48 protein-coding genes and 1 pseudogene (2 of these 49 running past the window's edge) are annotated in these 57671 nt (G+C 40.0%); 31 read left to right on the forward strand and 18 right to left on the reverse strand.

Annotated features, from left to right (window positions below; all coding sequences use genetic code 11):
- The 7 genes from HCN54_RS04505 to nhaC form a co-directional block, all read right to left on the reverse strand.
- Window positions 1-1490: the 5' portion of a DNA translocase FtsK gene (locus HCN54_RS04505; RefSeq protein ID WP_167596721.1), read on the reverse strand. The gene continues 898 nt to the left of window position 1, outside the view; the window shows 1490 of its 2388 coding nt (coding positions 1-1490); the start codon lies at window positions 1488-1490; the stop codon falls past the left edge of the window.
- A gap of 208 nt (window positions 1491-1698) precedes the next feature.
- A complete protein-coding gene (locus HCN54_RS04510; protein ID WP_167596722.1) occupies window positions 1699-2076 on the reverse strand; it encodes a diacylglycerol kinase in 378 nt (125 codons plus the stop codon).
- A 3-nt stretch (window positions 2077-2079) separates the two neighbouring features.
- Window positions 2080-2580: a thiol peroxidase gene (gene tpx, locus HCN54_RS04515; RefSeq protein ID WP_167596723.1), complete on the reverse strand. Its 501-nt coding sequence runs from the start codon at window positions 2578-2580 to the stop codon at window positions 2080-2082.
- Window positions 2581-2956: 376 nt separating this feature from the next.
- The gene (locus HCN54_RS04520; protein WP_009779762.1) at window positions 2957-3205 is read right to left on the reverse strand and encodes a DUF6952 family protein; all 249 of its coding nucleotides are present in this window, start codon (window positions 3203-3205) and stop codon (window positions 2957-2959) included.
- Window positions 3186-3500, reverse strand: a complete 315-nt coding sequence (locus tag HCN54_RS04525; RefSeq protein WP_167596724.1) for a thioredoxin family protein — start codon at window positions 3498-3500, stop codon at window positions 3186-3188. The genes HCN54_RS04520 and HCN54_RS04525 overlap by 20 nt, the downstream gene beginning before the upstream one ends.
- Before the next feature lie 57 nt (window positions 3501-3557).
- Window positions 3558-4196 (reverse strand): peroxiredoxin, encoded by a 639-nt coding sequence (locus HCN54_RS04530; RefSeq protein ID WP_072982709.1) that lies wholly within the window; start codon window positions 4194-4196, stop codon window positions 3558-3560.
- 251 nt (window positions 4197-4447) lie between these two features.
- The gene (nhaC, locus tag HCN54_RS04535; protein WP_167596725.1) at window positions 4448-5929 is read right to left on the reverse strand and encodes a Na+/H+ antiporter NhaC; all 1482 of its coding nucleotides are present in this window, start codon (window positions 5927-5929) and stop codon (window positions 4448-4450) included.
- 236 nt (window positions 5930-6165) lie between these two features.
- Here nhaC and HCN54_RS04540 point away from each other — a divergent pair, with 236 nt between their 5' ends.
- The 20 genes and pseudogenes from HCN54_RS04540 (at window position 6166) to HCN54_RS04635 (ending at window position 36146) form a co-directional block, all read left to right on the forward strand.
- Entirely contained in the window at window positions 6166-8523 is a 2358-nt protein-coding gene (locus HCN54_RS04540; RefSeq protein WP_167596726.1) for a hypothetical protein, read from the forward strand.
- A gap of 64 nt (window positions 8524-8587) precedes the next feature.
- Entirely contained in the window at window positions 8588-9994 is a 1407-nt protein-coding gene (gene lpdA / locus HCN54_RS04545) for a dihydrolipoyl dehydrogenase (RefSeq protein ID WP_167596727.1), read from the forward strand.
- 165 nt (window positions 9995-10159) lie between these two features.
- Window positions 10160-11137 (forward strand): NAD(P)H-quinone oxidoreductase, encoded by a 978-nt coding sequence (locus tag HCN54_RS04550; protein WP_167596728.1) that lies wholly within the window; start codon window positions 10160-10162, stop codon window positions 11135-11137.
- Between the two features lie 9 nt (window positions 11138-11146).
- Window positions 11147-12394 carry an ATP-binding cassette domain-containing protein gene (locus HCN54_RS04555; RefSeq protein ID WP_167596729.1) on the forward strand — a complete coding sequence of 416 codons (1248 nt, stop codon included), beginning with the start codon at window positions 11147-11149 and terminating at the stop codon, window positions 12392-12394.
- Between the two features lie 113 nt (window positions 12395-12507).
- Window positions 12508-16116 (forward strand): PAS domain S-box protein, encoded by a 3609-nt coding sequence (locus tag HCN54_RS04560; protein WP_167596730.1) that lies wholly within the window; start codon window positions 12508-12510, stop codon window positions 16114-16116.
- Between the two features lie 22 nt (window positions 16117-16138).
- Window positions 16139-16855 (forward strand): Hpt domain-containing protein, encoded by a 717-nt coding sequence (locus HCN54_RS04565; protein ID WP_167596731.1) that lies wholly within the window; start codon window positions 16139-16141, stop codon window positions 16853-16855.
- A 32-nt stretch (window positions 16856-16887) separates the two neighbouring features.
- Window positions 16888-17256 carry a response regulator gene (locus tag HCN54_RS04570; RefSeq protein WP_167596732.1) on the forward strand — a complete coding sequence of 123 codons (369 nt, stop codon included), beginning with the start codon at window positions 16888-16890 and terminating at the stop codon, window positions 17254-17256.
- A 70-nt stretch (window positions 17257-17326) separates the two neighbouring features.
- Window positions 17327-17728, forward strand: coding sequence for an HYC_CC_PP family protein (locus HCN54_RS04575; protein ID WP_167596733.1), 402 nt, complete (start codon window positions 17327-17329; stop codon window positions 17726-17728).
- 213 nt (window positions 17729-17941) lie between these two features.
- A pseudogene (locus HCN54_RS04580) lies at window positions 17942-21677 on the forward strand (efflux RND transporter permease subunit).
- Window positions 21674-22900: a TolC family protein gene (locus tag HCN54_RS04585; RefSeq protein WP_167596734.1), complete on the forward strand. Its 1227-nt coding sequence runs from the start codon at window positions 21674-21676 to the stop codon at window positions 22898-22900. Before HCN54_RS04580 ends, HCN54_RS04585 begins: the two are co-directional and overlap by 4 nt.
- Window positions 22901-22904: 4 nt before the next feature.
- A complete protein-coding gene (locus HCN54_RS04590; protein ID WP_167596735.1) occupies window positions 22905-23510 on the forward strand; it encodes a DUF3347 domain-containing protein in 606 nt (201 codons plus the stop codon).
- A gap of 9 nt (window positions 23511-23519) precedes the next feature.
- Window positions 23520-24740 carry a permease gene (locus tag HCN54_RS04595; protein WP_167596736.1) on the forward strand — a complete coding sequence of 407 codons (1221 nt, stop codon included), beginning with the start codon at window positions 23520-23522 and terminating at the stop codon, window positions 24738-24740.
- A 39-nt stretch (window positions 24741-24779) separates the two neighbouring features.
- Window positions 24780-25511: a heavy metal translocating P-type ATPase gene (locus tag HCN54_RS04600; protein ID WP_167596737.1), complete on the forward strand. Its 732-nt coding sequence runs from the start codon at window positions 24780-24782 to the stop codon at window positions 25509-25511.
- Window positions 25512-25521: 10 nt separating this feature from the next.
- Window positions 25522-27222 (forward strand): efflux RND transporter periplasmic adaptor subunit, encoded by a 1701-nt coding sequence (locus HCN54_RS04605; protein ID WP_167596738.1) that lies wholly within the window; start codon window positions 25522-25524, stop codon window positions 27220-27222.
- A 243-nt stretch (window positions 27223-27465) separates the two neighbouring features.
- Complete coding sequence (locus HCN54_RS04610) at window positions 27466-28542, forward strand: 3-oxoacyl-ACP synthase III family protein (RefSeq protein ID WP_167596739.1); 1077 nt, start codon at window positions 27466-27468, stop codon at window positions 28540-28542.
- 231 nt (window positions 28543-28773) lie between these two features.
- The gene (locus HCN54_RS04615; RefSeq protein ID WP_167596740.1) at window positions 28774-32400 is read left to right on the forward strand and encodes a chemotaxis protein CheB; all 3627 of its coding nucleotides are present in this window, start codon (window positions 28774-28776) and stop codon (window positions 32398-32400) included.
- A gap of 2 nt (window positions 32401-32402) precedes the next feature.
- Window positions 32403-34613, forward strand: coding sequence for an ATP-binding protein (locus tag HCN54_RS04620; RefSeq protein ID WP_167596741.1), 2211 nt, complete (start codon window positions 32403-32405; stop codon window positions 34611-34613).
- A 10-nt stretch (window positions 34614-34623) separates the two neighbouring features.
- Window positions 34624-35034 (forward strand): response regulator, encoded by a 411-nt coding sequence (locus HCN54_RS04625; protein ID WP_167596742.1) that lies wholly within the window; start codon window positions 34624-34626, stop codon window positions 35032-35034.
- 1 nt (window position 35035) lies between these two features.
- Window positions 35036-35632: a response regulator gene (locus HCN54_RS04630; protein ID WP_167596743.1), complete on the forward strand. Its 597-nt coding sequence runs from the start codon at window positions 35036-35038 to the stop codon at window positions 35630-35632.
- Window positions 35580-36146, forward strand: a complete 567-nt coding sequence (locus tag HCN54_RS04635) for a biliverdin-producing heme oxygenase (protein ID WP_167596744.1) — start codon at window positions 35580-35582, stop codon at window positions 36144-36146. Before HCN54_RS04630 ends, HCN54_RS04635 begins: the two co-directional genes overlap by 53 nt.
- Here HCN54_RS04635 and HCN54_RS04640 read toward each other — a convergent pair.
- From HCN54_RS04640 to HCN54_RS04655, 4 genes are read right to left on the reverse strand one after another with little or no spacing between them, the layout of a single operon-like run.
- Complete coding sequence (locus HCN54_RS04640) at window positions 36143-37333, reverse strand: class I SAM-dependent methyltransferase (RefSeq protein WP_167596745.1); 1191 nt, start codon at window positions 37331-37333, stop codon at window positions 36143-36145. The two genes, HCN54_RS04635 and HCN54_RS04640, sit on opposite strands and share 4 nt — an antisense overlap.
- Window positions 37323-38426 carry an AI-2E family transporter gene (locus HCN54_RS04645; protein ID WP_167596746.1) on the reverse strand — a complete coding sequence of 368 codons (1104 nt, stop codon included), beginning with the start codon at window positions 38424-38426 and terminating at the stop codon, window positions 37323-37325. The genes HCN54_RS04640 and HCN54_RS04645 overlap by 11 nt, the downstream gene beginning before the upstream one ends.
- Complete coding sequence (locus HCN54_RS04650) at window positions 38416-38937, reverse strand: TrmH family RNA methyltransferase (RefSeq protein ID WP_167596747.1); 522 nt, start codon at window positions 38935-38937, stop codon at window positions 38416-38418. The genes HCN54_RS04645 and HCN54_RS04650 overlap by 11 nt, the downstream gene beginning before the upstream one ends.
- A complete protein-coding gene (locus HCN54_RS04655; protein ID WP_233430636.1) occupies window positions 38927-39577 on the reverse strand; it encodes a DUF4159 domain-containing protein in 651 nt (216 codons plus the stop codon). Before HCN54_RS04655 ends, HCN54_RS04650 begins: the two co-directional genes overlap by 11 nt.
- A 135-nt stretch (window positions 39578-39712) precedes the next feature.
- Here HCN54_RS04655 and HCN54_RS04660 point away from each other — a divergent pair, with 135 nt between their 5' ends.
- Window positions 39713-40099, forward strand: coding sequence for a glyoxalase superfamily protein (locus HCN54_RS04660; protein ID WP_167596748.1), 387 nt, complete (start codon window positions 39713-39715; stop codon window positions 40097-40099).
- On the opposite strand, the gene lysA is transcribed toward HCN54_RS04660, so the two are convergent.
- The gene (gene lysA, locus HCN54_RS04665) at window positions 40096-41313 is read right to left on the reverse strand and encodes a diaminopimelate decarboxylase (RefSeq protein WP_167596749.1); all 1218 of its coding nucleotides are present in this window, start codon (window positions 41311-41313) and stop codon (window positions 40096-40098) included. The genes HCN54_RS04660 and lysA overlap by 4 nt on opposite strands.
- A gap of 252 nt (window positions 41314-41565) precedes the next feature.
- On the opposite strand from lysA, the gene sucC reads away from it, so the two are divergent.
- From sucC to HCN54_RS04680, 3 genes are all read left to right on the forward strand, one after another.
- Window positions 41566-42756 (forward strand): ADP-forming succinate--CoA ligase subunit beta, encoded by a 1191-nt coding sequence (gene sucC, locus HCN54_RS04670; RefSeq protein WP_072982650.1) that lies wholly within the window; start codon window positions 41566-41568, stop codon window positions 42754-42756.
- A 263-nt stretch (window positions 42757-43019) separates the two neighbouring features.
- Window positions 43020-43388: a hypothetical protein gene (locus HCN54_RS04675; protein ID WP_167596750.1), complete on the forward strand. Its 369-nt coding sequence runs from the start codon at window positions 43020-43022 to the stop codon at window positions 43386-43388.
- Between the two features lie 180 nt (window positions 43389-43568).
- A complete protein-coding gene (locus HCN54_RS04680) occupies window positions 43569-44009 on the forward strand; it encodes an Hsp20/alpha crystallin family protein (protein ID WP_072982647.1) in 441 nt (146 codons plus the stop codon).
- A 78-nt stretch (window positions 44010-44087) separates the two neighbouring features.
- On the opposite strand, the gene xerA is transcribed toward HCN54_RS04680, so the two are convergent.
- Window positions 44088-44984, reverse strand: coding sequence for a site-specific tyrosine recombinase/integron integrase (xerA, locus tag HCN54_RS04685; RefSeq protein WP_167596751.1), 897 nt, complete (start codon window positions 44982-44984; stop codon window positions 44088-44090).
- A 109-nt stretch (window positions 44985-45093) separates the two neighbouring features.
- Here xerA and HCN54_RS04690 point away from each other — a divergent pair, with 109 nt between their 5' ends.
- From HCN54_RS04690 to HCN54_RS04705, 4 genes are all read left to right on the forward strand, one after another.
- On the forward strand, window positions 45094-45693 hold the full coding sequence (locus tag HCN54_RS04690) for a porin family protein (RefSeq protein WP_072982644.1): 600 nt from the start codon (window positions 45094-45096) through the stop codon (window positions 45691-45693).
- A 450-nt stretch (window positions 45694-46143) separates the two neighbouring features.
- Window positions 46144-46746: a porin family protein gene (locus tag HCN54_RS04695; RefSeq protein ID WP_072982643.1), complete on the forward strand. Its 603-nt coding sequence runs from the start codon at window positions 46144-46146 to the stop codon at window positions 46744-46746.
- 100 nt (window positions 46747-46846) lie between these two features.
- Window positions 46847-47272 carry a type II 3-dehydroquinate dehydratase gene (gene aroQ / locus HCN54_RS04700; RefSeq protein ID WP_072982641.1) on the forward strand — a complete coding sequence of 142 codons (426 nt, stop codon included), beginning with the start codon at window positions 46847-46849 and terminating at the stop codon, window positions 47270-47272.
- A 5-nt stretch (window positions 47273-47277) separates the two neighbouring features.
- The gene (locus HCN54_RS04705) at window positions 47278-48003 is read left to right on the forward strand and encodes a diphthine--ammonia ligase (RefSeq protein ID WP_167596752.1); all 726 of its coding nucleotides are present in this window, start codon (window positions 47278-47280) and stop codon (window positions 48001-48003) included.
- A 158-nt stretch (window positions 48004-48161) separates the two neighbouring features.
- Here the strand turns inward: HCN54_RS04705 and lpdA (HCN54_RS04710) are convergent, their stop codons facing one another.
- From lpdA (HCN54_RS04710) to msrB (HCN54_RS04730), 5 genes are all read right to left on the reverse strand, one after another.
- The gene (gene lpdA / locus HCN54_RS04710; RefSeq protein ID WP_167596753.1) at window positions 48162-49538 is read right to left on the reverse strand and encodes a dihydrolipoyl dehydrogenase; all 1377 of its coding nucleotides are present in this window, start codon (window positions 49536-49538) and stop codon (window positions 48162-48164) included.
- Window positions 49539-49697: 159 nt separating this feature from the next.
- Window positions 49698-50264, reverse strand: a complete 567-nt coding sequence (locus tag HCN54_RS04715) for a uracil-DNA glycosylase family protein (RefSeq protein WP_167596754.1) — start codon at window positions 50262-50264, stop codon at window positions 49698-49700.
- Window positions 50265-50282: 18 nt separating this feature from the next.
- Window positions 50283-50813 carry a hypothetical protein gene (locus HCN54_RS04720; protein ID WP_167596755.1) on the reverse strand — a complete coding sequence of 177 codons (531 nt, stop codon included), beginning with the start codon at window positions 50811-50813 and terminating at the stop codon, window positions 50283-50285.
- Between the two features lie 132 nt (window positions 50814-50945).
- A complete protein-coding gene (msrB, locus tag HCN54_RS04725; RefSeq protein ID WP_167596756.1) occupies window positions 50946-51344 on the reverse strand; it encodes a peptide-methionine (R)-S-oxide reductase MsrB in 399 nt (132 codons plus the stop codon).
- Window positions 51345-51466: 122 nt separating this feature from the next.
- Complete coding sequence (gene msrB / locus HCN54_RS04730; RefSeq protein WP_167596757.1) at window positions 51467-51940, reverse strand: peptide-methionine (R)-S-oxide reductase MsrB; 474 nt, start codon at window positions 51938-51940, stop codon at window positions 51467-51469.
- A 239-nt stretch (window positions 51941-52179) separates the two neighbouring features.
- Between msrB (HCN54_RS04730) and HCN54_RS04735 the strand changes: the two genes are divergently transcribed.
- The 3 genes in view from HCN54_RS04735 to glgB are tightly spaced (at most 35 nt apart) and all read left to right on the forward strand, a layout consistent with a single transcriptional unit that may run on beyond the window.
- The gene (locus HCN54_RS04735; RefSeq protein ID WP_240924945.1) at window positions 52180-54165 is read left to right on the forward strand and encodes an alpha-1,4-glucan--maltose-1-phosphate maltosyltransferase; all 1986 of its coding nucleotides are present in this window, start codon (window positions 52180-52182) and stop codon (window positions 54163-54165) included.
- A 35-nt stretch (window positions 54166-54200) separates the two neighbouring features.
- Window positions 54201-55838, forward strand: a complete 1638-nt coding sequence (locus HCN54_RS04740) for a trehalose synthase (RefSeq protein WP_072982630.1) — start codon at window positions 54201-54203, stop codon at window positions 55836-55838.
- Window positions 55831-57671 carry the 5' portion of a 1,4-alpha-glucan branching protein GlgB gene (gene glgB, locus HCN54_RS04745; RefSeq protein WP_167596758.1) on the forward strand. 82 nt of this gene lie beyond the right edge of the window, so 1841 of the gene's 1923 nt are visible here — the first part of the coding sequence; the start codon lies at window positions 55831-55833; its stop codon lies beyond the right edge, outside the window. The genes HCN54_RS04740 and glgB overlap by 8 nt, the downstream gene beginning before the upstream one ends.

Consider the following 57671-nt stretch of genomic DNA (forward strand, 5'->3'; position numbering starts at 1 on the left):
TCAACTTTCTTGGGATCAACCAATACAAACTTTACTTCCGCAGGATGCTTTTTGTACAGTAACGAAGTAAGAATCGCATTCAATCCTACCGATTTACCCTGACCGGTAGCGCCCGCCATAAGTAAGTGCGGCATTTTTGCCAGATCGACCACAAAGGTTTCGTTAGAAATGGTTTTACCTAATGTAAGCGGGAGTTCCATTTCTGCATTTTGAAACTTTGGCGAGGCGATCGCCGAACGCATAGAAACGATACGCGCATTCTTATTAGGAACTTCAATACCAATGGTACCTTTTCCCGGGATAGGGGCAATGATACGAATACCTAATGCAGCTAAGGAAAGCGCAATATCGTCTTCAAGATTTTTGATTTTTGAAATACGTATTCCGGCCTCCGGAACGATCTCGTATAGCGTTACCGTAGGACCAACGGTCGCTTTAATATGCGCAATATCAATCTTGTAGTTTTTAAGCGTATCTACAATGCGATTTTTATTTTCTTCAAGTTCTTCCTGATCTACGGTAATGCTTTGACCTTTAGTATAATCTTTAAGCAATTCGATCGTAGGGAAGCGATAATTGCTGAGTTCTAGCGTTGGGTCAAACTCCCCAAAATCTTGTACGAGTTTAGTGCTTAAATTCTCAACGACTTCCTCTTCCTCGACGGTTTCTTCAATTTCGATCTCAAAATCTTCGTCTGCATCTTTTGGAGTTTCTTTTTCCTTAACCGGAGTAGGAGCCGGAGCAGGCTGAGCAGGAGTTGTTTTTAACTGTGGTTCTTCAAGTTCTTCTTCTGGAGCTTCTTTTGGTAATTCAATATTATCTTTATCAAACGCCGTATCTACAAACTCATTACCCTCATCGTCTTGCGAATTAAATTCAGAGGCAAAGGCTTGCTTTCGCTTTGCGAAAAAGTGCGTAATATGCTCAGGGGTCAGTTTTAGCCTTACGGCGAAATATACAATCGCAACAAACGCAAGTACCAGAATGGTACCGATCAGCCCGATAAAATCCTGAAGGAAATCATTAAGTTCAAAACCTACCATTCCGCCAAGTAACGGACTCGTTTCTGAGAAAAAACCTAAAAAGGTTGCAAACCAAAGCATCACAATGATGCCCCAAAACCAAAAAGATTGAAGTCGTTTTTTAGGCTTGTCAAAAAAGTAATAAAATCCGGTTAAGGTAACCAGAACTGCAATGGTAAACGCGGCAAGACCGAAGCCTTGATAAATAAAGAAGTCGCCAAGAGCAGCACCAAATTTGTTTAGCCAATTTTGAGATTGTAAACTGCGATCGCTTAGATCGTTGAGCGTACTCTGATCTGCCTGCCAGCTGAAAAAATAGGAGATAAAAGAAAACAACAACGCCAGTCCCAGAAGGAATAGAAAACTTCCCAGAACGATCTTTTGTTGTTTAGACAGTACAAAAGAGATTTTTTTGGACTGCTTAGTCGTTTTAGATTTTGCTTTAGTTTTAGTCTTTTTTCTGGCCATTATAAGCGTAAACTCTAGAGTCGCGATTGGGCTTCAAGAAGCAACTTGAAGCTTCAAAAATTTTTAAAGTATAGTAGCAAAGCCAAGATTTACTATAAGAGCTTGATTTTGCTACGATTAATAGGTGTAATGCTAGCGCTAATTAATTCATGTAAATTGATTAGCGCGTAAAAGTACAAATATCAAACGGTACTAAACTTATAAAATTTTAGAACAGTTTAGGGATATAAATGATACCGCCTACAATTGCCGCGATAACAGCAGCAAAGGTGACTGCTCCCGCAGAAACATCTTTGATCACTCCAATTTTTTTATGGTAATCCGGGTGAATGAAATCGGCTATTTTTTCAATAGCTGTATTGAGTCCCTCAACCGCTAGAACTAAGCCAATGGCCAGTAATTGAATACACCATTCTACCGAAGAGATTTCGTAAACAAAGCCTAAAACGGTTACCACCAGAGCACACAAACTCTGCACCTGAATGCTAGGTTCGTTTTTGAGGAGTAACCAAGCGCCCTTAAAAGCATATTTAAAGGCCTTGATTCTATTTACTACAAAATGTTCTTTGGTTTCCGGGTCAGTCATACTTTAGTTGAGAACGCTTAAGGCAGCTTCGTAGTCGGGTTCTTGACCAATTTCGGGCACTTGTTCCTCATAAATGATGTTGTGGTCAGCATCTAAAACAAGCACAACGCGTGAATGCAGTCCGGCAAAAGCACCATCGGCAATTTCCAGCCCGTAGTCTTTACCAAAACTACCATCTTTAAAGTCAGAGAGTGTTTCTACGTTGTCTAGACCTTCGGCACCACAAAAACGTGCTTGGGCAAATGGTAAATCGCGTGAGATACACAATACTGCCGTATCATCAAGAGCTGCAGCATCTTTATTAAAATGTCGTACAGAAGCAGCACAAACCCCAGTATCTACACTTGGGAAAATATTCATCACAATGCGTTTGCCTTTGTACTGCTCAAGACTTACTTGAGCAAGATCTTTTGAAGCAAGTTTAAAGTCAGGAGCAGCGGTGCCAACTTTAGGGAGTTCACCAGAAGTATGCGTAGTATTTCCGCCTAGGGTAATAGTAGCCATAGTTTTTAAATTGAAATTAGATCGCCCAATCGTTGGGACTTCAATTGTAATAGTAAAGTGTTATCTTTTTAGCAATTAATGCGCTCACAATTGCAACGTAAATGTACTTATAAGCAAATGGACCTACAATTAAAGGAATGCTAAATTGAAGCGGTAAGCACTATTTAAAAGCTATGAGGGCATAATTTGGTTTCCGTGCATAAAAAAAGTCCTCAAATCAACTGACTTAAGGACTCTTTTCAATAAAAAAATCTAATCTACATTATTTATTGGCATCGCCTACGGGTAATATATAGAGACATGAATGCTAATCAAGAAGATTTTAAACATGTGTCTCGTGAGCCAATCTATACAGATGGGCGTACCCAATGGCAATTTATCTGTCGATAGAACCTAGAACTTTTTGCGCAAAACCGTTTGCTGCATCACGTTCAGACATTCCATCAGCTATCATTTGGTGCATTTCTACAGCTCCACAAAGGTTGGTGATCAATTCACCAACAACATCCATATCATTATCTGTACACGAGCGGTGCTCGGTAAAAGATTCTAACACATCGATAGTGTTTTGTAAAGCTTCTGCACTGTTATTTTTCTGTAAATGTTTAATTACTGGTAACTTCATCTACGAGTTCTTTTAGGTTTTCAAACTTGTTGGTTTGTACCTGATTAACAAAAGCTCCGTTTTTAAACGTGGCAAAAGTGGGTAGGTTGTCTACCGTTGCCAATTTTCGGCTTTCCGGATATTTCTCTGCGTCTACTAAGTAAAACTTAGCATTTTCATTTTCTGAAGCCAGCTTTTTGAATTTAGGCTTCATCAACCTGCAGTTTCCACACCAGCTTGCCATATATTGAACCACAACAGTCTCGTTATCGCTAACTAATTCTGAAAGGTTGTCTTGATCAAGTTCTTGAATCATAAGAATTGAATTTTAAGGTGATTAATTTCTTTAAAAAATGAAGTTGGGTGAAAGAAATTAATTTGATGCTAAGTAAGAAGCAACACCATCACGGTTAGCATTCATTGCGTCTTTACCTTCTTCCCAGTTTGCAGGACATACTTCACCGTTTTTCTGTACGTGTGCATAGGCGTCAATTAAGCGTAAAAATTCTTTTACGTTACGACCTACCGGCATATGATTTACACCTTCGTGAAAAACAGTACCTTCTTCGTCGATCAAATAGGTAGCTCTATAGGTTACGTTATCACCGTCAACAGTTAATACACCGCTTTCTTCATCATAACGCTCGTTAGTCACATCAAGAATACCAAGGCGGTTTGCCAAGTTACGGTTAGTGTCTGCAAGAATTGGATACGTTACACCTTCAATACCACCGTTATCTTTAGGAGTGTTTAACCAAGCAAAGTGTACTTCTGGAGTATCGCAAGAAGCACCAATAACAATAGTGTTGCGCTTTTCAAATTCATCCATAGCAGCCTGAAAAGCGTGAAGCTCTGTAGGGCATACGAATGTAAAATCTTTTGGATACCAGAAAAGCAATACTTTTTTGTTTTTGCTCTTTGCTTCTTCAAGGATGTTTACTTTAAAAGTATCTCCCATCTCGTTCATAGCATCAACTGCAAGATTTGGAAATTCTTTACCTACTAATGTCATATTGTTTGTTTTTAATGATTTATTTCTACTGCAAAAATAGCAGGGAAAAACCAGTATTTACAAGATATAAATGCAAACAAATTATTTCAGTATAAGAAATGCTTATGCTTAGTAGAGGAAATCTATTTTTTTAGGATTGTGCTAAATTTTAGTAGTGGAAACTGTCAAAATACTAATATATCTGAAGCTATTTTGCGAGGTTGATAACGCAGTGTTTTCAACTAATTTCCGTAGCTATTAAATTTAACAGTTTAGGAAGCTTTAGCCTCTTTTAAACTGCGGATTTTGATACGGAAAGCTGCAAAAATTAAGGTCATAAACGGACTCAGCCAATTGAAGATCGCGTAAACAAAATAATCAGCCACCGAAACTCCTAAAACACCACTTTGGTAGGCGCCACAAGTGTTGTAAGGCACTAAGACCGAAGTTACTGTACCGCTATCTTCTAGGGTTCGGCTTAAATTTTCAGGAGCCAGACCTTTGTCTTTATATGCTTTAGCATACATTTTTCCGGGAACGACAATCGCAAGATATTGATCACTCGCAGTAGCGTTGAGACCTATACACGTAGCCACCGTACTGGCAAAAAGTCCAAAGGTGCTTTCAAAGAGATTCAACATAAATTTACTAATACGTGCCAATGCTCCTATGGCATCCATCACGCCGCCAAAGGTCATTGCACAAATGATGAGCCAGATGGTGCCCAGCATACCTGCCATCCCGCTTGCGGCGAACAAATCATTGAGATTTTCATTAGTCGTTTCTATAGCCGTATCTACAGTAATGGCATTCATTATTCCTTTATATCCGCTTTCTAGGCTTAAGGTTTCGCTACCGCCTAGAGTGGCAACGATTTCCGGCTGAAAAATAAGAGCGGCAATTCCGCCTAAAAGTGTTCCAATCAATAGCGCAATAAGCGGAGAGGTCTTTTTAACGATCATAAAAATGACGATCGCAGGAACCAGAAAAAGCCACGGACTAATAGTAAATGCGTCATCAATAGCCGTCAAAATCAATGAGGTATCGGCGTCACCGCTAGTCTCTATATTAAAGCCAATGATGATAAATACGATTAATGTTATAGTCACCGTAGGCACAGTGGTAAACAACATATATTGAATGTGCGTGAACAAATCTGTTCCTGCCATTGCGGGAGCAAGGTTTGTCGTGTCACTTAAAGGCGAAAGTTTATCTCCAAAATACGCTCCAGATAAAATAGCTCCGGCTGTCATTCCTAAAGAGATACCTAAAGCATTAGCAATACCTATTAATGCAATACCTACGGTAGCAGAGGTCGTCCAACTGCTTCCGGTGGCCACCGATATGATTGCACAGATCACAACACAAGCGGCTAAAAATATAGACGGATTTAAAATTTGGAGTCCGTAATAAATCATTGTAGGGATGATCCCGCTAATGAGCCAAGTTCCTGCAAGGGCACCTACCATTAAGAGGATTAAAATGGCGCCTGCGGTAGATTTAATATTTTGCGCAACTTCTTCCATCATCGTATCAAAAGAAGTTTTATTAAAAATCCCAACTAAGGCGGCTACGGCTGCTCCCAATAGCAAGATAAACTGATTAGAACCGCTGAGCGCATCATCACCAAAAACAAATACATTGTATGCCAGCATCCCAACAAGAGCTATAATAGGAATTAAAGCCTCCCATATAGATAATTCTCTGTTTTCTACAATTTCTTGATTTTTTGGATCCTGATCCTGATTGCTCATAAGTGTTTTTTAAGATGCTTACAATAATAAACATTCTGTAGAATATAGTTAAAAAGTATTTTGATCACTATCAAAACACACAGTGCTATGCTAAAAGAATACATTCCGATAAAAAGCATATTTAATCGATTAAGTGTTGTTTTGTGAGAATTGTTTTTTACTTGTGTTAAATAGCTGTTTAGCAGTTGACTAAATTGATTTAACGATTATTTTTGCAACGCCTCAATCAAAATTTTATGAAAAAACTCATACTCTCGTTCGTTTTTCTTTGTGTTCATTTTGTTGCATCAGCACAGGTAGGAATTGGGACAACTTCACCAGACCCTTCAAGTATTTTAGATTTATCGTCAAGCGCTAAAGGATTCATCGCTCCTCGAATAAGTTTAAACTCGGTTTCAAATAGCAGCATTGATGGTGTAAATACCAATGCCAATGGTTTGATGATCTACAACACAAACGCTTCAGTAACCGGAGGAAACGGTGTGGGCTATTATTATTGGAATGGAAGTACGTGGACGGCGATGAAAGCTGCAGCATCTTCAGGTAATAATTGGGCATTGACAGGGAATAGTGGTACAAATTCTTCGACAAATTTTTTGGGTACTACCGATGGGCAGCCGCTGAATTTTAGAGTAAATAATGTAGGAATTGGTCGATTTGCGACTAATGGAGCAGTGCAGATTGGTGTCGGAGCGTTGGCTACAGATAATAATTCATTCGCAATAGGTAAAGACGCCAAGGCTGTATATGAGGCTATATCTTTAGGGATGGGAGCTAATGCCTCAGGGAATGAATCAATTGCATTAGGCAAGAACTCAAAATCTATCTACCAGGGAATTGCTATTGGTTTAGGAGCTATCAACACAGGAAACCAATCGGTTGCTTTGGGTTATGGAGCATCTTCATCATATCAATCTACAGCTTTTGGATACAATGCATTAACAAGTGCAAACAATGCTATTGCGATCGGAAATGCTTCAAATTCCGCTAGTCAAAATGCTATTTCAATAGGGACATCAACATTGACAAACCGTAATAACGGCATTGCAATAGGTAATCAAGCCAAAGCAAAAGATTATGATCATACCTTAGCAATAGGTAATGAAGCAGTGGCCGCGGGTGGAGTAAGTTCGATTGCCATCGGAAATATAGCTAAGGGCAGTAATGAATATGCAATTGCTTTGGGATATGATGCCGAAGCTAAGAGCGGTTCTAAAAATATTGCAATCGGATATAATTCAACTTCTTCAAATTCAGATAATGTTGTAGTCGGTACTGATGCAACGTCTAATTCGCTTAATGGTATCGCTGTAGGAAAGGGATCCTATGCAAAGGATGCAGATAATACCTTAGCTATAGGGTACAACAGTAGAGCAGATAAAGCAAATGCAACGGCATTAGGTAGTCAAGCGTATGCAACTGCTATAAATACCACCTCTTTAGGTTATAATTCAGATGCGACTGCAGATAATGCGACTGCTGTAGGTTATGAGACTAAAGCAAGAGGGATTTCTTCCGTAGCAATTGGTGATCGTGCAGAAGGGAATGCGTTGAATACTGTTGCCATTGGTTACTCGACTGTAGCAACGGCAACTAATTCTCTTGCTATTGGCGATGATGCTTATACAAATAAAGCTTTTGGCTTAGCAGTTGGGTATTCTGCAGACGCTCAAGGTGATTATTCAATAGCTTTGGGTGCAGAAAGTTACACGAGCGAAATAAATGCTACTGCAATTGGTCGACTTTCTGATGCTCAAGGTGCACAGTCTATTGCCTTGGGTTATGACACGTATACTAACAAGGCTAGTGCAGTTGCTATAGGTAACAATGCCGAAAGTACAGGAGATGATGCTTATGCTTTAGGAACAGAAGCAAGAGCGAGTAATACATCTGCTATTGCCTTAGGAAAGCTAACAAATGCATCTAGTGACGATGCTATTGCCATCGGAAGACTGGCAAATTCTAGCGCGAGTAACACAACAGCGGTAGGTCAAGGAGCCAGTGCAACAGCATTGAATAGTTCAGCTTTTGGAACGGGAGCTACAGCATCTGCCTCCGGAGCTACGGCAATAGGTAAAGGAGCTATTGCAAGTCAACAGAAAACGGTTATTCTCGGAGCTTCAGATAATAGCGTAGGTATAGGAACCAGTACTCCACAACGAAAGTTGCACGTCAACAATGGTTCAATACGAATAAATGATGGTACAGAAGGAGCAGGTAAAGTGCTTACATCTGATGCTAATGGTAATGCAAGTTGGCAATCTATATCTGGTATTCCCCAAATTGTTGCTGCTGGATTAGTTCAGGCAAATGGAACAGCCATCAAAATTACTGGAGCAACGGTGACAAGACTTAATTTAGGAGACTATCAAGTTACATTTACATCTGCGAGAGCTTCTGCCAATTATGTAATTAATTTAGCAAATATTGATTGCGGTGGTAATTGTGGCGGTACATCTTATGACGATCCCGGTATCACGTATTATGATCGTGAAACTACAGGTTTTAAAGTCAATATAGGGGACAGTGATAATGGTAATACACAAAAAGCGGATATCGATCTAGAATTCACATTTTCTGTCATTGATTTTTAAAACTACAATTGCACACCCTTTTTAACTGTCGTACCTTTATACTTCTTAAACAGAAATCAGTATTATGAGTACATACGACGTTGCGGTCATTGGTTCCGGTCCCGGAGGTTATGTGGCTGCCATTCGCTGCGCCCAGTTGGGTCTTAAAACAGCAATCATTGAGAAATATGCAACTATGGGCGGTACCTGCCTAAATGTAGGTTGTATTCCATCTAAAGCCTTGTTAGATTCTTCGCACCATTATGAGGATGCGGTTAAGCATTTTGAAGAGCACGGGATCGAGATCCCGGGAGAGGTAAAGATCAATTTAGAGAAAATGATGGGGCGTAAAGCTTCCGTAGTGGAGCAAACTACTAAGGGAATCGAGTTTTTGATGAGCAAGAACAAGATCGATACTTATCAGGGTGTAGGTAGTTTTAAGGATAAAACCCATATACATATCGCAGTAGCGGAAGGTGATGATGTGGAGATTGAAGCAAAACATACCATTATCGCGACCGGAAGTAAACCTGCAAGTCTTCCATTTATTGACATCGATAAGGAGCGTATCATAACGTCAACCGAGGCCTTAAAACTTAAAGAAATACCGAAACATCTTATCGTTATTGGCGGTGGTGTAATTGGCCTTGAATTGGGCCAAGTTTATAAACGCTTAGGTTCTGAAGTAACTGTGGTTGAATATTTAGACCGTATCATCCCAACTATGGATGGCGCGCAAAGTAAAGAATTGACCAAAGTGCTTAAGAAGTCAAAAATGACGATCAATACTTCACATAAAGTGAGCGCTGTAGAGCGCAATGGTGACGAGGTGATCGTAAAAGCGACCGATAAAAAAGACAAAGAAGTAGAATTTAAAGGGGATTATGTCTTGGTTTCTGTGGGACGTAAAGCCTATACAGACGGGTTGAATCTTGATGCGGTTGGTCTTAAAACAGACGATCGTGGTCGAGTGGAAGTCAACGAACATTTGCAGACTTCTGTTGATAATATCTATGCGATCGGTGATGTCGTGCGTGGCGCGATGCTAGCACATAAGGCGGAAGAAGAAGGCGTGTTTGTAGCAGAAACTTTAGCTGGTCAAAAACCGCATATCGATTATAATTTGATTCCGGGAGTGGTATATACTTGGCCTGAAGTTGCTTCTGTAGGTAAAACTGAAGAGCAATTGAAAGAAGCGGGTACGGCTTATAAATCTGGTCAATTCCCTATGCGTGCATTAGGGCGCTCTAGAGCTTCTGGTGATATTGATGGTTTTGTAAAAATTCTTGCAGATAAAGAAACGGATGAGGTGCTAGGGGTTCACATGGTGGGCGCTCGTGTAGCCGATTTGATTGCTGAAGGTGTAACTGCTATGGAATTCCGTGCTAGTGCCGAAGATATAGCGATTATGTCTCACGCACATCCTACTTATGCCGAAGCAGTAAAAGAAGCGGCGCTCGCAGCTACTGAAGATAGAGCATTACATATCTAATAGTATAAAAATTCATCAAAAACCCTTTTCGACTGAAAAGGGTTTTTTTATTGGCACCGTCAAAGGGTTTAGTACTCCGTCCCAACAGCTATCGGGATGTATCTAAATTAAAAATTTGATCTCAACAAATACCTGGTAGAGGTCACTCAAGTTTACTTAAAAACTATGAAAGCGATTTATATAACTCAAGCAGGAGGCCCCGAAGTTTTGCAGCTGCAAGATCTGGAGTTCCCTGTATTAGAACCTAATGAGGTGCGTATTGCGGTGAAAGCTTCTGGCGTCAACCGCAGTGATATTCTTACCCGTCAGAATCCTGATGCGTATGGCGGCGATATTCCTAAAGCACAAATACCGGGATTAGAGGTTTCAGGAACGATCACCGCTGTAGGTGCTTCGGTTGAAAATTTTAAAATTGGTGATGCCGTATGCGCTTTGGTTGCCGGTGGTGGCTATGCGACCCACATTCACGTTGATGCTCGTTTATGTCTTCCAATACCTAAAGGTTTAAGTTTTATAGAAGCAGCAGCACTTCCTGAAGTGGTTTTTACAGTTTGGTTTAATGTGTTTCAGCAGGCCAAAGCGGTAAAAGGCGAAGGTTTACTCATTCACGGCGGCACAAGCGGAATTGGAGTTATGGGGTTGCAAATCGCCAAAGCTTTAGGCTTACAAACGTATACCACTGTAGGAACTCAGGAGAAAGTTCAGTTTATTGAAAAACACGCCTTGGCTAAGGTGATTAGTTATAAGGAAACGGACTTTGAACAGGCTTTTAGCGAAGAGAAAATCGATGTGATTCTGGATATGGTTGGCGGTGATTACACCCAGAAAAACTTGAATATACTGCAGAAAAATGGTCGGCTTGTATATATCAACGGAATGAAAAGCTTAACGCCTTCTATTAATTTATGGACGGTGATGAGCAAACAACTCATAATAACCGGGAGCTTATTAAAACCGCAATCTATTTCCGTCAAGAAACAGATTGCAGAAGAGGTTGCGCAGACAGTTTGGCCACTACTAGCTTCAGGCGAAATTAAACCAGAAGTGTACCGCGTGTACCCTCTTGAAGAGGCTGCTCAAGCCCATCAACTTATGGAAGATAGTGACCACATAGGCAAAATTATTCTAGAATCCCAACACTAAAATATTGCGATGACCCATACTAATAAACAAACTCATTATGCGATAGCTACTTCTAATGCTCCCTTGAGCAAACAACAACTTAACGAATTAAAAGATCAAGCGTGGCTGAAAGAAGAAGCAGGGGCGTTTGGTTTGGTGTTTTCTAATCATACACTCGACGCGTATTTAGACGAAGAATACCGTCACGGTAATTCCGTACTGACTAAAGATGGAGACCTTCTAAAAACAAAATCCAGCGGAGAACGTAAACGCTTGTTGCTAGCGTACCAACTTGCGCAGAATCCCGACTTTCTAATATTAGACAATCCTTTTGATGCTCTTGATATACAACGCGTGGCATCATTAAAAAAAGAATTACAAGAATTAGCTAAAAGCACCGTATTGATTCAGCTTTTTCGCAGAAGCGATGAGGTGCTTCCGTGTTGCACGGTAGGCTTAACGTATCAAGAGGGCCAATTTGTAAAGGTAGATTTAGTTACAGAACAGCATACTTCGGTTTCCATAAATCACGAACATAAATTGCCAGAGCCTTTAGAGGCTTTTGAGAATGTGCCAGACGAACTTATTTCATTTAAAAATGTTTCCGTTTCTTTTGATGAAAAACCGGTGTTGAAGGATATCACGTGGACGGTAAATCGCGGGACCTCATGGCATTTAAAAGGTCCTAACGGAGCCGGTAAAACTACCTTGCTATCTATGGTAACCGGCGACAGTACCAAAGGTTATGGTAAAGAATTATACCTTTTTGGAAAGAAAAAAGGAAGCGGAGAGACGGTTTGGGAAATCAAACAGAAAATAGGCTATTTCACTTCAGCAATGACGGAGCGTTTTGACGGAATGCACGATGTGCAAAGTATGATCATTTCGGGATTGTATGATAGCGTTGGTTTATATCAAAAACCCACAACTTTAGAACAAGCGCGTGCTGAAGAATGGTTGGCACTTCTTGGGCTAAAACAGTTGAGCGGAGCCCGTTTCAGAACGTTAAACGAAGTTCAAAAACGACTGATTTTAATCGCCAGGGCGATGATAAAACATCCGCCGTTATTGATCTTAGATGAACCCACTGCCGCACTAAACGACACCGGAGCGGCTTTGATCGTTTCCTTAATCAATAAAATTGCAGCTTCCGGTAGTACCAGCGTGCTTTATGTTTCCCATAAAGAGGAAGTTGGTTTAGAACTATTCAATGAGTTGTTACTTGTACAAGATGATTGTGATTTTGCCGGATATACTGCAAAAATTAGAAGTTCATAAAATTATATAAGTAATTTTAAAAATCTGCATTTTGGTGTGCTTAATTCCCGTATTTTTAATGCAGGACGAATGCGCGTAATTTTTGTGCATTAGATCTTCCCAACTCAGTTCAAATGATTACAAATACCGCGTTAGCGCAGAAGTTTCATAAATTATGTTCAGAAAGTTATGAACTTTCCGAATGGCTACACAGTCAACCTAGCCTAGGAATTTTTTATTCAGAACTTCATACTCAAGCTGACTACTTTGTGAGCCCTTCCTTTTGGGCGGCAATGGGTTACACCTCTTCAACAGTCCACGCTCCGATAGATTTATGGGAGTATGTAATACCTCAGGAAAGTTTGCAACTGCTCACTACAATTAGGCAAACAAGCGTTGATCAAGCTAATCATGATTTTTATTTTAGAAATAGTAAAGGAGCGAAGCAGCGAATAACCGGACAACATTTGCGGCATACCGATTCTAATGGTCAGAGGCATCTCCTTATTCGCTTTTTTAATGAAGAGGAGGGCAGAAAAGCTCCAAAGCTAGATTGCGATAAGATCCGTGAGTTACAAAAATTTAATGAGATCTATGAAGAAACTAATAGATTGGCTCTGGTAGGTGGTTGGGAGGTCGATATAGCTTCAAAAACCGTAAAGTGGACTAATGTTACTAAAGCGATACATGATGTGCCAACAGATTATTTTCCTCAATTGGAAACTGCTATAGCCTTCTATAAAGAAGGGTGGAGTAGAGATCGTATTATGGAGGCCTTTGATAAATGTGTGGAGCAAGGCATTTCTAATGATGGAGAGTATATAATAATTACGGCCACAGGTCAGGAAAAATGGGTTCGTGCTTTTATGAAAGCTGAATTCAAAAACGATACTTGTGTGCGGGTATATGGTGCGTTTCAGGATATTACACAGCAAAAGCAACAGGAGCAATCTATCATCACTACAGAACAGCGTTTTCAAAAGGTTTTTGAAAATTCTGCATTGGGAATTATATTAATTGATGGATCCAATACGATACAGCAAACCAATGCAGTTGCTAAAGAAATTTTTGGTTTAACCAAACTCACTGCCGAAGAGGTTAAATCGTATACCATCAAAAATGTAATAAAAAAAGAATATTTAGCTAAAGCTTTATTAGAGCGCGATCGATTACTCGCAGGAGAAATAGATAGTTACAATTTTGAGGCTGAATTCTGGCATACATCAGGCCGAAGTTTATGGTGTAATATTACCTGCTCTTTAGTAAAAGAAATAAATTCTGAAAATCGCTTAATCATAACTCAGGTAGAGGATATTACTAAAAAGAAAAAACTAGAACGCAATGCCTTAGAACATGCCTATCGCTTTAAACGTATTTTTGAATACTCTCCTAACGGAATGGCTCTTGTAGATCTTGAGGGAAATTGGAAGAATATCAATAAAAATTTGGCTGAAATTATCGGCTACACCAAGGAAGAGTTTTTACAATTAACTTTTGCCGATTTCACACATCCTGAAGATCTGTTTAAGGATCAGGAGCTTCTTAAAAAACTGGTAGCTAAAGATATTTCTACCTATCAAGTAGATAAACGCTATATACATAAAAATGGGAGCATAGTTGAGTGTGTGCTAACCGTATCTGCGCTTTATGATCGTGAAGGAAACATTTATTCTATTATAGGACAAGTTGTTGATCTAACCGAATCTAAGGCTGATAAAAGAGCTTTAGAAGAAAGTTTACTAGATCATCAAGCTTTACTAGAAGCGACATCTCAGATCATCATTGTGGAAACCGACCGGAACCATCGTATTAAAAGGTTTAATAAAGGAGCTGAAAACCTTTTGGGATACAAAGCAGATGAAGTCATTGGTAAGTTGTACCCTGAAGTTTTTTATGTAAAGGAAGAAGTGGAAGCCTATGCTAAGCAACTGGAAGAAGAGTATGGGGAAAAGGTAGCTATAGAAGATGTGTTCACATTTAAATTAGGTAAAGGTAAAATTGAATCTAACGAGTGGAATTACATCAAAAAGAACGGCGACAAACTTCCTGTGCAACTTATTGTTACCCCTATAAAAAATGAAAAAGGAGAACCTAAGGGTTATCTGAAGATCTCTACAGATATTTCGGCTTTAAAAGCAATGGAAACCTCCTTGCTGCAAGCTAAAGAGCGAGCAGAGCAGGCTAATCAATTTAAGTCAGAATTTTTAGCAAATATGAGTCACGAAATCCGTACTCCTTTAAACGGAGTAATAGGGTTTACTGATATTTTAATGCAGTCTAAGCTTGATCAAAATCAGACCAAATATGTAGAGACCATATATTCTTCTGCCGTTTCGTTGCTCGATTTACTTAATGATATTCTCGATTTTTCAAAGATTGAATCCGGTAAACTTAACTTGAGTGAAGAGCGCGTAAACATTGCAGACCTCTGTGCTCGTTCTGTGGAAATGATCAGGCATCAGGCGCATCAGAAAAACCTTGAAGTGCTGCTCAATATTTCAACTAAAATTGAAGAATATATCCTCGCCGATGGGTTGCGGTTACGTCAGATACTCATCAACTTGTTGAGCAATGCAGTGAAGTTTACGCACAAAGGTGAAATAGAATTAAAAGTTCAAGCGCAGGATATCCCTGATGATCCAAATACTAAACGTTTTACTTTTTCTTTGCGCGACACCGGTATTGGTATTGCGCCTCAGAACGTAAAAGAGATTTTTGATGCCTTTAATCAAGGGGATGCTTCTACAACCCGCAAGTACGGGGGAACAGGATTAGGACTTACCATCAGTAATAGACTGCTTGAGTTGATGCACAGTAAGCTTGAAGTTTCTAGTGAATTGGGAAGTGGTACCACATTCTCCTTTAGAGTTAATTTTGCCATTGAGGCTAAAACAGAACGTGCTACTTTATATTCTCAAGAATTGAAGAGAGTTTTGGTGGTAGATGATAACCAAAATAATCGAGTGATTATCGCTGAATTACTCGCCAGCCGAAAGATAAAAACGATTCAGGCGGCAAACGGAATTGATGCGTTAGAAATTTTGCAAAAGGACACTGATTTTGACTTGGCGCTCATTGATTATGCTATGCCGTACCTAAATGGTCTTGATTTAATTGAGCATATTAGAACAGATCTAAAGGTAACCCAAGAGCGCTTGCCTATCGTGTTGCTGCACAGCTCAGAAGAGGATCAAACCATAAATGATCGCTGTAAAAAACTTGGTGTTCATAATAAATTAGTGAAGCCTGTTTTGCGCAAAGTTCTTTTTGAAACTATGGATAGCCTAGGTTTTAGTAACGATCAGTTTGCTCAAAAAGTCGACTTTGACGCTATTGAAGATTTACAAGACAAACTTACAATAATGGTAGCCGAAGATAATCCTGTAAATAAGTTCTTGACCCGTACGATCTTAAATAAAATAGCTGCACAAGCAAATTTAATCGAAGTAGAAAATGGCGAGCAGGCTGTAGCAGCCTTTAAAAAGAATCACATTGATATCATATTGATGGATATTCAAATGCCGGTTTTAAGTGGTTATGAAGCTACGCAACAAATCAGAGCATTGGAACCGAAAGAAGAGCGCGTACCTATTATAGCGTTAACCGCTCGTGCTCTAAAAGGGGAGCGGGAGCGTTGCTTGTCGTATGGTATGGACGATTATATTTCAAAACCATTAATTCTGGAAGATATTAAAGCGGTGATCAATGCGTTTTTAGAACGAAAAAAGATAACTTTAAAATAATCCTTGCAATACCGTTTTTAAATTGACTGCTGCTCAAAAACATATAATTCTTGTTGATGCTGATCTGGAAGCTCAGGTACGATTTAAATCTAATTTTTCTAGTAAAGAAGTAGAGATCATTGCCTTTACTTCAGGAATGGGAGCCATTCAATACATCAAGCAAACCGGTGCGCCAGATCTTTTGGTGCTTGAAGAGGCAGCTAAACCTTTAGGAGCCGTGCAAACGTTAAACTATCTCAAGGATCAAATAGCATTTACAGCTCCGGTAGTGGTAATTGCAGAAAACTTAGAGGAAGATGCAATAGCGGTACAAGCGCAAAAAGTGATTACAAAACCATTTAAATGTGAAGATATCGCTTTCATTAAAGAGCTTTTAATGCTTAAAGAGTTGGCAGGCGCCGAAGAAGAAAAATACTATAAACTCGATTATCTTAAGGAGCTCGCGGAAGGTGATACCGATTTTATTAAAGAAAGTCTCAAGATTTTTATACAAACCGTTCCGCCACAAATTGAAGAACTGACGCAAAATCATGCATCAGAAAATTTTAAGCAAGTTGGTCAAGTGGCGCATGCTGTAAAGCCTTCTTTTGAAATGCTTCAGAATTATAAAGCCGCAAAAATTTGTGATGATCTCGCACATCACGCCCAGCCGGACGAAATTGAACATCTTGTTCATCAACTTCTGCAAGAACATCAACATATTATAACGAGTCTAAAAGCAGATTTTTCTGATTTATAGGAATACTTCTAAAGCCTTAACAATAAACTCCAATGAAAAAAAATATCCTAGTAGTTGAAGATAATAAGCAGGTTGCTGAAGCCATTGTACATAGTTTGGAAAAAGCAGGATACACCGCTAGAGTATGTTCTGATGGAACCGCAGCCATCGAGAATTTAAAGAGCAGCATCTTCCACTTAGTGATTATCGACTTATTATTACCCTTCACTTCAGGAATGAACGTCATTAAATGGTCAAAAACCGAATTTCCAACCTTACCCATTATCGTATTGTCTTCAATTTTAGATGAAAATATAGTAACGCGAACATATTTAATGGGTGCTTTTGATTATATCACCAAGCCATACCACCCTTCACGACTATTACAAAGCGTGGCCAAAGGACTAAACCAAGCTGAATAAAATTTCTACTTCAGTAAACGTTTATTTAATACCTTTGCAATTCAAGATGAAGCAGGTAGCAAAACAAATAATGGCAATAGTTCTGGCATTCGTGGTCGTTTGTACCACAATGTCGTTTTCTATAAATATGCATTATTGTGGCGAAACTTTAGTCGATTACACGGTGATCAACAAAGCCAGTTCTTGCGGAATGGATCAGATGGCTAGTTCGCTGAGTAACACTGACTGTGAGCAACAAGTCACTCAAAAGTCGTGCTGTCAAGACAAAACGTTTTCTGCGGCCGGCCAGAATGAATTGAAGCCTAGTTTTAGTTCGTTTTCTTTAGAGCAACAGCTTTTTGTAACCACCTTCTGTTACGCTTATGCGGCGCTCTTAGCTCCGCAAACCACTGCTTCAACAGACTTCTTGGCGTATACTCCTCCTCAGCTCGTTAGGAATATTCAGACCTTAGACGAGGTTTATTTAATTTGATAGGTATTGTTTAGACATTCTTCGTCTAAATTTTAAGGTTTTCGCATTCGCGAAAAAACTGCTGTACTTCAGTTATTAACAGATACATTTTAATGGCGTGACCTTAGAAAGCTATGTACTTAAGGCTATAGCGGTAATTTAAAATGTATTTGTTGCGAGTGTCTCACAGGTTTGCCTGGGAATCTTTTACGTTCACACAATACCCTCATTTTTATGCTCAACAAAAGCATCAAATTTTTTATCGAAAATAAGCTAGTGGCTTTTTTACTCTTAGCCCTCTTTTTGGGTTGGGGGATCGCCACGGCACCCTTCAATTGGGATGGTATTTCAGAAATTGCCGGGATTCCGAGAGCTCCCGTTGCGGTAGATGCAATTCCCGATCTTGGGGAAAATCAGCAAATTGTTTTTACCAAATGGCAAGGGCGGTCGCCGCAGGATATTGAAGATCAAATTACATATCCGTTAACTTCTGCGCTTTTAGGAATTCCCGGAGTAAAAACCATCCGAAGCTCTTCAATGTTTGGTTTTTCGAGCATCTATCTCATTTTTGAAGAAGACGTCGAATTTTACTGGAGCCGAAGCCGCATTCTTGAAAAGCTCAATTCACTTCCTGCAAATCTTCTGCCGGAAGGGGTTAATCCGTCTTTGGGACCTGATGCTACCGGTTTAGGACAAATCTTTTGGTACACCCTTGAAGGGCGCGATGCAGACGGAAACGTCACCGGCGGTTGGGATTTACAAGAACTGCGCAGCATTCAGGATTATTATGTGAAATACAGTCTGGCTTCGGCTGGTGGTGTTGCTGAGGTGGCTTCAATAGGAGGGTATGTACAGGAATATCAGATTGACGTAAACCCAGAACTGTTAAAACAATACAATATAAGTCTTGATGCACTAGTCAAGGCGGTGAAGTCGAGTAATGAAGAAATTGGTGCTCAAACCCTAGAGATCAATAAGGCTGAGTATCTGGTGCGGGGGTTGGGTTATATCAAGTCTCTTGAAAATATCGAAAATGCCGTAGTGACCTCAAAAGCTTATACGTCGATCCGTGTAAAAGATGTGGCTCGCGTTCATATGGGGCCGGCACCACGCCGCGGAATTTTAGATAAAGAAGGTGCTGAGGTGGTAGGCGGAGTAGTAGTAGCGCGCTACGGTGCTAATCCTATGGAGGTCATCACCAATGTAAAGGCACAGATCAAGGAACTTAGCGCGGGCTTACCATCAAAAACTTTAGCTGATGGCAGAACCTCTCAGCTTACCATTGTACCGTTTTACGATCGTACCCAGTTAATAGAAGAGACTTTGGGCACACTTGATGAAGCCCTCACTATGGAAATCCTGATTACCATTCTTGTGATCGTCGTAATGCTTTTTAACCTAAGGGCTTCCCTGTTAATTTCCGGATTACTCCCCGTGGCGGTCTTTGGTTTTTATCGCTATGAAGCTTTTTGAGGTTGATGCAAATATTGTTGCGCTCTCCGGGATCGCTATTGCAATCGGGACGATGGTAGATGTAGGGGTAATTCTTACCGAAAATATGATTCGGCATCTAGAAGATGCTGATAAAAATGACTCAAAACTGTCATACAACACCCTGATCTATAATGCCACGGCAGAAGTTTCGGGCGCTATTGTTACCGCTGTGCTCACTACCATTATAAGTTTTATTCCGGTATTTACATTGATGGGTGCAGAGGGTAAATTGTTCTGCCCCTTGGCGTTTACTAAAACAGCAGCACTAACCGCGTCACTCATCATCGCACTTTTCTTGATTCCGCCTTTTGCGGCTTTAATTTTTAGAAAACGAAAATTTAAATCAACGACACAAAACGTAGTTTATGCACTTCTCATTCTTATAGGAAGCATCGCAGTGTTTTACGGTGTTTGGCTGGGACTTGTATTGATCGCTTTTGGAATGCTGTACTTTTTACGCAAAACGAAAGAACTTCCGTTTCAAAACCTTAAACATGCTGAGATCACAATTACCGTTTTAGCGATTGTCTTTTTGTTGGCAACCTATTGGAGACCTTTAGGTTTCAACCGAAGCATTTTTATAAACCTCGTGTTCGTAACCCTGATTTGTACATCATTTTTTGTCCTGTTCTGGGTTTTACGACGGTTTTATGACCGTATTTTAAGATGGGCTTTAGCAAACCGACTCTTGTTTCTTGCCCTGCCGGCGACCCTACTGATCAGTGGCGCGTGGATCTATTCAAAAATGGGTAAGGAGTTTATGCCGGCACTCAACGAAGGAACTTTCTTGCTGATGCCTACTTCGCTTCCTCACGCAGGCGTGGAAGAAAATAAACGGGTGTTGCAACAACTCGATATGGCTGTGGCGAGTATTCCCGAAATAGAAACGGTTGTCGGAAAAGCCGGCAGAGCTGAGTCTGCACTTGATCCCGCGCCTTTGTCAATGTATGAAAATATTATTCAGTACAAACCAGAATATATGTTGAACGCAGCCGGAAGTAAGCAACGGTACAAGGTGGATGAGCAAGGTTATTTTTTGCTACAAGATGGTAGCAAAGCTTATAATCCCAATATGCAGACCGAAGCGGTTGCAGATGAAATTAGTATGAAATTTCCGGTGTCGGCTGAAGATTTAATAGAAGATGAAGCGGGTGCGTACTATCGCAACTGGCGTCCAGAGATTCAATCTCCTGACGCAATCTGGAGGGAGATTGCGCGCGTAACGCAACTTCCCGGAGTGACTTCGGCACCAAAACTTCAACCTATAGAAACCCGTTTAGTAATGCTGCAAATAGGGATGCGTGCACCTATGGGAATTAAGATCAAAGGGCAGAATTTACAGCAGATTGAAGCGTTTGGCTTTCAGCTTGAAAAACATTTAAAACAAGTTGAAGGCGTAAAAGCCGAAGCGGTTTTTGCCGATCGAATCGTAGGAAAACCCTATTTGCTTATAGATATTAAACGAGACCGGCTTGCGCGTTATGGTATTGCGATTGCTGACGTGCAGCAAGTGCTTGAAGTTGCCGTGGGCGGAATGCCTATCACTCAAACTGTAGAAGGTCGCGAGCGGTATTCGGTGCGGGTGCGTTATCCTAGAGCGCTACGGGAACATCCTGAGGATCTAAAGAATATTTATGTTCCGGTGGCGACGAGAAATCCGGCACCTCTCAGTGAACTGGTGGAAATACGCTACGAGCAGGGACCGCAAGTAATTAAAAGTGAAGATACCTTTTTAGTGGGGTATGTTTTGTTTGATAAGCTAGATGGTTATGCTGAGGTTGATGTGGTAGAACAGGCACAAGCAGTGCTTCAGTCTAAGATAGAATCCGGGGAATTGGTGGTTCCGCAGGGCATCAACTATCAATTTACAGGAACGTATGAGAATCAGTTGCGTGCAGAGAAGACCTTGACCATTGTGGTGCCCATGGCATTGCTCATCATTTTCTTAATTCTTTACTTTCAGTTTAAATCGGTGAGCACTTCATTTATGGTCTTTACAGGGATCGCGGTGGCATTTGCCGGCGGCTTTATAATGCTTTGGCTGTATGGTCAAGCGTGGTTCTTGAATTTTGAGTTTTTTGGAGCGAATCTAAGAGATTTGTTCAATATGAAAACCATAAACCTAAGCGTTGCGGTTTGGGTAGGTTTTATCGCGCTCTTTGGGATCGCTACTGATGATGGCGTCGTGATGGCCACCTACTTAACGCAGACTTTTAGTAAAACGAATCCTTCTGATCGGGAGGAAATTCGGCAAGCGACGCTACGTGCAGCTAACAAGCGTATCAGGCCGTGTTTGATGACCACGGTGACCACAATTTTAGCGTTGTTTCCGGTACTCACGTCAACCGGAAGAGGTAGTGACATTATGATTCCAATGGCGATCCCCATATTTGGCGGGATGATCATTGATGTTACCTCGTACTTTATCGTACCGGTGTTGTATAGTTGGAAAAAAGAAATAGCCTTGAACTCATGAAAAATAAAATAATCATAGCAAGCATAATCTTACTGGGCACAACAGTTGTTGCGCCTGCTCAGGATTTAAGTGCATATATCGCACAAGCAGAAGCTCAAAACCCCGCGCTTCAAGCCTATGCATTACGATATGACTTGGCCCAAGAACAGGTAAATGAAGTGAATAGCTTACCGGATACTGAATTTGGTGTAGGATATTTTGTTGAAACTCCTGAAACCCGAGTAGGAGCTCAGCGCGCGCGCTTTTCGGTTAAGCAAATGTTACCGTGGTTTGGTACCATCGCTAAGCGGCAGGAATATCAAAATGCTTTAGCAGACAATGAATATCTGGAATATGTGATCGCAAAGCGAAAGCTTAGCCTTGAGGTGGCACAAAGTTACTATCAACTTTATGGCATCCATGCAGAAGAACAAGTAGTGCAGCAAAATCTGGACTTGCTAGACCGTTTTAAAGAACTTGCACTAAATGCGGTTGAGGTGGCTGAAGCTTCGGTGGTAGATGTACTCAAGCTAGAAATGCGCCAAAACGAACTCAACGCACAACTCGCCATTTTAGACGAACGTAAACGCGCTGCAGCTGTTCAGTTTAAAAACATCTTAAACGTGGCTCAGGAGACTCCGATACAACTAGTGGATAGTTTGACGATTCCGCAATTGGAAACTAGCGATTCAATCGATGCGCTTGAAACCAATCCGGAGCTGTTGAAATATGATGCGCGGTATAAAAGTATCTCCCAAGCCGAATTACTCAACCAGCAAGAGTCGGCTCCTAAATGGGGTGTGGGACTTGATTACATTCCGGTCAGCGAACGAACAGATCTATTTCCTGCAGATAACGGCAAAGATATAGTGATGCCAATGGTATCGGTTTCGGTGCCCATTTTCAATTCAAAGTATAAGTCGGTTACCCGTCAAAATGAGCTTCTGCAACAACGCATAACCGCGGAAAAAGAGCAACGCTTGAAGTATTTAGAAAATCTTTTAGCAGAAGCTAAACAGTATAGAAATGCTGCGCGCATTAACTTTAATGCACAACAACAGAACATTGCTCAAGCCCAAGATGCTGAAGCTATTTTACTCAAAAGTTATGAGACCGGTACGATTGACTTTGATGATGTGCTTGATATTCAAGAATTGCAATTGAGCTTTCAACGTAAACAAATACAGGCTGTTCAAGATTTTTATGAGCAGACTGCTTTAATCAATTATTTAACCAATAACTAAAACCATGAAAAAGACCTTAAATTTTATAAGTATCGCCGTAGTGGCCTTAAGCTTAGTTTCTTGCGGAAATGATAAAAAATCAAGCTCAGAGACAGATGTCAAATTAGAAGCCCACGAAGAACAACCTATGCAAAAGGAAGAGGTTGATGAAATGGGTGAAAAAAATAAAGCTTCGGAAAAAGCACCGGAGAACAAAGTGGACAATGCGCCGCTTGCCTTTGCAGATAACAATGCCAATGCCGTTTGGGAAGCCTATGCCAAAGTTCAGCAGGCTTTAGTCGCTAGTGATTCAGAAAAAGCAAAACAAGAAGCAGCCCAACTTGCAATGATTTTTGACGAAAGAAATGCAAAACTCAAGACTTTAGCTGAAGGAATAGCCACCACTGATGAATTGCCGGCACAGCGCAAGGCGTTTGCAGCATTCGCTACGGGAGCAAAAGCCTATTTTAAAAGTACCATAAAGGCAGGAACACTGTACGTGCAGCATTGCCCGATGGCTTTTGATGGAAAAGGAGCCGACTGGCTAGCTAAAGATACCGCAGTGACCAATCCGTATTTTGGAGCTAAAATGCTCAATTGCGGTTCGGTAACGGCAACCATAACCCAATAAACTAGCGTTATGACAGATTTTTTAAAACAATGGGGTGAAGCGGCGTATACCACTGCGGGATTCTTCTGGATGGCGCTGTGGGCATTTGCGCTGGGCTACATCATAAGCAGTATGATTCAGATTTTTGTCACCGAAAAGCGTATGCAAAAAACAATGGGCGGCAATGAGACTAAAGGCGTCTTGCTAGGAACCTTTTTTGGGTTTATCAGCAGTTCGTGCAGTTTTGCAGCGCTTGCTTCGACCAAATCGCTGTTTAAAAAAGGAGCGAGTTTTGTAGCCAGTATTGCCTTCTTACTGGCTTCGACCAATTTGGTCATCGAACTTGGGATCATTATTTCCATTTTTTTGGGTTGGCAATTTGTGGTAGGTGAGTATGTAGGTGGCGTGTTACTCATTTTACTCAGTTGGATTTTGATTAGGCTGATCAATCCTAAAAAGTTGATTGAGAATGCCCGAAAGAATTTAGGAGAAAAAGAAGACGACACAGATACAGATTCCAAATCTTGGAAGCAGAAAATAAAATCTGAAGAAAGTTGGGCAAAAGTGGCCAAACAGTACGGGATGGAATGGAAAATGGTCTGGAAAGACGTGACCGTAGGCTTCACCATCGCGGGTATCGTAGCTGCATTTGTACCCGATGCGTGGTTTCAGACACTATTTATAGGTTCGGGAGACGGGAATACTGACTTTAGTTTTCTTGAGATTTCAGAACATATAATAGTAGGGCCGGTCGCTGCATTCATCACTTTTATAGGATCTATGGGTAACATTCCGCTTGCGGCTTTGCTCTTTGGTAAAGGCGTGAGTTTTGCCGGTGTGATGGCGTTTATTTTCAGTGATCTGGTGGTGTTTCCTATTTTGAGAATCAACGCTAAGTATTATGGCTGGAAGATGTCTCTATTCATCCTGTTTTTACTGTTCACTTCCTTAGTGGGCGCTTCGCTGCTGTTGCATTACGGTTTTGAAGCTTTTCAACTACTTCCTGATCCCAGTCAGGTAAAAGTTCAAGACACCTCTTATTTTAAACTGAATTACACCTTTTTCTTAAATCTGGCTTTTCTGGCAGGTTCGGGTTACCTCCTCTACCTAGGGTTTTTTAAACATAAAGATATGATGCATATGAAAGAAATGGCGCCCAAAAGCAAGACCTTAGAGCGCACCTTAAAATATGCAGCTTTAGGTTGTTATGTGTGGCTAACCGCAGGTTTATTGATCAAGTTTTTTAACTAAAGCCAATGACATATATAATCAAATTTTAATATTCATATAATGACACATACTTATAAAATTACAGGAATGACGTGTGAAGGTTGCAGATCTGGCGTTGAGGCTAAATTGAATGCCGTGCCTGATGTAGCTCACGCCAAAGTCGATCTAAATGCCGGTGAAGCTCAGATCACGATGCACAAGCATATTGCTACGGAAACCCTTCAGCAAGCCTTGCCTTCAAAATATAAGATCTCAGAAACGGAGAATCTTACGCAGCCAAAATCAAATGTGTTTGAAACTTTAACTGCTGAAACATCACAGAGCAAAATTCAGCAACTTAAACCTTTGTTTTTAATTTTTGCATTCTTGATCGCTGCAGCGATTTTATTGCATAAAGACACTTGGGACTGGCAGGCGATGATGCTCGATTTTATGGGGCTGTTTTACATCGTATTCAGCTTTTTTAAATTGTTAGACCTTAAAGGTTTCCCGGCGAGCTTTAGCATGTATGATCCTTTGGCTAAGGCGATCCCGGCCTACGGTTGGGTGTATCCGTTTATCGAATTGGCACTAGGCTTATGCTTTTTAATGCGGTTTCAGATTACCGTTGCACTTATATTGACCTTAGTCATTTTAGGCATTACCACCATTGGTGTTACACGCACGTTGCTGGACAAAAAAGCGATCACCTGCGCTTGTTTAGGTACTGCTTTAAAACTGCCTATGACCGAAGCTACTTTTATCGAAAATGCGCTGATGATCGTAATGGCTCTGGTGATGCTGTTTATTTAAAACCTACTTTATGAAAAAGATTGTAGCATTCAGTTTAACGACATTGGTTCTTGGTTTGGCGCTTGGGTATTTTCTTTTTAATACTTCGGAAGAAGCGAAAGAAGTACCTACGCACGAGCATAGTGAGGATACTGCGCTTTGGACCTGTTCTATGCATCCTCAAATCTTGCGAAATGAACCCGGAGATTGTCCCATTTGTGGAATGGATTTGATCCCGACACAACAAGAAAGCGCTGGTTTAGCAGTCAATCAATTCAGAATGACTGAGCGTGCGATCGCTCTGGCGGATATTCAGACGACCGTTGTGGGCAATTCAGGAGAAATAACCTCTGAATTGAAATTATCAGGAACCATAGCCATAAATGATGATCAAGTGGCCACGCAGCCAGCACATTTTGACGGTAGAGTAGAGCGTTTGATGGTAACTTCTGTGGGGCAACAAGTGCGTAGAGGCCAGCAAGTGGCGACTATCTATTCGCCGGAACTGGTCGCTGCTCAGCAAGAATTGGTAACCGCGGCAAAACTTAAAGATAAACAGCCAAAACTCTATGAGGCGGTGCGCAACAAGTTTAAAAACTGGATGATCTCTGATGCACTTTTAGATGAAATTGAAACTACCGGAAATACGGTGACGCGTTTTCCAATCTATGCGCACGTTGCGGGAGTCGTGCGTGAATTGATGGCTAGCGAAGGTGCGCATATTATGGACGGCAATCCTATATTTAAAGTAGCCAATCTGAATACGGTTTGGGCAGAATTTGACGCGTATGAGCATCAGATCAATCAGCTTAAAATTGGTCAGGATTTGGAGATCACTACAAATGCTTATCCAGATCAGCGATTTAAGGCCAAGATCTCCTACATAGATCCTGTGCTCAATAGTGCGACCCGAACGGTGACGGTACGGGCTACCTTGACGAATCCCCAAGAAGTATTAAAACCCGGAATGTTTATTGAAACTAAACTAATGGGAAGCGCTTCTGAAGCGAGTGCGATCACAGTACCGGCATCCGCGGTGTTGTGGACGGGTGATCGCTCACTGGTATATGTGAAACCTAAAAGTGACCAATCGGTTTTTGAAATGCGAGAAGTTACTTTAGGAACCAAATCTGGGGATTATTATGAAGTTCTAAACGGATTGTCGCCCGGCACCGAAATTGTTACCAATGGCACGTTTACCGTTGACGCTGCTGCTCAGCTTAGCGGCAAAAAATCAATGATGCATCAAGGTACCGGTTCTGAATTACAAGAAACAGCACCCAACTTTCAGTTATCCGAAGCATTTCAGAAAAACTTAAACGCGGTGTTGCCATCCTATTTTGCACTGAAGGATGCTTTTGTAGCATCAGATGAGCAAGAGGTGCAAAAAGCATCAGAGACCTTCAGAGAGGACATCGAAGCCTTAAAAGTAGACGGTTCGTCAACCGAAGTTCAGAGCCTCCTGGCTACTGTTTTTGAACAAGCAGCGAAAATTTCAAATAGTTCCGCTTTAGCAGAGCAACGCGAATACTTTATCAGTTTGAATGTGCATCTTACTCCATTGGTACAGAACAGTACAGCGATAAAGCCTTACCTGTTTGTGCAGCGCTGCCCAATGGCCAACAATAGTCAAGGAGCCATTTGGTTAAGCAATTCTGATGAAATTAAAAATCCGTATTACGGCGAAGCGATGCTCACCTGCGGAAGCACCATGGATACTTTGGGAGATTAAGAACTAAGTTATTTCTTTTACAATTATTGAAGTTTTTAGCATTTAATTCCTTCTGAACGTATTTCTTAACTTTTTGAATTTGAAACAATTACGTGATCAGTGTTTGGTTTGGATTTTGTAATAATTTGTAGAGAAGCTTAGGTAAAACGAAATAAGATTGTATTTTAACCGCTTTAGCAAAAAAACAACGTTTTAGAAAATCAAAAATATACAGTTTAGACTGCCCCAACTGCACACAGTACTATGACCACATACAGCGTAATTACCGGAACCGGAATTTATTTACCAAAGAAAAAAGTAAGCAACGATGACTTCTTAGATTTTGCTTTTTACGAATCTAACGGAACGCCCATTGCAAAAGATAATCGGTATGTGGTAGATAAATTTAAAGAGATCACCACGATTGAAGAGCGCCGTTATGTAGCCGATGATTTGGTCGCTTCTGATATTGCTTATTTTGCTGCAAAAGATGCGATTAAAGATGCGCAACTTGATCCGGAGACGCTGGATTATATTATTGTTGCTCATAATTTTGGAGACGTTAAACACGGTTCAAACCGAAGCGACATGGTGCCCGCTCTGGCTGCTAGAGTCAAGCATAAATTAAAAATCAAGAATCCGGAGTGTGTCGCTTATGACGTGCCCTTTGGTTGTCCCGGCTGGTTACAAGGGATGATTCAAGCCGATTATTATATTAAATCAGGCGACGCTAAAAAAATTCTGGTCATTGGTACCGAAACCTTGTCTCGAGTTATTGATTTACACGATAGAGACAGTATGATCTATGCTGATGGGGCAGGAGCGACTATTTTAGAAAGCAGAGAAGCTGACCAGCGCACCGGAATTTTAGCACATAAAACCCGTTCAGACACGTATCGTTATGCCGAAATGCTTACGATGGGATGTTCTTACAATATTACCGAAGAAAATAAGCAGGATCTTTATTTAAAAATGAACGGAAGACGTTTATATCAATATGCCTTGGAAACGGTACCACTTTCCATAAAAGCTTGTTTAGATAAAGCCGAAGTGCCGATCGAAAAGGTAAAGAAAGTGCTGATACATCAAGCAAACGGCAAAATGGACGATGCGATCATAGACCGACTGTATAAACTTTACGGATATGAAGAAGCGCCAGAAGGTATTATGCCGATGATCATTTCGTGGTTAGGGAATTCTTCTGTAGCCACCGTACCTACTTTACTCGACTTAATCTTAAAAAATAAAGTGGAAGGCCACAGCATAGAAGCCGGGGACCTAGTAGTTTTTGCTTCGGTAGGAGCGGGAATGAATATTAATGCTGCGGTTTACCAATTTTAGAATGTTTTTGTTTGGCGGTGTAAGTGCTTGATTGTTATAATTTTGCGCACGTTATTGAATTTTTAGATTTAATTAATATTATTATTGATAATACTTTTCATAATTAAATCTTAAACATTAACATTTAATTGCAAATTTTAGGTTAAAAACCTTACTTTTGAGAGACTAGGCTCACTGTTATTATTATAAGCAATAATGCTTTTGTGAGTGCTTAACCTCTAAAAAGATTTTGTGACTACAAATACAAAAACTAACAAAGCAACTCACGTAATCGTAGGAATAGGAGCAAGTGCAGGTGGCCTGCAAGCGCTCAATGACTTTTTTGATAATGTTCCTACAGCATCACTATACAGTTATATTGTGGTGCAACACCTTTCTCCAGATCATAAAAGCTTGATGGCAGAGCTTTTAGGGAAGAATACTAAAATTCCTATTGAGGTTATTGAAGATGAAGGAGAGATCAAAGCCAATTGTATTTATCTGATTCCGCCTACTAATAATTTGGTGATTAAAGATGGTAAATTCAGACTTTTAGAAAAACCTAAAGATAAATCGCTAAACCTGCCTATAGACCTCTTTTTTGAGTCGCTCGCTAATCATTCTAAAGAACATTGCGCCGGGATCATTTTAAGCGGAACCGGAAGCGACGGTTCACGCGGAATTAGAGCCATTAAAGAGAAAGGTGGTGTGGTTATGGTACAACAACCTGAGCAGGCCAAATTTGATGGAATGCCGCGTAACGCCATAAAAACAGGTCTTGCAGATTTTATCGTTCCGGTGGAACGTATAAGTGACGAACTTTCCAATTATTTTGAAGCCCAAAGCAGTATTGACTTTGACGCTGAACTTTACCAATACGATGAGCGTCTTTTAAAAGAGATTTTAAAAGTGCTTAAAACCAATACCGCACTCGATTTTAGTCTTTACAAACGCCCAACCCTGCTGCGCCGCATTGGTAGACGGGTACGTGTGCTAAAGCTCGATTCACTTGAAGGTTATTTTGAATATTTGAAGACCAACAAGGAAGAGGTTCAAACGCTGTACAAAGAATTTTTAATAGGGGTGACCAAGTTTTTTAGAGATTATAAAGTTTGGGAGCTACTGGCAGAAGATATTATTCCTGAAATGGTCGCTTCTAAAGATGATGGCGATGTGATTAAGGTTTGGGATGTGGGGTGCAGCACAGGAGAAGAGCCGTTTTCTTTGGGGATTTTGTTTTTAGAGGAAATCGAAAAACAAGATAAAGATGTTTCGCTTAAGATCTTTGCAACTGATATTTCTCAAGATCATTTAGATATTGCCAGTCGCGGAAGCTATTCAGAAAATGTATTGAGCGATCTTTCTAAGGAGCGCCTCAAAAAATATTTTAGAAAGCACGGAGACGATTTTGTGGTAAAAGATAATTTAAGGAAATGCATTATTTTTTCTAATCACGATATCACTAACGATCCGCCATTTAAAAATATGGATGTGGTGATGTGTCGTAATCTTTTGATCTATCTTCAAAACGATGTGCAAACTAAAGTCATTCATCTGCTGCATTATGCGTTGAAGCAAGACGGTATTTTGACGTTAGGCTCCAGCGAATCTTTGGGCGTGCATAAAGATAATTTTGAGGAAATCAATAGAAAGTGGAATATCTACAGAAATATAGAAAGTTCTGAGCGTTTAAAAACCGAAATATTGAATTCTACGGCAGAACGTCAAACGTTTAAACGTCACGAAAACGGAATGAAAAACGGAAACGTGCAAAATTACAGCAACACGCAACGCCTGAAAGAAGAGATCAGTAAGGCGATCATTCAGCAGTATGGGGCTGCAAGTGTGTATATTGATGAGAACTTTCAGATTTTGGAAGCTATGGGCGCTTTTAAAAAATATGCGCAATTACCCGAAGAAGGTTTTACAACAAACCTTATTGATATGCTTCCGGAAGAACTCGCCGGACCCATTAAAAACACCGTGAATAAAGCTCGCAGAAAGCGCTCACAAATCTTGTATAAAGACGTGGAGGTGTATGGCGATAATGAAGAATTACAAACCCGTCTTGATGTCTTAGTTAAGCCTATTAAAAATGGAGTCGCAGAAGGCGATTTTCATTTTATCATTACGCTCATTGAGCAAGACCGTGAGCACAACAAAGCGATAATCGTTGAGCGCGCTGATATTCACAAATCGTCTCAAGAACGCATAAGAGATCTTGAGGAAGAGCTAAAAGAGACACAATACGAGCTGAGTAATGCGCTTGAAGAAGCAGAAACCAGCAACGAAGAATTACAGGCGTCAAACGAAGAACTTCTGGCGTCTAATGAAGAGCTACAAAGCACCAATGAAGAATTGCAAAGTGTAAACGAAGAGTTGCACACCGTAAATGCTGAGCATATTGAAAAGATGGAAGATCTGGCGATGCTTAATGCGGATATGGATAATCTTCTTGATAGTACCCGTATTGGTACAGTTTTCTTAGATAAGAATTTAATTATCAGGAAATTCACTCCGGCAATCCGGGAGCATTTCCATTTGGTAAAACAAGATATTGGGCGATCGATTGAGAATTTTGTGGCGAATTTTGGGATTCGAAAACGCAAAACTATTGTTGATAATTCTAAAACTGTAATGGAAACCGGTCAGGTTTTTGAAAAGCGTATCAAGAGTAAATCCGGGCGTTATTTTCTACAGCGTATTTCGCCATTTCATACCGGCCAGGATAAAATTGATGGGGTGGTCATCACCTTTATTGATATTCACAAGGTCGAACAATCACAGGAGCGTTTGCGTAAAAGTGAAGAGAAATTCAAAGCTTTTTATGAGGATGATCCGGTGATGCACGTTACGATCAATTCGCATACTGGTCTGATCACTGAGTGCAATAAGCTTTTCGTAGAGACTTTGGGCTTCAAAGAGAAAAATGAAGTTATTGGCAAATCTATCTTTGAGTTTTATCCGAAGCGTACGAAGGTAAAAGCAATTGCTTTGTTAGACGAACTCGAAAAATCGGGTAGTATCGCTAATGAAGAATTAACGCTGGAATGTGTTGATGGAGATAAAGTAGATGTATTGTTTAATGCAGAGTTGATGACCACAACTTCTGCGAAAGATACCACCCAATGGCGTTGCACGCTGATGGAGATCACAGATCTTAAAAATGCCCAGCAAGAGTTACAAAAGCAAAAAGAAGACCTGGAACGCATCAATACAGATCTAGAACAATTTGTTTCGATTTGTTCGCATGACCTTCAAGAACCACTTTCGACTATTAGATTCAGTAGTGATTTTCTTTCGAAGAAATTCAGTAGTGAATTGAGTGAAAAAGGAAAAGAATATCTAGGTTATATTCACGAAGCTTCCGGGCGTATGGCAGAGCAGATTAAAGCGCTGCTCGAACACAGCCGTATTGGAGAAGACCTTAAGAAAACAAAAGTAGATGTAGCCGAATTGCTTGAGGTTGTAAAATACGATCTCAACCGAAGCATTAGGGAGGCGAACGCAACCGTAACTGTGGGTAAAATGCCACAAATGATGGCCTACGAGACTGAATTGCGTTTATTATTTCAGAATTTGATCAGTAATGCTTTAAAATACCGAAAGAAAGACACCAACCCAAGTATTCGAATCTCAACGTTCTCTGATGATGAGTATCAGACCTTTGCTATTGCAGATAATGGAATAGGAATTAAAGAAGACGATCTTGAGGCCATTTTTAAGATTTTTGGTCGTGTTCCTACCGAAGAAAAATACGACGGTACCGGTGTAGGTTTAGCGCATTGTAAAAAGATCGTAAAACTGCATGAAGGTAAAATCTGGGTAGATTCAGAGTTTGGTCAAGGAAGTACGTTCTATTTCAAAATTAAAAAATAACTATGGCTCACGGTCCGACGTCACTATATCCCAAAGAAGTTACTTTAACCAATTGCGACAGAGAACCCATTCACATTTTAGGTAAAATTCAAAATCACGGGTATCTTATTGCCTGTGATGCCTCCTCACATATCGTAAATTACTGTAGCGATAATATTGCTCCGATTCTTGATAAGAGCCCCGAAGCGCTTTTAGGTCAACCTTTAAAAGCGGTTTTTGATGAGGTGCAAACGCAGCAGCTTTTAGAGACTAAAGTCGCTGAGAAAGCAACGCCTATACATACGACAATAGATGGTCAACAATATGCGATGTTAGCTCACCTTAATGAAGGCAATCTCGTCATAGAATTTGAGCCTCTGGAAGTTGATACCAATGCATTTGAATATCAAAATCAATTGGCAGAGATCGTAAGCAAACTTAATGGAGCGGGCGAGGAGCAACGTATGTGCGATGTCACTGCAGATTTGATCAAAGAATTTTTTGGGTACGACCGGGTGATGATCTATCGGTTTGATGAGAATTGGGACGGAATCGTGGTTTCAGAAGCCCGGGAATCGCATTTAGAAAGCTGGTTAGGTTTACGATATCCGGCGTCAGATATTCCGCAGCAAGCGCGTAAATTATTTCTAAAACAAGGGGTACGCATCATTGCAGATGTAAAGAGTACGCCGGTAAGCATACAAGCTTTAGGTGGAAATGAGCAAGAAAACCCTATTGATTTATCGTTGAGTGAAACCAGAGCCTCGTCACCAATTCATATTGAATATTTAGAAAATATGAACGTTGGGGCTTCGCTAACTGCAGCTATAATCTCAAAAGGAACGTTATGGGGCTTGATCGCTTGTCATCATTATTCACCTAAATTCGTTGACTTTTATAAGCGCCAATCTTGTAAATTTCTTACACAAATTTTTTCAAGTCAGCTGGTGCTACTTTCGTCAAATATCCTTTTACAAAAGGTAAATGAAGCCTCAAAAACGCGTAGTCTTTTGATGGAAAAGATCACCAAAAACTGGAATGTTCATAAAGGCCTGACCAAAGGATCACATACGATGCTTGATCTTACTCAGGCTCACGGTGCGGCTGTTTTTTTAGACGGAAAGCTCAAAAAAGTAGGCATCACTCCAGATAAAGAACAGATACTAGCACTGATAAATCGACTAAAACCTCTTGAGCAGGATGAGATAATCACAACACAGTTAACAAAAGACCTTCCAGAATTACAGGATTTAAAAGCGAAAGCTTCCGGGGTGATGTGTTTGTTTTTGTCTAATCTTAAAAAGGATGCGATCCTTTGGTTCAAATCAGAAAAAATAGAGACCGTCAATTGGGCCGGGAACCCTGATAAACTAAGTACGCTAGATAGCAACGAACGCTTAACACCGCGAAAATCATTCGAAGCCTGGTCAATACAAGAAGAAGACAAATCTGCTCCTTGGGAAGATTATGAGATCGTTGCTGCACGAGCGCTAAAGCAGGATATTTCTCAAATAATTCTTGAGAAATATGATGAGATCAAGGGCTTACACAATCTGCTCCAGATCGCTTATGAAGACCTGGAAACCTTCAGTTATAGTGTAGCGCATGATTTGAGAGCGCCCTTACGCGGGATTGATGGTTTTGCACACATTATCAAGGAAGACTATTTTGACCAACTTGATGAATTTGGTAAGAGTTCCATTGATACGATCATAGGTTCGGCGACTAAGATGAATCAGTTAATTGATGATATTTTAGCGTTCTCGATGGTGTCGCAATCAGAGATGAATAAAGATAAATTCTCGATGAACAAGCTAGTTGACGACGTGCTTGGTATTTTGCCTATTTCGCAAGATTATCCTTCGGTTTCGATTACTGTGGCGCCGCAAATGCCTCAAGCCTATGGAGATCGTAAAATGATCGCTCAAGTGCTTCAGAATTTATTGACTAACGCCCTAAAATACACGAGAGCGGTTGAGCAGCCGCAAATAACCATTTGTTTTAAAGAGCATCAGAATAAAGGATTTTATTTTGTACAGGATAATGGGATTGGGTTTGATCAAAGCCACGAGAAGCGTATTTTTAGACTCTTTAACCGGTTGGTAGGAGACGAGTATGAAGGCTCAGGAATTGGTCTCACTATTGCCAAGCGTATTATAAAAAAACATAAGGGTGCTATAGAGGTGATTAGCAAGCCGGGTAAAGGAAGTACATTTTTATTTAATTTAGGTTAAAATTTAATCCGTGGCAGAAGATTATATTTTATCGATAGAAGACAATAACACTGATATTGCTTTGATGAACAGGATATTTCAAAAGAATATTCCGCATTACGGCATCAAACACATTTCAGATGGGCAGGAAGCGGTGGCTTTTTTGGAGTCTGAAGCATTTAGATTACAGCAGCCAAAATTAGTGCTGCTGGATATCAAAGTACCTCGTTTAAACGGATTGCAGATTTTAAAAAAATTTAGAAAGATCGAGGCGTATTTAGGGATTCCGGTGGTAATGATGAGTTCGTCAGACCGAAAGGATGAAATAACAAAAGCGTATAAATTAGGTGCGAATAGTTTTATTGAAAAACCGCGCACCTATCCCGAATTGTCAAAGGCTTTACCGGCTTTGATTAACTATTGGATTGTTTACAATAAATAATATGATCACAGAAGAATTAAAAATTTTAATGGTTGAGGATAATCCCGCCGATGTGACGCTCCTTAGGCGAGAGATCTTTAAAGTGGCAGAAAATGCTGAGGTGATTGTATGCAACAACCTAACAGATTTTAGACTGAATCTGGTTAATAATCCACCAGATCTTATTATATCAGATTACAATCTGCCTACGTGTTCTGGTCTAGAGATTTTAGAAGTTGCCCAAAGGCTGACCCCTTCGGTAACCTTTTTGTTCATCACCGGTACCATAAACGATGAGGAGCTTGCCGCTGATACCATTCTTAGTGGAGCATCTGGTTATATGCTGAAAAAGAATATCAGCAAATTGCATATTCGCCTGGAGCCTTATCTCAATGCCATATCTAAAAATGGCCCAATGATGCATCCGGTGCGTAAAAAAATAGTAGAGAGTAAAAAACTCGTACGCGATATTGAAGTTTTTCTGGAGAATTTTTCTCGTGAAAATATGTCGCATCGCGAAGGAATGCTCAAAATTCAAGAAGACCTTAAACGCCTAAAATCAGGATATGATTTTAAAACACTTAAAGACCCAAACAGCAACTTTACACCAGAAGACTGAAGAAGATAATCTTGCAAAATTTATTCTCGATCACAGTATTGACGTTGCTACATACACCCGATTACTTCAACAAAATTACCTGGCTTACGCCCGTATAGATCGTATTTTAGAGGCCAATAGCACATCTTTAGATGAGAACTTAAAGATGTACGCTGATGCTGTAAAAAGTAAAGCGCTAGCAGAAGATCTAACCGATCTGGGTGCTGAAATTCCACAGGTTGAGTCAACTACAGAACAGTTTAGTAGCGCTTATCTTTTAGGTTTGATCTACGTGGTTGAAGGTTCGATGATGGGAGGTTTGCTTATTAAAAAAAATCTTGAATCTTGTGAGCATCTTAAAGATAAAACATCGCATCATTTCTTCGGAAAATCAGCACCTGAGGTTATGCAACGCTGGAAGAATTTTACCGGTGCGGTAGAAGCCAAGCCATACTCTGAGCAAGAACATCAAGACGCGGTAGATGGTGCGCACGCAGCATTTATGATCTTTAAAGATTCTTACAGCTACTCTTAGATTTTTTCGCAGTCAAGCATAAGGCTTTTACCATTTTCTAAAGTAGTAAAGAAAATATAGCGATCACCACCGCTTTTAATTTTGAATTTTTTCCGTAAATCGGCTACAGAAGCTTTAAAATTACGCGTGGTAATATGCGCTTGTGTTCCTTTAAGCAACTGACTAATCGTCTTTTTTGAATACGGAATACTGTCTTTGATTTTAAATCGCCTGCCTGGAAACTCAATCAATTTCTCTGAAGTATAGAGCTGTGTGTTGACAGCTAATTTATCTAGCTTGTAATGCTCTGAAATCCAATTGAAGGCTCCTAGCTTAAGCAAAGGTGCATTGGGTTCATAAAGGTAGGTTTGTGGCTCATCAAAGGTGGCTTCAGCAAATTGTAATGCGTCGAAATCCAAAGTTACCGGTGCATCAAAATCACTCGAGAGATTTACAGCAAAAAGGCTTAAAGCTTTAGTATCATCTTTTTTGGAAAGTATCCACAATAACTCTTTGACCTCATTTTTAACCGCAATGCTGTGAATTTGTACAACATGTTTCAGTTCACGTAATCCGGCGGTGATATCCAGCAACGGACTCGTTTTAACCATTAGAACATCGGTTTGATCTAATAGCAAGTCCAGGTGTTCAGGGATATTGGGTTCGCAATCCTTCAGCATAAAAACTTTTCCTTTCACCTCATTTCTTCGCGATGGATCTGTAAAGATCAGATCAAAATGAGAAGAAGTACCTTTTAAAAGGTCAATGCTATTTTGATTGAGGGTTTGTATATTCTTTGCGCCCAATACTTCAAAATTATGCTGTGACAGCGCACTGAGTTCAGGATTCAATTCGCAATGGATTACTTCGTCAAATTGCCGACTGAAATAATAGTCATCAATACCAAAGCCACCCGTAAGATCTAAAGCTTTCTTTCCGGAAAATAGACTTGCTTTATACGCTGCGGTTTCTTCAGATGATGTTTGTTCTAAATTGAGTTTTGGAGGGTAGAGTATTTCAGGATGCTTAAACCACGTAGGAAGTTTGCCTTCAGCTTTTTGTAATCCAACAAGTTGCTGAGCTAGTTCGGGACTGCTTATGGCCTTAAAAGGAGAGGAGCTTAATAAAACTTTAGAAACATCTGTTTTATAATGCGCTCTCAGGTATGCTTGAACTTCGGGCTTTAGCAAATTTATATTAAGGCTCATACAGGTTTTTAGTAAGCTTTTGTACGATCTTATATTCTGAGAGAAATTCTTTTGCGATCACTTTGATCGCTGTGTAGGCAGGAATGGCAACAACCATCCCAAAAATACCAAAGATCAAACCTGCGATGACAATCACCAGAAAAATCTCTAAAGGATGTGATTTTACGCTGCTCCCAAAAATTAAAGGCTGATTGATAAAATTATCGATCAACTGCGCAATACAATACCCGATAAACACATAGATCATTTTCGGCAGAATCACCGTTTGAAAGTCGGCAGTAAAATTTCCACTAATCACAAGCAACATCATCACCACGCCGCCAACAACCGGACCAATATAAGGAACCACATTGAGCATTGCACAAAACAGCGCTATTGCAAAAGCATTAGGTATTTGAAAGCTTACCAGTAAAATAGCATAGATGGTAAAGAGAATCATCAATTGCAGTAAAATTCCTAAGAAATAACGTGATAATAGTTGTTTGGTTTTATGAAAAACAATACGGAATCTTTTTTCTTCTCCTGTATTGGCAAAAACGAGAAAACTGTCTAAAAGCAGATGACTGTCTTTCAGCAAGAAGAATGAAATGAAGATCACCGAAAGTAAGCCCACAATTAACGAACTGAAATTACCCAGTATGCTATTGATAAATGTCGGAATCACCGAAATATCAAAATTCTTTATAAAGTCAGATTGTTTGAAACCTTCTATCAGCGTTACCTGATCAACACCCATCGCTCGGCTGAATTCTACATTAAGCCGGTTGATATTGTGTTTTACTTCTTCAAAATTGATTTTACTTATATGCTCACTTTGATCAATTAAAATAGGAATAAACAATGCGAGAATCCCCGAAATTACAATGAGCACCATAATTAGCGTAGCTATTGCGGCAGCAACGGCGCTAAAGCGACACTTGTTTTTTAAGAAATTTACCACTGGTCTTCCTATCAACGAAATGACCGCAGCAATACAGATAAATACAAGTACTGCCTGAATTTTATACAAAAACCATAGTATAAATACAATTCCGGCGATGATCCCCAAGGCTCTGAGAATGCCGTATGCAATGACTTTAGATTTATCTTTCATGTTTCGGGGCATTTAATAATTGGTATGCGGCGATAGCGGCAGCTTGGCTCACGTTCATACTGCTGTTTTTGCCGTGCATCGGGATGTAGGTTAAATAGTCTAATTGCTCTAAAATACGCTGGTCAATTCCGTGCCGTTCATTGCCTAAAACTAAGGCTATTTTTTCAAATGCTTGATGTTTAAATATTTCCAGCGGAATACTTTGCGTGGTCAGTTCGAGACCTATACACGAAAAACCTTCACTTTTCAATTGCAGAAGAAGGGTTTCAGCATCTTCCACGGCGGTGTACGCTACCTGCTTTTCACAGGAACGTGCAGTACGCTTGAGGCGGGTGCTTTCAAAATTAAGACTTGCCTGGCAAAAATAAATATGCTCAATACCTAAAGCATCTGCAAGCCGAAAAAGACTTCCCGCATTTGCCGGACTATTCACGCGATCACAGACCATTACAAAAGGTAATGATCGTGGTGCTATTTGCGTCTCTTCGTGATTGAGTTGTTTAGTTTTCAAAGGCGTATTTTATAATATTAGCGCCCATTTTTAAAGCTTTTTCACGAACTTCAGGAGGATCGTTATGAACAGCCGGACTTTCCCAACCATCACCTAAATCACTTTCTTTAGTGTAAAGTATGATCAGGCGTCCTTCTTTAAACAACCCGAATGCCTGAGGTCTTAATCCATCGTGTTCGTGAATTTTGGGTAATCCCTGCGGAAAAGCAAAAGCACTGGAAAACACAGGGTGATCTGCCGGCAACTCGATCAATTCTTCTTGGGGATACAATTTCTTGAGCTGCGGTCTCAAGTATTCATCAATACCATAATTATCGTCTATGTGTAAAAAGCCACCACTGTTTAAGTAGTCTCTTAAATTGCGCAGCGCATCTTCAGAAAAATAAACATTACCGTGCCCGGTCATATGCACAAAAGGATATTGCATTATGGCAGGATCTGTGGCTTTAATTGTTGCTATATTAGGGTCAATGGCTGTATGAATAGAAGTATTGCAAAACTGAGCTAGATTGGGTAACGAGGTAGGGTTAGCATACCAGTCGCCGCCGCCTTCGTATTGCAATACCGCTATTTTTTGAGCACAAAGCACATGAGATCCTGTGAATAGCAGTGTTAATAAAGAGCAAAGCCAAAGCTTAATCACGTAGTTTTAGTTTTTTAAATTGAAAACGAAAATACTTATTTTCTAGCCAACGCACTATTTTTTAAAATTTCATTAGGGCTTGGCGAGCATAAAAGTTAAAACGCTACTAACCCCTTTCAAAAAATAAGGTTTATGAGTGCCTCTAATTCTGATTATCTCGCTCAGATCATACCCATTCTTCCCGTAAAAGATGTACTGGAAGCCCTAGAGTTCTACATCAAAAAACTTGGCTTTGAATTGGTTTTTATTGATGAAGAACGCCAGCCCCGTTATGCGGGTATTCGCCGCAATAACATCGCGCTGCATCTGCAATGGCACGAAGCTTCAGAATGGGAGCAGGACAAAAACAGACCTATGTTGCGCATTCAGGTGCAAGGTATTGAAAGCCTTTACAAGAAGTACCAGCTTATGGGTGTATTTCACAACCATACTTCGCTTGAAGAAAAGCCTTGGGGTACTTTAGAATTTGCCTTTTACGATCCGTTTAAAAACGGTCTGATCTTTTATGCCGAAGCTTAAGCTTTGACAGTTTCTTTTAGAGGAATTTGATTTTTGATCAAATCATCAAAAGTTTCGCGCTCACGTATAAGATGTGCTTTTCCGTCCAGGAATAATACTTCAGCCGGGCGATATCTTGAGTTGTAATTACTCGCCATACTGAAACAATAAGCACCGGCATTACTAAAAGCAAGAATATCACCTTCAGCGATTTCTGCAATTCTTCGGTTTGTCGCAAAAGTATCGGTCTCACAGATGTATCCTACAACTGAGTAAAAGCGCTCACGGCCTTTGGGGTTGCTGATATTTGTGATCTCGTGGCGGCTTCCGTAGAACATTGGGCGAATGAGATGGTTAAAACCACTATCTACTTGTGCAAAAACAGTAGAGGTAGTTTGCTTGATCACATTAACCTGAACTAAAAACTTTCCGGCTTCGCTCACAAGGAATTTCCCGGGCTCGAATACTAAGGTTAGTGACTTGCCATAGTCTTTCTCAAAAGCATTAAAACGCTTACTCAATTTATCACCTAGTTCTTCAATATTGGTTTCAATATCACCTTCTTTATAAGGCACTTTAAAGCCGCTGCCAAAGTCTAAAAATTCAAGATCCTTAAAATCTTTGGCGGTATCAAATAAGATCTCCGCAGCGTGAAGAAATACATCAATATCAAGAATGTCACTACCGGTATGCATATGAATACCGTTGATGTTCATTCCGGTATTTTTTACGATACGCAGTAAATGTGGAATCTGGTGAATACTGATCCCAAATTTGCTATCAATATGTCCAACAGAAATATTGGTGTTTCCGCCCGCCATCACGTGCGGATTGATACGTACACAAACCGGAGTTTTAGGATGCTTGGTCCCAAACTGCTCCAGAATAGAAAGATTGTCAATATTGATTTGCACCCCCATCTTTGCAACTTCTTCAAGTTCGTCTAAAGAAACGCCATTAGGAGTAAACATAATTTTAGATGGATCAATACCCGCTGCAAGGACAAGACGTACTTCTTGAATACTTACCGTATCCATCCCGGCTCCAAAACCGTGAATCAATTGAAGCACAGCAAGATTAGACAAAGCCTTCACTGCATAATTGATGCGCAGGTTTTTAACCTTTTTAAAAGCACCGGTAAGACGTTTATATTGAGATTCAATTTTTTCAGCATCATAAACATAAACGGGACTTCCGTGTTCTTTTGCGATCGATAGCAAGTTTTGGTGGGTCATAATCTTAAATTTTAAGCCTACAAATCTAGTATAGATTATTTAGTTACAGGCAGTCTTCACTTAAAAAAATAAGCCTTTCGTTATATTTTAAACGCAATCTGGCCTGTGGTTTTTAATTTGATCCTACACGCCTTACGCAAAGGTTTTAAAATTGCCTTAGGAATAGATAAATCAGAAGTAAATTGCTAGCAGGGTTTGCGCTAAATACTTATTTTTGCTCTGCAAATTTCAAATTTATAGAAACGCCTGATTATGAATCTACACGAATATCAAGGAAAAGAAATACTTAGCAGTTTTGGAGTGCGTATACAGCGCGGTAAAGTAGCAACTACTGCTGCAGAGGCAGTTGAAGCTGCAAAAAAACTTACAGAAGAAACCGGTACCGGTTGGCACGTAATTAAAGCGCAAGTACACGCCGGAGGTAGAGGAAAAGGCGGTGGAGTAAAGCTGGCTAAAAACCTTCAAGAGGTGGAGCAAATTGCAGGAGAGATCATCGGTATGAATTTGGTAACTCCTCAAACTTCAGCCGAAGGTAAAAAAGTACACCAAGTTTTAGTTGCTGAAGATGTTTACTATCCTGGAGATAGTGAGCCGGAAGAATATTACATGTCTGTTTTATTAAACAGAGCTACCGGTAAGAATATGATTATGTATTCTACCGAAGGTGGAATGGATATCGAAGAAGTTGCAGAAAAAACTCCACATCTTATTTTTACTGAAGAAATTAATCCTGCGACAGGACTGCTTCCTTTTCAAGCGCGCCGCATCGCTTTTAATTTAGGTCTTAGCGGAACTGCTTTTAAAGAGATGACCAAGTTTGTTGCTGCACTTTATAAAGCGTATTCAGCATCTGATTCTTCACTTTTTGAGATCAACCCTGTGCTTAAGACCAGCGATGATAAAATTATGGCTGTAGATGCTAAAGTATCTTTAGATGATAATGCATTATACCGTCATAAAGATTACGCAGCAATGCGTGACAAGCGTGAAGAAAACCCAGTAGAGGTAGAGGCTAAAGAAGTTGGGCTTAATTACGTGGATCTTGATGGAAACGTAGGGTGTATGGTAAACGGTGCCGGTCTTGCAATGGCAACAATGGACCTTATCAAGCAAGCAGGTGGTGAACCGGCTAACTTCTTAGACGTAGGTGGTACAGCTGATGCAGAGCGTGTAGAAACTGCATTTAACCTGATCCTTAAAGATCCTAACGTAAAAGCCATTCTTGTAAACATCTTTGGAGGTATCGTACGTTGTGATCGTGTTGCTCAAGGTATTGTAGATGCCTATAAAAATATGGGAACGATCAATGTACCTATTATTGTTAGACTTCAAGGGACCAATGCAGATATTGCAAAAGAATTGATTGACAATAGTGGTCTTGATGTACAAAGTGCTATTCAATTTAAAGAAGCAGCAGATAAAGTACAGCAAGTATTGGCTTAGTTGAAAAGTTATAAATTCGCTTAGGCGAAATGAAAAGCTTCAGATTTTCTGAAGCTTTTTTTTATGCTCAAAATTTTATAATCAATTTTTCATAAAAGGCTACCATTCAAATTATTAGCGTTGACTTAAAGGATTTAGTTTGCGTTGTAACTCGCTGATTTTCAAAACATAAAAGCGTTAATAATCTGTTAAACTAAAACGTTTGCTGTAACTGTTTGACACCTGTACCGTCTTTATAGTACATCATTCAAAAATCAAACATTATGAAAACGTTTAAAACAATGCTACTTGCAGTTGCGATCAGCTGCGGTACCGCGCTAAGCGCAAACACCACTGAACCAACCGAGCCAACCGCAAAAACTACGAGTGAGGTAGTGAAGCGGGCAATGAACAAAGAAATTGCAAATCTATTGGCCGAACCTAATTTTAACGTTGAGCAAACTACCTCGGTAAAAGTTTCATTTACGGTAAATAAAGACAACGAGGTTGTGGTGCTTAATGTAGAATCAAAAGATGTGTCTATTGAAAAATACATTCAAGGACGTCTTAATTATCAAAAGTTAGATTCTAAAGCTTTAGTGGGGCAAACTTATCACGTGCCTGTAAAATTAGAAAGCACGTTGCAAATGTGATTTAGTTAGTAGGAGAACCCGGCGTAAGCGCCGGGTTTTTTTATGCGGTTTTGTGAATATTTTGCCATTTTGACACCTCTACTTAGTGTTTTTATGACAAAAAGTCTTTAAAAAATGTATTGGTATTCAAATTGCTAAATACTAGGCGTACTAGATTAATAACAATAAAATTTAATAGATATGAGCTTAGTAAAAAGAACAAACGAAAATTGGTTACCATCAATCTTTGATGATATGTTTAAAACCGATTGGCTAGGAGGAACTACAAATGTAAATAGCATTGGTGTGAGTATTCCGGCAGTGAATATCATTGAGAAAGATAGCGGATTTGAAGTGGCTGTTGCTGCTCCCGGTAAGACTAAAGAAGATTTCAATATCGAGTTAGATAACGATGTGCTTACCATTTCGGCTCAAGAGCAAAAAGAATCAGAAACTAAAGAAGAAGGAAGATTCACCAGACGTGAGTTTAGCTATAGTACGTTTAAACGTGCATTTAGCTTACCTGATACGGTGAACAGTGCGAAGATTGAAGCTAGCTATGAGAATGGGGTTTTAAATATTGTAATCCCTAAAAAAGAGGAAGCTCAAGTACAAGCAAAACGCTTGATAGAGATTTCCTAAGTGTTAAGTAAGTAAGTTTTTTTGGTTAGTGAAGAGTCCCGAGTCATTAAATTGATTCGGGATTTTTTTTGTTTCATATTATTTCCGTGGAAGATACGTATTCAACACCTCTGCCAGATGCGAGCGATTTACGTGCATATAAACTTCAGTAGTGGTTATACTCTCGTGTCCTAACATTTGTTGAATAGCACGCAAGTCGGCACCATTTTGTAATAGATGAGTCGCAAAACTGTGTCTAAACGTATGCGGACTGATTTTCTTCTTGATTCCGGCCTTTTTGGTATGCTGCTTTACGAGCGTAAAGATCATCGCTCGGGTGAGCCGCGCTCCTCGCCGGTTGAGAAATAGTATATTTTTGAATTCTGGTTTTGGAGATTCGTGTATTCTAATTTCATCTCGATAGATCTCGATATACTTTTGAGTTATCGGCGCAATAGGTACAAAACGTTGTTTATCACCTTTACCGGTAACGAGAATGTATCCTTCATCAAAAAATAAGTCAGAAAGTTTCAGATTCAAAACTTCAGAGACCCGCAAGCCGCAACCGTACAAGGTTTCAAAAATAGCTCGATTGCGTTCTCCTTGTGGTGTACTAAGGTCAATCGCATCAATAATCTGATTTACTTCTTCTTCTGAGAGTGTATCCGGAAGTTTTCGGCCAATCTTTGGCGCTTCGATAAGTTCAGTAGGATTGTCTGTGCGTAGCTCTTCAAATACTAAATATTCAAAATAGCCTTTCAGTCCAGAAATTAAACGTGCTTGTGATGATGCAGTCAATTCTTTGGCGTAGGTATAAATGAATTCTTGAAGCTGCTCTTTAGTGATAGAAATAGGAGACGCTTCTACAGCATTTAAATCCAAATACGTGATGAGTTTAGCGATATCCAGGCCATAATTTATAATGGTATTCTCAGAAAGCCCGCGTTCTATCTTTAAGAATAATTTATAGTCTTTTAACGATTGTTGCCAATTCACAAATCAAATAGGGGTTTTTTAGGAATTTTTTAATTATAGTTTATAAAAGCCTTAATAGTTTGGTATTTCTTCTGCTCCTAGCTTTGTCCCAAATCTAAATATAAAAATCATGAAAAAATTATTTTTAGCAGCAATACTAGTATTCGGAGGAACCTCTTTAATGCAAGCGCAAAGCGAATTGGCATTTGGTATCAAAGGTGGTGTTAACTTTTCAAATTTGACCGGCGACGGTTTTGATGAATTTGACGATGATAGCGCCAGAACATCTTTTAATTTAGGTGCTTTAGTTGAAATTCCTGTAACTGAAAAATTTGCAATTCAACCTGAGGTATTCTACTCAGGACAAGGTTTTGATTTAGTTCAAAGAGACGACGCAGAAGATACAGAGTTTCAATTAGATTATATTAATGTACCTGTTTTGGCTAAGTTTTACTTAGTGCAGGGATTATATGTAGAAGCCGGCCCACAATTAGGATTTTTAGTAGATAGTGAAATAGAAGGTCCTAACGCAACTTTAGGCTTAAATGAAGACAACTTTAATGATATCGACTTTGCTGGAGCAGTAGGAGTAGGATATAAATTTAATGGCGGTCTTTATTTAAACGCACGCTACACACAAGGGTTTACAGATATCTATGATGGTGAAACCGGAGACAACGCTACTAAAAATGGAGTGTTTGCAGGATCAGTCGGCTTCATTTTTAACTAGAATAACACACAAGCATTTTGTGAAAAGCACCTTTTTAAGGTGCTTTTTTTTTTGCTGCTTACTAACGGAACAAAACCCTGCTGCCTATTCAATTATTAAATAGGATTTACGGCTACCGACTTCATAGGATACCAGTTCAACTCCAATTTGAGCTAGTATTTTTAGAAGTTCATCTATCCAAAGTTTCAATGAGCATAGCGTTAACACTATTTAAGAAATTGAAAAAAAATAGGCGGAAATACAATAAACTAAAAGTATTTCTCTATCAGTATTTTAAAGTGATTTTCTAGGGGTGCCAAATAGCTTCTTTTTACTAAAAATCAGAATATCAAGAAGTTTCGTAAAAGCTTTTTGTTGGCAATATTTTAGTGAAAACTTAGAGAATCATTAATACTTGTGAAGCCTTGCAGCATCTAGCTTTGTTCAAAATTTAAACAACAAATTATTCTTATGAAAAAGCTATTTTTAATTGCAAGTTTTATGGTTTTGGGTGGTGCAGCAGCACAAGCTCAAGATGCCTTTCACTTTGGTGCAAAAGGTGGTGTGAATTTCGCGAATATCGCAGGTGATGATGCCGCAGATCAAGAATCAAGAACAAGTTTTTATGCAGGTCTAGTTGCTGAGCTTCCTATTTCAGAAATGTTCTCTATTCAGCCTGAGGTTATTTACTCAGCGCAAGGTTCTACGATCGCTGCTATTGATGAAGACAATACATTTGATGTAGATGATAATGTAGAATATCAATTAGATTACATTCAAGTACCTTTAATGGCTAAGATTTATCTTGCTGACGGTTTCAGCTTACAAGCCGGTCCTTCTTTGAACTTTTTAGTAAGTGAAGAGATCGATTTTCAACCAACATCTGCTTCAGGAGATATTGATATCGAGGATGGGGCTAACAATTTTGAATTTGGTACCGCTGCTGGTTTAGAATACCAGTTTGATAACGGGTTATTCATTCAGGGGCGTTATACCAGAGGTTTTACTAAGATCTATGACGATGTGAGTGCATACAACTATGCAATTCAAGCAGGTGTAGGTTTTGTATTCTAAAACATTGTAAACAACCAACCAAAAAGTATAGCCTCGCAATAGCGGGGCTTTTTTTATAGTCCATTTTTAAATTACCTTTACCTAACAATTTAATCTCCCAATGGCTCAAGAACTCAAAATACTCATTATAAACGGACCTAACCTCAACTTATTAGGCAAACGCGAACCTGATGTTTACGGAAATCAATCTTTTGAAGATTATTTTTCTAAGCTTCAGTTTCAGTTTAAGGAGACTGAGCTTTCTTATTTTCAGTCGAATAGCGAAGGAGATCTGATCACTAAAATTCAAGAGGCAGACGCTATTTTTGATGGAATTGTACTTAATGCTGCGGCCTATACGCATACTTCAGTAGGCATTGGCGATGCGATCGCTGCGGTTTCGGTACCGGTGATCGAGGTGCATATTTCTAATACGTTCGCACGGGAAGCCTTCCGTCATCAATCTTATATTTCAAAACACGCTAAGGGTATCATCGTAGGTTTTGGCTTGCAGAGCTACGATTTAGCGATACAATCCTTTCTGTAAATATTTTGCAAAAAGCCTATTTCAATTGGAGTAGTGGTAAGGATTCTGCTTTGGCCTTATATAGAATTTTAGCCGAAAGGGAATTTGAGGTCACTAAACTGGTCACGACTATTAATACGGATGTTGACCGGGTTTCTATGCACGGTTTGCGCGAAACTTTATTAGATCGTCAGGCGGAAGCACTCGGTTTTCCATTAGAAAAAATTCTACTTCACGGAGCTATCTCGATGACTGAATATTCTGATGTTTTGGGTGCTGCAGCGCAAAAAGCAGTTGACGAAGGCAATACACACAGCATTTTTGGGGATATCTTTTTGGAAGATTTAAAAGTGTATCGCGATGAGCAGTTGACTAAAGTAAGGCTGAAAGGAGTATACCCACTATGGAAAAAAGACACCAAGCAGTTAATAACTGAATTTGTTGAACTGGGCTTTAAAGCAATTACCGTTTGCGTTAATGGAAAACATCTGGACAAATCTTTTGCCGGAAGAATTATAGATCATCAGTTTATAGCCGATTTGCCTCCGGAAGTTGACCCGTGTGGAGAAAACGGCGAATTTCACACCTTCGTATTTGACGGACCTATTTTTTCAAAGCCAATTCTTTTTGAGGTGGGGGAGATTGTAAAACGCTCTTACAAACCCAAAGGCGATCAAGAAGACAATTGCTTTTCAGATGATGAAAAACCTTGGGACACCGAATTCTATTTTTGTGATTTGATACCTGTATAGTATCTTAACTGCGTTTGAATAGGACGTGAGGTAATCTTTAAATTCTGATAAATAAAAAACCTCTGAAATTGATTTCAATTTCAGAGGTTTTAATTTTGTCTAAAGTCTAAAGTCTAAAGTCTAAAGTCTAAAGTCTAAAGTCTAAAGTCTAAAGTCTATTATAAATGAATTACTTCATCATAAGCTGCTGCTACCGCTTCCATCACCGCCTCACTCATTGTTGGGTGTGGGTGAACCGCTTTAAGCACTTCGTGACCGGTAGTTTCTAATTTTCTACCTAGCACAGCTTCTGCGATCATATCGGTAACGCCGGCACCAATCATATGGCAACCTAACCACTCACCGTATTTCGCATCAAAAATAACTTTTACAAAACCATCTTTGTTTCCGGCAGCACTTGCTTTACCAGAAGCTGAGAATGGGAATTTTCCGATTTTAAGTTCGTATCCAGCTTCTTTAGCTTGCTTTTCAGTCATTCCTACTGAAGCGATCTCAGGAGACGCATACGTACATCCAGGAATATTGCCATAGTCTAATTTCTCTACGTGCATTCCCGCAAGTTTTTCAACACAAATAATTCCTTCAGCAGAAGCAACGTGTGCTAGTGCAGGACCGGGAGTTACATCACCAATCGCGTAGTAACCCGGCATATTGGTCTGATACCAATCGTTTACGATCACTTTATCTTTATCGGTAATGATACCTACATCTTCAAGACCAATGCCTTCAATGTTGGTTTTGATACCTACCGCTGAAAGTACAATATCAGCTTCTAATTTTTCTTCGCCTTTTTTAGTTTTTACAGTAGCAACAACGCCGTCACCAGAAGTATCTACAGACTCTACAGATGAACCGGTCATAATGTTGATTCCTGCTTTTTTCAAGCTACGCTCAAATTGTTTAGAAACTTCTTCATCCTCTACAGGAACGATGTTTGGCATATATTCTACGATGGTAACTTCTGTTCCCATCGCATTGTAAAAACTACCAAATTCACACCCTATCGCACCAGATCCTACAACGATCATTTTCTTAGGCTGCTCTTTTAAAGTCATCGCCTCACGATACCCAATGATTTTCTTACCATCTTGAGGTAAGCTAGGTAGTTCGCGTGAGCGCGCACCAGTTGCAATGATGATGTTGTCTGCACTATACTCGGTACCATCAACGTCAACTTTTTTACCTGGTTTTAGTTTACCAAAACCTTCAATAACGTCGATCTTATTTTTCTTCATCAAGAATTGAACACCTTTGCTCATTCCTTCAGCAACTCCACGGCTACGCTTAACAACCGCATCAAAATCTTTATCTGCACCTTCTACTTTAAGACCGTAATCTTCGGCGTGCTTGAGGTATTCAAAAACCTGCGCACTTTTTAAAAGCGCTTTGGTAGGAATACACCCCCAGTTTAAACAAACGCCTCCAAGGCTTTCTTTTTCTACAATAGCGGTTTTAAAACCTAATTGTGAAGCTCTGATAGCCGTTACATAACCACCGGGTCCACTTCCTAAGACAATAATATCGTATTTACTCATAGTTTTCAGTGAAATTTGAAGGCACGAATTTACGCATTAAAAGTCTAAAAAACGAACGCATAAGTTGTGCAGATTTGTAGCCACCGTCAACGGTTTTGTAGCCTGAATCTTGCCATTAAATTGAAGGTTGGTCTTCAAAGAAAATCTTAGCGCGTTATCTTATGCTAGGCGCTGTCCTACTACACGTTGTAAAACCGGAAGCACATCGGTTTCAAACCATTTGTTTTTAGCCATCCAAAAGCGATTAACAGGCGAAGGATGTGGAAGTACAAAATGCTGCGGCAGATAGCTTTCAAAAGCTTTGATTCGGGCGGTAAGCGTCAGATTATCGTTTAAATAATACCGCTGGGAGTGATTACCGATTAAAATATACAACGGATCCGCCTCAAAATGATCGGTTACTTTTTTGTGCCAAAGCGGAGCACATTCCGGGCGGGGAGGAAGATCACCGGTTTTGCCTTTCCCCGGAAAGCAAAATCCCAGAGGTAATATGGCAAAATTGTCAGAATTATAAAAAGTATCTTCATCAACGCCTAGCCACGCTCGCAATCGGCGGCCGCTGGGATCGTCCCAAGCGATTGATTTCTCATGGGCAATTTTACCGGGCGCCTGGCTGGCTAAAACAATTTTGCTTTTTGGTGAAGCCGAAATAATAGGGTTAGCGCCTAAAGGCAAAAAAGGCTTACAAACGGAACATTGTCGTATTTCCGTGAGTAAGCCTTTCATGAATTTTATGCTAAGTGCTTATTGAAGCGTTTGAACATCAGTTTCGGTCAATTCTAAAGCGCTCATAACTTCATTGTAGTTAGAGAAGTCACCGTTGAATTGCTCAGCAAATTCGGTAGGAATCAAAACATATCTAAATATTTGATTATCTGTATAATCGGTAGAGATATTAGATAAGTCATAATTTCCATCAATCAAGAATTGAACATCGCCTATTGTATGTGTAAAAACATATTGCATCGTACCTTCAGAAAAGAAAAAATTGTGAGGAAGCTGAGTCCATACATCTAGTCCGTTATCAATATATTCCAATCTATAAGCAATAACAGCATCACCATCTAAAACTTCAACATTGCTTGGGAATTCGATGATAGGAGATTCCCAAATTCCAGAATCAGAATTGTAAGATAAGGTGGTTTCCACTTCTACAACTTTTGAGTATTCAGCATCTAGACCATCTAATCCAGGAGGTCCTTGTGGTCCTGGGTCTCCTTCACAAGCTGTAAATCCTAAGGCTACGATACTAAGTATTGTAAATAATTTTTTCATCGTTTTTTGTCTTTATGTTTATCGCTAAAAGTAAATCAAGAGTCATTCCGAAACTTTTAAAACTATGCTAAAGCTTTAGTTTTAATAAAACATTAACGCCAATGAAATCTTGATGCCTCTTGGTATATAGTTTTAGTTTTTGTCGTAATCTATTGAGGCTGAGTTTACACAGTAGCGCTGACCGGTCTCCGTAGGTCCGTCGTCAAAAACGTGACCTAAATGACTCCCGCAATTGGCGCAGAGAATTTCGGTGCGTATCATTCCGAATGTGGTATCGCGTATATATTCTACAGCTCCGGGTATAGATTCATCAAAACTGGGCCAGCCACAACCACTCTCAAATTTACTATTAGCTTCAAAAAGTTTTGCATCACAAGCGCCACAGTGATAAGTGCCATCTTTTTCAAAATGCAAATTGTATTTACCGGTATGCGGGCGCTCAGTGCCCTTACCGCGTAAAATATGGTAACGCTCAGAACCGAGTTCTTCTTTCCATTGCGCTTCGCTTTTTTGTATTGGGTATTCTTTCATAATATTTTTTATCATTTCCGCGAAGGCGGAAATCTCTTGTTTTGTAATCAGCCTATCCTACTACGGAAATCTTATGTTAGCAATTCACCGCAGGCTTCGATTGAGACCTTATGGTTTTCGGATTAACCTTTAGTAGGTACAAAATTTAAAGCGACTCCATTAATGCAGTGGCGTTTACCGGTAGGCTTTGGTCCATCATTAAATACGTGACCTAAGTGCCCGCCACAATTGGCACAGTGCTCCTCAGTACGGGTGTAGCCTAATTTGTTATCTGAAGAAAAAGCAACATTTCCTTCTATATAATCGTAAAAAGAGGGCCAGCCGGTACCGCTATCAAATTTTGTTTTGCTTTTAAAAACCGGGTTTTGACACGCAGCACATACGTAAGTTCCTTCTTCTTTAACGTTCAGAAGGTCACTGGTAAACGCGCGCTCAGTCCCTTCTTTACGCAAGACCTGAAATTCTGCATCGGTCAGTTCGGCTTTCCATTCTGCTTCGGTTTTAGAAACCGGAAATTGTTCTTTTTTCTCGTTTTGAGCAGTGCCTTTACAGGCATACAGGCTTACGAGTAGCCCAAGTAGCAATAACTTTTTCATAGTTCTTTTTTTTAAAATTACGCAATGCACTAAGCACTGGTTTATAATAGTCGCGGTTTTAACAAAAGACTAACGTGTGACATTTCTGTTAAGCCTTTGTCAAATTCTTATTTCGGCTAGGCTTGTAATTAATTATTATTATTTTTAAGGGTAATCAACTGAACTTAAACTACCTTAGGGCAAGTCTGTGAGGCATTGCTCGAAAACGAATTTTGAATTTTCAGGCATCCCGAAAGCTTTTGGAACGGAGTATTAAACCTTTTGGAGGTGCCAATAAAAAACTAACACCCTTGACTAGAGAACGTATTGTTATAGAGAATGTAGAGCCCCAGCTTCAAGGTGGGGATTTTTTTATCAAAAGAGTTGTTGGCGAACTCGTTACTGTTACGGCAGATGTTTTAGGAGACGGTCACGACGTGATCGATGCCGAAGTATGCTACAAAAGCGAGCACGACAAGATGTGGAAAACCGTTCGGCTGGAACCTCAAGGCAATGATCATTTTGCGGCAACTTTTAGGGTAGATCAGCAGGGCTTTTATGAGTACAAAGTGCGCGGTTGGGTTGATCACGCATTAAACTGGCAGCACGGTACCGAAGCAAAACTTAAAGACGGACAATATATAAAGAGTGAATTGCTTGACGGGGTACAATATCTTGAAACGGTTGAAAAAAAGCTTGACAATGATGGCAAGCAATACGTTAATACGTTAAAGGAATTGTTTCAGGATGAAAAGCGCTATGATGAGGCTTGTGCCTATGCTGTTTCTCACGATTTAAATCGCATATTTAAGGACCATCCGGAACGGAAATTTGCACACGAGAGCAAAACACTACAAGTTTATGTAGATCGTGAGAAGGCACGTTTCAGTACATGGTATGAGTTTTTTCCAAGATCGGCTAGCGAGCAGCCCGGGCAACATGGTACGTTTAAAGATTGTGAGCGTTTGTTGCCACGTGTAGCTTCGATGGGATTTGATACGTTGTATTTTCCGCCCATTCATCCTATTGGGGAAGTAAACCGAAAAGGAAAGAATAATGCAACTAATGCAGAAGAGGGCGATAGCGGAGTACCTTGGGGAATCGGTTCGCGTTTTGGCGGACATAAAAGTATTCACCCGGAATTAGGCACTGAAGAAGATTTTAGAAACCTGATCAAACACGCCAAAAGTCTGGGGATCGAAGTTGCGATGGATCTAGCATTTCAGGCAGCTCCTGACCATCCGTATTTAAAGGAGCATCCAGAGTGGTTTAGAAAGCGACCGGATGGCACGATGCAATATGCTGAAAATCCACCGAAGAAATATCAGGATATTGTCAATTTCCACTGGGAATCTGAAGATTATAAGAAGCTTTGGGAAGAATTGCTCAGCGTTGCTTTTCACTGGATCGACTTTGGAGTAAAAGTTTTTCGAGTTGACAATCCGCATACCAAACCTTATTATTTCTGGAATTGGTTTATCTCCGAAATCAAGAAAAAACATCCCGATGTGTTGTTTTTAGCCGAAGCTTTTTCGCGACCTAAAGTGATGCAACAATTAGCAAAACAAGGCTATTCCCAATCTTACACCTATTTTACGTGGCGCACCAGTAAGCACGAGTTGGTTGAATATATGACCGAGCTTACCCAGACTAAAATGCGTGAATATTTTAGACCTAATTTTTGGCCGAATACTCCAGATATTAATCCGTATCATCTGCAAGGCGCAAATGAAGCACAACATATCATTCGCTATGCTCTTGCAGCAACTTTGAGTTCAAACATTGGTTTATACGGGCCTATTTATGAATTTATGGTGAGTGATGCCGTCCCGGGTAAGGAGGAGTATTTCAATTCTGAAAAATATCAAATCAGCCATTGGGATTGGAAGCACGAGAACAAGTTGAGTCGCCTCATTACCAAGATGAATTTGATTCGCAAACAGCAGCCTGCGTTGCAACAGACTATTAATATTGAGTTTTGTGAACTTCATCACGATGCATTGATGGCTTACTATAAATGGGATCAGGACCGCAATAACGAATTGCTTATCGTGGTAAGTCTGGACCCATATTATAAGCAATCGGGGCATTTAAGACTCCCTTATGAGAAAATGAACCTCGCACCGGGTTCTCAAGTTGTTGTAAAAGATCTTATCACAGACAGCACCTATACCTGGAATCAAGAATGGAACTACGTCGAATTACATCCCGCACTTCCGGTGCATATTTTTCAGATCTATAAATAGCAAAAATCCACCTTAAACTTCAAAAACAACGAACCATGAATCAGGAGCAGGAAATAGACGGACGCATCGTTTTCAAATATGATACCGGTTGGAAGGAGCTGCTAGAATCAGATCGCTTTAAGAAAGAACTGTGCGAGGATATTCTTGAGCCTTACATTCTCAATCAGCGTTGGTATGGTGGTAAAGCCAGCGCGTTAAAGTATATTGAGGTCATTGATAGCTTTCCGATAGAAGATGAGGTAGATACTTTTTATGGGATCGTACTTGAAGTGAATTTTAGAGAAGCTTTTGTGCACAATTATTTCTTGCCCATCGCTTTTGTGACAGATCAGGAGGTGGTTGGCGACAAATTTATTGCACATTTAAAACTCAACGGAACCTCAGGTTTTCTTGTAGATGCTTTGCTTCTAGAGTCTTTCAGAAAGCAGATTTTTGAGAAAATTTTAGAGGGAGAAAAATACCGCTATAAAGAAGTGGCCTATCGTCGAGGTCGCTCTAATCAATCTCAAGGCTACAAAAGCAGCCGACTGATGGGCGTAGAACAGAGCAACACCTCTATCATTTATAACGATAAATACATTTTAAAGATTTTTAGAAGGGTTTATGTAGATGAAAATCCCGATTATGAGATTAGTAAATATCTTACGGCAAAAGCACTTTTCAACAATACACCAAAATATTTAGGAAGCATCACTTTAAAGTTTAGCGATAAAAATGTGATCACTTTAGGGCTGATGCAAGAATTAGTACCCAATCAAGGCGATGCCTGGGAATATTTTGTGCATAACCTAAAATTGACGTTTGAAGAACTTTCGCGTCAGCAACCCAAATTAGAAACGCTGCGAGCTACAAAATACTTGGAGCAAATCTCCATAACCGATGTTCCTGCTTCGATCTTGGCTTGGTGTCCTATCGAGTTTTTTGAAGATGTTTCACAGTTAGCATTGCGTACCGCACAAATGCACATTGCATTAGGACAAGAGCGCATCAATACAGCGTTTACACCGCAGGCTTTCAGTAATGATTATTCCGTATGGTTAAAAAACAGATTGATCTATCAATTTGAAAATAGAATCAATTTGGTCGAAAATAATTTACACAAGCTTGACGGCCTTCAGCTTGAATTGGCAAATGAATTATTAAGTAAGAAAAAGATCATACGTAAACAATTTCTTGATTTTGACGAAACGATGCTTAAAAGTGAGCGTTTGCGTATTCACGGCGATTATCATTTGGGCCAAGTTCTGGTGCAGGATCGGGATTTCTTTATCATAGATTTTGAAGGAGAACCGGAAAGTACCATCAGAGACCGAAAGGTCAAACAACCACCAATTAAAGATATTGCCGGGATTTTTAGATCGTTTAATTACGCGATCTACGCAACGGTTTTCAACAATCACGAGTCTTACGATTTTGAACTTGAAGAGCTTTTTGAGGTTGCAGATGTGCTCTACAGCCACATCATTGGTGTGTTTTTAAAAACCTATATTAACGAAGTACAAACCGCCAATTTAAATATTGGTTACATCAAAGAAATCGAATTTTTATTACAATATTGCTTACTGGAGAAAGCCGTTTATGAGTTGGGTTACGAACTCAATGCGCGTCCGCGATGGGCGATCATTCCACTAAAAGGCATCTCTAACATCCTTAACCAACAACATTATGAGTAGCGTATACGTTCACAGCTTATTTTCAGAATTTGACATCGATCTTTTTAAAGCCGGAAAGCACTTTCGCCTGTATGAAAAGTTAGGTTCACACCCAATGACTTTAGAAGGAGAGAAAGGTACATACTTTGCTGTTTGGGCTCCCAGTGCAAAATCAGTTTCTGTGGTGGGTGATTTTAATTATTGGTTAGAGGGTGATCATAAATTAAATGTACGTTGGGATGGCAGCGGAATCTGGGAAGGTTTTATACCGGGAGTTATGCCGGGCGCTATTTATAAATATAAAATTCAGTCTAATCACAATGATGTCAAGACAGAAAAAGCTGATCCGTTTGCACGTCGCGCTGAGCATCCGCCTAAGACAGCTTCTGTCGTCTATGCCGCAGATTATAAATGGAAAGACAAAAAATGGATGTCTAGCCGGGCGAAATACAATGCGCTTGACACCCCTTTTTCAGTATACGAAGTGCATTTAGGTTCCTGGAGAAAAACAGGCGAGGAAAACCGAAGCTTGAGCTACACAGAACTAGCAGACGAACTCGTTGCCTATGTAAAAAAAATGGAATTTACCCACGTGGAATTTATGCCCATTATGGAATATCCTTACGACCCGAGTTGGGGATATCAATTGACCGGGTATTTTGCGCCTACTTCACGCTTTGGTTACCCCGAAGAATTTATGCTACTTGTAGATAAATTACATCAGGCGGGTATAGGCGTGATCCTTGATTGGGTCCCGTCACATTTTCCTGAAGATGCACACGGTTTGGGTAACTTTGACGGTTCTCATTTATATGAGCATCCAGATCCACGTAAAGGATGGCATCCCGATTGGAAATCGCTCATCTTCAATTATGGTCGTAATGAAGTGCGTGCTTTTTTAATTAGTAACGCCTTATTCTGGCTAGATCAATACCATATTGACGGGTTGCGGGTAGATGCGGTCGCTTCTATGTTATACCTTGATTATTCTCGAGAAGACGGGGAGTGGGAGCCTAACCAGTTTGGAGGCAGAGAAAATCTGGACGCTATTTCGTTTTTAGAAGAGCTGAATAAGACGGTTTATAAAAACTATCCTGATGTGCAAACCATTGCTGAAGAATCTACCAGTTATACCGGAGTTTCTAAACCGGTATTCTTAGGCGGTTTAGGGTTTGGAATGAAATGGATGATGGGGTGGATGCACGATACCTTAGAGTATTTTAAAAAGGAGCCGGTGCATCGTAAATACCATCAAAACGATATTACCTTCAGTATGACCTATGCGTTTTCAGAAAACTTTATGTTGCCGCTTTCGCACGATGAGGTGGTTTACGGAAAACGCTCGCTTTTTGACCGTATGCCCGGCCCGGAGTGGGAGCGTTTTGCCAACCTTAGATTGATGTTTGGGTACATGTTCACACATCCCGGGACTAAGTTGATATTTCAAGGAGGCGAATTCGGTCAAAGTGCAGAATGGAATTTTCAAGAAAGTTTAGACTGGCATTTATTACAATATGATTTTCACACAGGAATTCAAGAGTGCGTTAAAGACCTCAATAAATTGTATAAGTCGCAACCAGCATTATATGAGCGACAGTTTCGTCCGGAAGGTTTTGAGTGGATCGAATGGGCTGATGGTGAAAATAGCGTTTTGAGCTATCTGAGAAAGGGTTACGATGCCGAAAGCGCAGTTTTGGTGATTTGTAACTTTACTCCGGTGCCACGCGAAAACTACAAAGTAGGAGTTCCGGAAGCGTTTACTAGAGCAAATACCAAGGTAAAAGAACTCTTTAATAGTAATGAAAAGAAATACGGCGGAAGCGGTGATTTTATCAGCAAAAAAGTCAAGGTCGA

It is taken from the genome of Leeuwenhoekiella sp. ZYFB001 (assembly GCF_011784865.1).
GTDB classification, from domain to species: domain Bacteria; phylum Bacteroidota; class Bacteroidia; order Flavobacteriales; family Flavobacteriaceae; genus Leeuwenhoekiella; species Leeuwenhoekiella palythoae.

What these genes read in the sequence shown, in the direction of transcription:
- HCN54_RS04510 (WP_167596722.1), bottom strand. Translation starts at nt 2,076, where the DNA reads ATGACTGACCCGGAAACCAAAGAACATTTTGTAGTAAATAGAATCAAG.
- tpx (WP_167596723.1), bottom strand. Translation starts at nt 2,580, where the DNA reads ATGGCTACTATTACCCTAGGCGGAAATACTACGCATACTTCTGGTGAA.
- HCN54_RS04520 (WP_009779762.1), bottom strand. Translation starts at nt 3,205, where the DNA reads ATGAAGTTACCAGTAATTAAACATTTACAGAAAAATAACAGTGCAGAA.
- HCN54_RS04525 (WP_167596724.1), bottom strand. Translation starts at nt 3,500, where the DNA reads ATGATTCAAGAACTTGATCAAGACAACCTTTCAGAATTAGTTAGCGAT.
- HCN54_RS04530 (WP_072982709.1), bottom strand. Translation starts at nt 4,196, where the DNA reads ATGACATTAGTAGGTAAAGAATTTCCAAATCTTGCAGTTGATGCTATG.
- nhaC (WP_167596725.1), bottom strand. Translation starts at nt 5,929, where the DNA reads ATGAGCAATCAGGATCAGGATCCAAAAAATCAAGAAATTGTAGAAAAC.
- HCN54_RS04540 (WP_167596726.1), top strand. Translation starts at nt 6,166, where the DNA reads ATGAAAAAACTCATACTCTCGTTCGTTTTTCTTTGTGTTCATTTTGTT.
- lpdA (WP_167596727.1), top strand. Translation starts at nt 8,588, where the DNA reads ATGAGTACATACGACGTTGCGGTCATTGGTTCCGGTCCCGGAGGTTAT.
- HCN54_RS04550 (WP_167596728.1), top strand. Translation starts at nt 10,160, where the DNA reads ATGAAAGCGATTTATATAACTCAAGCAGGAGGCCCCGAAGTTTTGCAG.
- HCN54_RS04555 (WP_167596729.1), top strand. Translation starts at nt 11,147, where the DNA reads ATGACCCATACTAATAAACAAACTCATTATGCGATAGCTACTTCTAAT.
- HCN54_RS04560 (WP_167596730.1), top strand. Translation starts at nt 12,508, where the DNA reads ATGATTACAAATACCGCGTTAGCGCAGAAGTTTCATAAATTATGTTCA.
- HCN54_RS04570 (WP_167596732.1), top strand. Translation starts at nt 16,888, where the DNA reads ATGAAAAAAAATATCCTAGTAGTTGAAGATAATAAGCAGGTTGCTGAA.
- HCN54_RS04575 (WP_167596733.1), top strand. Translation starts at nt 17,327, where the DNA reads ATGGCAATAGTTCTGGCATTCGTGGTCGTTTGTACCACAATGTCGTTT.
- HCN54_RS04585 (WP_167596734.1), top strand. Translation starts at nt 21,674, where the DNA reads ATGAAAAATAAAATAATCATAGCAAGCATAATCTTACTGGGCACAACA.
- HCN54_RS04590 (WP_167596735.1), top strand. Translation starts at nt 22,905, where the DNA reads ATGAAAAAGACCTTAAATTTTATAAGTATCGCCGTAGTGGCCTTAAGC.
- HCN54_RS04595 (WP_167596736.1), top strand. Translation starts at nt 23,520, where the DNA reads ATGACAGATTTTTTAAAACAATGGGGTGAAGCGGCGTATACCACTGCG.
- HCN54_RS04600 (WP_167596737.1), top strand. Translation starts at nt 24,780, where the DNA reads ATGACACATACTTATAAAATTACAGGAATGACGTGTGAAGGTTGCAGA.
- HCN54_RS04605 (WP_167596738.1), top strand. Translation starts at nt 25,522, where the DNA reads ATGAAAAAGATTGTAGCATTCAGTTTAACGACATTGGTTCTTGGTTTG.
- HCN54_RS04610 (WP_167596739.1), top strand. Translation starts at nt 27,466, where the DNA reads ATGACCACATACAGCGTAATTACCGGAACCGGAATTTATTTACCAAAG.
- HCN54_RS04620 (WP_167596741.1), top strand. Translation starts at nt 32,403, where the DNA reads ATGGCTCACGGTCCGACGTCACTATATCCCAAAGAAGTTACTTTAACC.
- HCN54_RS04630 (WP_167596743.1), top strand. Translation starts at nt 35,036, where the DNA reads ATGATCACAGAAGAATTAAAAATTTTAATGGTTGAGGATAATCCCGCC.
- HCN54_RS04635 (WP_167596744.1), top strand. Translation starts at nt 35,580, where the DNA reads ATGATTTTAAAACACTTAAAGACCCAAACAGCAACTTTACACCAGAAG.
- HCN54_RS04640 (WP_167596745.1), bottom strand. Translation starts at nt 37,333, where the DNA reads ATGAGCCTTAATATAAATTTGCTAAAGCCCGAAGTTCAAGCATACCTG.
- HCN54_RS04645 (WP_167596746.1), bottom strand. Translation starts at nt 38,426, where the DNA reads ATGAAAGATAAATCTAAAGTCATTGCATACGGCATTCTCAGAGCCTTG.
- HCN54_RS04660 (WP_167596748.1), top strand. Translation starts at nt 39,713, where the DNA reads ATGAGTGCCTCTAATTCTGATTATCTCGCTCAGATCATACCCATTCTT.
- lysA (WP_167596749.1), bottom strand. Translation starts at nt 41,313, where the DNA reads ATGACCCACCAAAACTTGCTATCGATCGCAAAAGAACACGGAAGTCCC.
- sucC (WP_072982650.1), top strand. Translation starts at nt 41,566, where the DNA reads ATGAATCTACACGAATATCAAGGAAAAGAAATACTTAGCAGTTTTGGA.
- HCN54_RS04675 (WP_167596750.1), top strand. Translation starts at nt 43,020, where the DNA reads ATGAAAACGTTTAAAACAATGCTACTTGCAGTTGCGATCAGCTGCGGT.
- HCN54_RS04680 (WP_072982647.1), top strand. Translation starts at nt 43,569, where the DNA reads ATGAGCTTAGTAAAAAGAACAAACGAAAATTGGTTACCATCAATCTTT.
- HCN54_RS04690 (WP_072982644.1), top strand. Translation starts at nt 45,094, where the DNA reads ATGAAAAAATTATTTTTAGCAGCAATACTAGTATTCGGAGGAACCTCT.
- HCN54_RS04695 (WP_072982643.1), top strand. Translation starts at nt 46,144, where the DNA reads ATGAAAAAGCTATTTTTAATTGCAAGTTTTATGGTTTTGGGTGGTGCA.
- aroQ (WP_072982641.1), top strand. Translation starts at nt 46,847, where the DNA reads ATGGCTCAAGAACTCAAAATACTCATTATAAACGGACCTAACCTCAAC.
- lpdA (WP_167596753.1), bottom strand. Translation starts at nt 49,538, where the DNA reads ATGAGTAAATACGATATTATTGTCTTAGGAAGTGGACCCGGTGGTTAT.
- HCN54_RS04715 (WP_167596754.1), bottom strand. Translation starts at nt 50,264, where the DNA reads ATGAAAGGCTTACTCACGGAAATACGACAATGTTCCGTTTGTAAGCCT.
- HCN54_RS04720 (WP_167596755.1), bottom strand. Translation starts at nt 50,813, where the DNA reads ATGAAAAAATTATTTACAATACTTAGTATCGTAGCCTTAGGATTTACA.
- msrB (WP_167596756.1), bottom strand. Translation starts at nt 51,344, where the DNA reads ATGAAAGAATACCCAATACAAAAAAGCGAAGCGCAATGGAAAGAAGAA.
- msrB (WP_167596757.1), bottom strand. Translation starts at nt 51,940, where the DNA reads ATGAAAAAGTTATTGCTACTTGGGCTACTCGTAAGCCTGTATGCCTGT.
- HCN54_RS04740 (WP_072982630.1), top strand. Translation starts at nt 54,201, where the DNA reads ATGAATCAGGAGCAGGAAATAGACGGACGCATCGTTTTCAAATATGAT.